Raw genomic sequence first — 57,671 nt, 5'->3', positions numbered from 1 at the left:
TAAAATACTCTAGTAAATCACAACCGCATAGTTCATCACACGATAATAAATCAAGTATTTCAAGACGGCTTGGATCCGCTATAATTTTTAATAATGAAGCTGTTTCGCCATAATTCATAAATATACCTCCGTAATTTATATATAGATTAACATCTATATAGATATATGTCTATATATTTTTATACAAATAAAACTGTCCGGGACTACCAGACAGCTCTTATATTTTGTTTACTTTTTAAACAGCTCTTTTTCTCTCCAACTGCCGAACTTATAGTACAAGTAGGCAAACACACTGCTGATAATAAAACTGACGCCCATTCCGATACCGACACCAATTTCTCCGAAGTACGAAGCAAACAGTCCGGATAACGGATAGCGCAGTATCCAAAAGGAAATGATATTCAGAATAAGTACCTGATACATCGCTCCAGAAGCTCTGACGATACCATTCAGTACAAAGTTCAGCCCTAAAAACGGGTAGCAAAGTGCCACTATTCTTAAGTAATTCGTCCCGAATTCTACAGCATCCTCATCCTGAATAAACATTCTGATCCCCGCTTCTGCAAAGATAATTGCAACAACAGCCACACTCAGCATTAAACCGAAGTTATATAACACGGCATAACGAGCAATTTGTTTCACGCGCGACCATTGCTGAATACCAATATTTTGTCCTGCCATAGCATTCACTGCCGTACCCAGAGCCATTGCCGGCAGCATAATTAAACTGTCGAGGCGCTGTGCTGCGCTGAATCCCGCTACACTGTCTGCACCAAACTGTGTAACTACACTTAGTATCGCTGCAATACCGGCATGAATAACACCCATCTGCAAGCCAGCTGGAATACCCAGTTTTAAAATCAAGACGACTTCTGATTTAGCCGGTATTGAAGGTATCTTAAACGCTACCAGATTGCGTTTTACCGCGAGATAAGCACTATATAGAAAAGCAAGTGCCTGCGATCCGACTGTCGCGAGAGCCGCACCCTGTATACCGAGTTCAAACACAATCATAAACAGAGGTGCAAAAATCGCATTCAGTATTACTGCAAGCAAGACGATTCTGAGCGGGGTTTTGCTGTCGCCGAGCGCTCTGAACACAGTATTGATAAAGTTATAGCCAAACAGAAAAAACATCCCGAGAAGGCTTATTTGGAGGTATGATGCCGCTATATCAAGAATAGCATCCGGTGTCCCTATAATCCCGAGCAAACTTTCTGCAAAGATATAGCCGATTACAGCAAAGACCACAGACATTAACGTCATAATAACGATAAAAGCATTTAAATAACGCTTCAGACCTTCATCATCTTTACGGCCATGCTGCTGAGATAAAATCGTCAGTGCCGCATTGTTTAATCCAAGTATGAAAGACAAGATAGTGACCAGTATTGTTGTTGCAATGGCCACAGCACCGAGCGCCTCTGCACCGAGAATATTTCCAACCCAGAGACTGTCGACGATTTGAAAGCTGGTCTGCAGTAGATTTGCCAGCATAATCGGCGCTGAAAATATAATCAGCGGCTTTAATATAGGTCCGGTAGTAAAATCATTTTTCGAGCTTTTCATTTCTTCACCTGCTGATTTTTAGTTACTGTAAAACACAATGTAATATTATAAGACGAAGCAGCTGAAAAAGCTAAGTATTCGTTCTAAAATTACCGGTATATCTAGAAAAGAAAGGGTATATCAGTAACGATGTAAGAAAAAGGAGTTGTTTTTATGAAATGGGTTAAATGGGGACTGATATTCATCTTTGGATTAATCGCCGGATTGCTTCTCTCCGGTTTGTTTGGAAATGCGTTTAACTTTTTATAAGACAAGCAAAAAAACGGCCACCAAAGTGACCGTTTTTGTTTACTCTATCGGTTCGCTGCGAATATGGAATCTGACGCCTCTCGGCCCCTCCACGCTGAACATACCGCCGATGCCTTTAACAACATCAAGCGTAATTTGCGTATGCTTCCAGTATTCATACTGCTTATGATTCATATAAAAAGGCACACCTTCTATTTCACCAAGCTGCACGTCGACATCTCCTATAATCATCATGCCTTCTTTCAGGCACATCGGACTGGAACCGTCGCAGCACCCCCCTGACTGGTGAAAAATTAAGTTTCCGTGTTCTTCTTTTAATTCTTTAATAAGTGATCTGGCCTGATCAGTCGCATAGACTTGTTCAAGTACTGCCAATTAGAAAAATCCTTTTGGAGATTCACTGTAGCTGACCAGCAGGTTTTTAGTCTGCTGATAGTGTCCAAGCATCATCTTATGGTTTTCCCGGCCAATACCACTCATTTTATAACCGCCAAATGCTGCGTGAGCAGGGTAGTCATGGTAAGTGTTTACCCATACACGGCCCGCCTGAATTGCACGTCCTAAACGATATGCTCTGTTCTGGCTGCGTGTCCATACGCCTGCGCCAAGTCCGTACAGTGTATCGTTTGCAATTTCAATTGCTTCATCGTCATCTTTGTAAGTGGCTACTGCAAGTACCGGCCCAAAAATTTCTTCCTGAAAGATGCGCATCTTATTATGGCCTTTAAAGATAGTCGGTTCGAAATAATATCCATTTTCGATATCGCCGTCGACTTCTTTTAAGTTTCCGCCTGTCAGTATTTCTGCGCCTTCTTTTTTACCGATATCCAGATAAGAAGCTATTTTTTCTTTCTGTTCATTTGAAGTCTGAGCACCCATCATCGTATCCGGATCCAGCGGATTACCGACTTTAATCTGTTCGACACGCTTGATAACACGTTCCATAAATTCATCAAAGATATCCTCATGAACAAGCGCACGTGACGGGCATGTACACACTTCTCCCTGATTAAGCGCAAACATTACCAGGCCTTCGATTGCTTTGTCCAGATATTCATCGTCTGCATCCAGAACATCTTTTGCGAAAATATTTGGTGATTTCCCGCCAAGTTCCAGCGTTACAGGAATGATATTCTGACTTGCATTCTGCATAATGATGCGTCCTGTCGTTGTTTCACCGGTAAAGGCAATCTTATTAATGCCGGTGTGTGTTGCGAGTGACTGCCCTGCTTCCGAACCGAAACCGTTAACGATATTTAAGACACCGGCAGGAAGCAGGTCTCCAATCAGTTCCGCCAGATGCAGTATCGTAGTCGGCGTCTGTTCTGCAGGTTTTAAGACGATAGAGTTGCCGGCTGCAAGAGCAGGTGCGATTTTCCACGTTGCCATAAGCAGCGGGAAATTCCATGGAATAATCTGCCCGACGACTCCAAGCGGTTCATGATAATGATATGCCACTGTATCATTGTCTATTTGTGAAATACCGCCTTCCTGTCCGCGGATAACACCTGCAAAATATCTGAAATGGTCGACAACAAGGGGCAAATCGGCATTTAATGTTTCACGCACAGCTTTACCATTTTCAAAGGTTTCTAATACAGCAAGCTCTTCCAGATGTTCTTCTACACGGTCTGCAATTTTTAAAAGAATATTACTTCGCTCCGTTACAGATGTTAATCCCCACGACTTCTGCGCCTCGCGTGCTGCAGCAACTGCTTTATCGACATCTTCCTGTTTAGAACGGGGCACTTTAGACACGACTTCACCGGTTACCGGAGACTCGTTTTCAAAATACTCGCCATCTGCAGGCGGTGCCCACTCACCGCCGATGTAGTTTTCGTATTGTGTTTTAATCTTATACTTGGCGCCTTCTTTATTTGGAAATTCAAATACCATTTCTTTTCCCCCTTATTATGTTTTTGATACTTTCATTCTACCTAATAAGAGCACTTAATGTAAAGGCTTTCAATTTACAGATAATTCTATTTTAAGTTTTAAAAAAGACGGATGCTTTTATGCATCCGTCTCTCTTTATTTAACTATAAGCACCGGTATATTGGCCCGTTTTGCTACTTTATAGCTCACACTGCCCATCATCATTCCCTGCAAAGCATTTAATCCTCTATTGCCTAGTATTACAATGCCATAATCTCCGCTGTTAGAGACTTTAACCACAGTTTCATCAGGTATACCTCTTTCAAAAACAACGTTATAATCAACGTTATTTTCTTCGTATAACTCAATAATATCCGACAGTTTCACTTTTTGTTCCTGGATGGTATTTTCACCATGAAGGATTGCATCTTTTGACTTTTCTATTTGGATTACATTCAGTATTGTAACCTTTGCAGTTTCATTAATGAAATTCAGTGTTTCTTCTGCGGCCCTGAAACTGTTATTCGATCCGTCCGCTGCAAGCAGTATCGATTTATACATTTAAATCCCCCCGTTCTCTAAGTTAAATGCTGTTCATTCAGCTGACTGAGTTCTTTAACTATTTTTCGGCTGTCTGCATTTAATTTATCCACGTATACTGTGTTTCCTTTATCTTCAAACTTCCTGACCATTGTATCTATTGCATCTACTGCGGAATCATCCCAGAGGTGCGCCTGTGAGAAATCCAGACGGATGTCCTTATCGTATTGCTTAAATTCAATTTGTTCAATCATCGTATCTATCGAAGCGAAAAATATTTGTCCTTCGAACAGAAAAATATAATGGTTTTCTGTTAATTTAGAAGTCACTTTTACTTTTGATATCTTTGTTGCAAAGAAAATTGCGCTGAAGAATACTCCTGCAATAACACCGACTGCCAGATTATCAGTAACTAAAATAATCCCTACAGTAAGCAGCATAACAAATACATCCGTGCGCGGAGCAGCTTTCATATACTTAAATGTTTTCCAGTCAAATGTGCTGATAGTAACGACCACCATAATTCCTGCGAGTATCGGCATCGGTATTTGCACGACCAGATCCCCGAAGACAATGATGAGCAGCATTAAGACAACACCTGCTGTAAATGTGGATAAACGCGTCGTAGCTCCTGATTTAACGTTAATCACTGACTGTCCAATCATCGCACAGCCGCCCATGCCGCCAAAAAAACCAGTTACAAAGTTTGCAATACCCTGGCCGCGTGATTCTTTGTTCTTACTGCTGTACGTATCTGTTGCATTATCAACAATGCGTGCTGTCAGAAGACTTTCAACCAGACCTACAATAGCCATCGATAATGAATAAGGAAAGATAATTTTTAATGTTTCGAGAGTGAAAGGCACATCAGGTATAATGAAGCTCGGCAATGATTTTTCTATCGCTCCCAAATCACCGACTGTGCGTACTTCAGCCCCGAAAAATATATAACATGCTGTTAATACAACCAGCGCAACCAGCGGAGCAGGTATTTTTTTGAGAAATTTCGGCAATAGGTAAAGAATCGCAATTGTTATCGCTACATAGATATATGTATCAAATGAAATCCCGAAAATATGCTGCAGCTGCGCCATGAAAATCATTATAGCCAATGCATTGACGAAGCCGATCATAACCGAATTCGGAATGAATTTTAAGAGCTTTCCTACTTTAAAAATCCCGAGAATGATCTGTATTATTCCCATCAGTATCGTTGCGGCAAATAAATATTCCACACCGTATTCTCTGACAAGCGGAACGACTAATAATGCAACTGCACCCGTTGCAGCTGAAATCATCGCCGGCCTTCCTCCGACTAAAGAAATAATTACCGCGATGAGAAACGAAGCATAAAGCCCGACCATTGGATCTACTCCAGCAATTATAGAGAACGCTATAGCTTCCGGAATGAGTGCCAGCGCGACGACAATTCCCGCCATAATATTCGTCCCGGGCGAGGTCAGCCATTCTCTTTTAAACTTTTCTATCATATATTTTTGTCTCCTAAAATTTATTACTTATATAAAGTATAGCAGATGAAATCAATAAATTTCTTTATAAAATAACCTTATAAAATAGCATACGGGTTAAGTTTCATATAAAATGTATATGAGAATGCTGTTTAAATTAAAAATACCAGGAGGGATGAAATGAGAGCAGAACTGACAAAGTTCAAAGTAAAAGAGGGTAAGAGCGCTGTAGTTGACGAATGGATTGAATACATGCGTGATAATATGGACGATGTTCTTTTAAACCTTGAAGGTGAAAAGATGTACGTCGAAACAATTTTCCGGGAAGTCTTTATGGATGTTGAATACTTATACTGGTACAGCATCCAGAGTGATGAAAACGGCGAGAAAATTGACGATACCCACCTGGATGAAAAACATCTTGAATATATGGATGAATGCATTGATAAAACTTTCCGCCCTGCAGATATGCAGGCAGAAGTAGTCATGCTGCCTGAACACCTCAGACAATTACTTAGATAAAAATTACCCGCCAATGTTATTGGCGGGTAATTTTACTATATAATGACAGTAGAACATAACTTTTTTGTTATCTTAATGGAGGATGCATATGAAAAAACTGGCTGATATATTATTAAAAAGAAGTTTGTTATTCATAGTCTTAATTTTTACAGTGTCTATTGTGGGTGTGTATACTTTTTGAACTATCGATCAGCGTGAAATTCCCGAAACTGAAGTGAATTTAATTAATGTAATCACTGCATGGCCGGGAGCCAACAAAGATGACATTGAGGAAAACATAACAAATATTATCGAAACTGAAATCTTCAGTATCGAAGGTATCGGAGAAGTCTCTTCAGTTTCAGAAGATAATGCTTCAGTCATTACACTTTCTCTCAGTGACGGCAGCACTCCGGATAATGTGCTCAATGATGTTAATAATCTAGTGCAGAGCATCAGCGGTGACCTGCCGGAATATGCGGCTCAGCCGGAAGTTGAGTCTATTACAAATGCATTCCCGATTTTAAGTTATCAAATACATAGCGGTTCTTTTGAGGACTTAGAAGCTGTCAGAGGAGACGTTGAGAGCCTGCAGCAGGAAATCATCCAGCTTTCCGGTGTCGATAGTGTAACAATTAAAGGTTACAGAGAGTCGGAATACGAAATCCAGCTTGATTGGGACGCTTTATCGGAAGAACAGCTGAATCCAAATGAAATCATGAATGAAATCGACTTATCTCTGAGCCCTGTCGTGCTGGGACAGGATGTTCAGGATGACGAAATTATTCGTTTATCATTTGAAGATAAAACAGCTCTCGAAGTACTTGAAGAAGTACGTATAGGTGAAGATAGAGTGCCGCTCTTAGATGTTGCGAGTATTGAGTCAGTTGAAAGCACTCCTGCAGATATTGTTCAGTACAACGGTGAGGACGCAATATCATTCACAGTGTTTTTATCAAGTGAAGAAGATGTACCGTCAGTATCTGAAAATGTTGAGTCCATTATTAACGAAAGATTTGACAGTATGCCTGACAGCGTAACGGTAGATAATATTTCATCGGAAAGAGAGAATGTTGAAGATATATTTATCGGCTTATATACGTCACTGCTGATTGCAGTAATTGCTGTTATTATCGGGACGTCAATCGGACTATCATTATTCGGTGCAATTACAGTAATGCTGACTGTACTCATTTCAATCTTTATTGGACTGATTCCGATACCGTGGATGGGTGTCGATCTAAACCAGATTTCCGTTATCGGTTTAATTATCGCGCTCGGCATACTCGTCGATGATTCGATTGTCGTTAACGATAATATTGAACGCAGATTCACACTCGGAGACAGTAAAGGTGATGCGATTTATAACGGTGTTAAAGAAGTTGCACCGTCAGTTATTGCTTCAACAGCTGCTATCGTCTTTACATTCTCGCCGCTTCTGTTATTATCCGGTGCAAATGGTGACTTTATAAAAGCACTGCCGAGTATTTTAATATCTACAATGATTGTTTCAACAGTGCTTGCACTGACATTTATTCCAGCTATGCGCCAAGTAATCCCTTATAGAAAAATATCTAAGACTCCAGGGTTATTAGGAAAAACATTTACACGGGGCAGTAAAGTATATGCCGATAAAGTATTGCCTAAAGTATTAAAACGTCCATTGTTGTCGTTTTTAGTTATTCTTGTTATCACTTTATTGTCAGTCGGTCTTGTTCGCTTCACACCATTTGAGTTTTTCCCCGAAGCCGATCGCTCAGAAGTCACAATTGATCTGGTTTTTGATGAAGGACAGACGATACAGAAGACACATGAAGATACAGAAGAAGTCCTCGCTCATCTATTGGAAGATATGGATCATGTGGAAGGTGTATCTATCTTTACAGGTGAAGGTCTGCCGAACTTATTCGGTGCTTCTTTAGATCAGTCAGGTGAAAATACAGCACAGATTGCACTGCAGATAGATAAGGAACAAATGAGTGCTTCAGCAACGATTGACGAATATGAAGCACCGTTACGTGAAGCATTCCCGGATGCTAAAATATTCATGAACACGATTATTCAGGGACCGCCAGCCAGCGCTCCAATTACAGTGGAATTCTTCGAAGAAGACCTAGATACTTTAAGTTCCGGAGTTGCAGAACTCACTAAACAGCTTGAAAATGAAGGTGCAATCGTTACTTCCAGCATCGGCAATCCTGTAGAAACATTACAATACAGTATTGATTACGATGCATTAGAAGAAAACGGCATTTCAATATCACAGGTTAAAAATGAATTAAATATGATATCAGAAGGGGTTCCGCTTCAGGAAATTATTGAAGACGGAAGCAGCAGAGAGCTGTCCTTAAAATATGCTGATGAATATTACCTCGATAATATCGATATTGTGAACATCGAGGACGGCAGTCCGGAGATGTATCCGTTAAGTGATTTTGTCACCTTATCAGAAACTGAAGATACTTCTGCAATTCAGCACAAAAACGGCGAAAGAACTGCCGAACTTCAAGTATATTCAGATGATGAAACAGCCGCAGAATCGTTAATCAGTGATTACAGTAGCAGCCTCGAGGGCAGTACAGAAGTCATCGTCGGCGGAGAATCATCCGACCAGACCGACTTTTTTATCGAAATTGGTATTTTATTCTCAGTAATACTGATTCTTGTATACCTTGTTATCGCTTTTGAATTTAACTCGCTCGTATTGCCGCTGATTATAGTATTCAGCATCTTCTTAGCAATAAGCGGAGGCGTTATCGGTCTGTTTGTAACTCAGACCCCAATCAGCTTCCTAGGTATAATGGGGATGGTCTCACTGACCGGTATCGTCGTCAGAAACGCGATTGTGTTAATAGACTTTATAGAAATTCGCAGAAGAGACGGCAGTGTCGACGACATTTATACTGCGATTTACGAAAGTGGACGCGCAAGATTTAAGCCGATTATTTTAACTACTGTAACGAGTATACTTGCATTGATACCTGTTGCATTCAGCGGTGACGTTCTGTTCGAGCCGCTCGCAGTCACAGTCATTGCCGGACTTGCATTCTCGACATTGCTGTCGATGGTTGCAACACCTGCACTGTACTACTTCTACTACAAATTTAAATACAGCAATAAGAAATAATATAAGATAAAAAGGACCTCCCGAGGGAAGTCCTTTTTATTTGCAGCGAAGACGATCTGCTCCTTGAAACTATGGCTAAAACACTTGGTTTAAATTCAGAGCTGAGCTGGCATGACAGAAGTTCATGTGTATCCACACCCCCGATAACCTCAAAAAATTTAAAAGTACCGGAAATCACTTAAGATTTCCGGTACTTTTGTTATTTATAATATTCTATCTGAAGCTGTTTCACCTGCTGTGACAGTTCTTCATCAGGTCCATCTACTTCTGGATTATTAATGACTTCTTCAATACTTAAACCTTTTAACACACCTGATTCTGTAAGACCGAGCTCTTGCTGCCATTCTTTCAGCTGTGCTGATGAGCTTACGTAGACAATCCGGCCAAGCCCTGCCAGTGCATGTGCAGATGAGCACATTGAGCAGTGTTCTCCTGAAGTGTAAACTATTGAACTTTTACGTTCTCCAGCCGATAAATGCTCTACTGCCCATTTCGCGATTGCATATTCCGGATGTTTCGTCTGGTCTCCGTCTTTGTCGCGGTTGTGGTCTTCAAACAGCACATCACCGTCTTTTGACACAAGCAGCGATCCAAAGGGTGAATTACCTGTTTTTAATGCCTCTTCAGCGAGTTCCACACTGCGTTTTAAGTATGCTTTATCTGATTCAGTTATCATTCAAGAACCTCCTTGTATTATTTTTTAATACTTTGGATGACTCCCGCCATTTCTATTGCCGTTACAGCCGCTTCAGAGCCTTTGTTGCCCACTTTCGCGCCCGCACGATCGATTGCCTGCTCGATGTTCTCAGTAGTTATAACGCCAAATATAACGGGTACGCCTGTTGATAATCCTGCATGGCTTATACCTTTTGCTGCTTCGTTACAAACATAATCATAATGAGTTGTACTGCCCCGGATTACGCAGCCGAGCGTGATAACACTGTCGTACTTCTTCGTTTCTGCCAGTGTTTTTGCTGTCAGCGGCAGTTCAAAGGCTCCCGGTACATATACTAAATCGATATTCTCATCTTTCACACCGTGCTTGAGTAATGTTTTATGTGCACCATCCAGCAGGCGATCGGTAATAAAATCGTTAAACTCTGCCGTAACTATTGCTATCTTCAAATTTTCACCGTTCATCGTTTTCTGTAATTCATTCATTATTTTTTCCTCCTATAACAGATGTCCCATTTTTTCTTTTTTTGTATTTAAATAATCTTCGTTATATATATTTGCAGTCACGATGTGTTCTCTCGAATGTACTGTAATACCTTCTTTTTGCAGTCCTTCAATTTTCTTCGGGTTATTGCTCAGCAGCGTTACCTCATCCACTTTTAAGTGTTTCAGCATAGCTGCTGCTTCTTCATATGTGCGCAGATCCGCATCAAAACCGAGATGTTCATTAGCAGTCACTGTATCGTAACCCTGTTCTATGAGTTCGTATGCTTTTAATTTATTTGTCAGCCCGATTCCGCGTCCTTCCTGGCGCATATACAGGATGATACCGTCTTCCTCACTGATAATCTGCATCGCTTTATCCAACTGATCCCCGCAATCACAGCGCGCACTTTTAAAGACGTCTCCGGTCAGACATTCAGAATGAATACGTACATTCATATGCGGAGTAATTTCTCCATGGACAAGAGCAAGATGCTCCTTGCCTTCACGGTCGATAAAGTCATACATTATAAACTGTCCAAATTTCGTCGGCATAGAAATAGTGCTTGCCAGCGTTACAGCGTGCTGCTGCATTATATATTTTTTCAAATTTTCGATAGTAATCATTTTTAAGCCGTGTTTTTCTTTATAGACTTTCAAATTATCAACACGTGCCATCGTCCCGTCTTCATTCATAATTTCACAAATTACACCTGCAGGTTTTGCTCCTGTAAGTCTTGCAAGGTCCACCGCAGCTTCTGTGTGACCTTGACGTTCCAGCACACCGCCATCCTTGGCAATTAGCGGAAATACGTGTCCCGGGCGGTTAAATGTTTCAGGTGAAACATTTATATCAAGAAGTGCTTTTACCGTATCGAATCGTTCGAAGGCACTGATACCTGTTGTCGAGTTGACGTGATCTATAGAAATTGTAAAAGCAGTCTGGTATTCGTCACTGTTATGTTCAGTCATCGGAGCCAGTCCTGCCTGCTCGGCAATATCAGCTGAAACAGGTGTACAAATCAGTCCTCTGGCATGTGCGGCCATAAAGTTAATCGCTGACGCATCGATAAACTCTGATATACCAACGAGATCTCCTTCATTTTCCCTGTTTTCATCATCCACAACGATGATTAATTTTCCTACTTTTAAATCTTCCAGTGCACTGTGTATTGAATCAAACATGAGTACCACCCGCTTTCTCAAAATTAAGCAGATGATTGATATGTTTAATCATCATATCCGCCTCTATATTGACAACATCCCCTTGTTTCTTTTGTCCGAGCGTCGTTTTGCTTTGTGTTTCAGGAATGATATTTAAAATAAATGTATTATTCTCAAGGTTAATATCGAACAGCGTCAAGCTGATACCGTCAATTGTTACAGATCCTTTTAAGGTCATGTATTTCATTAATTCTCGAGGGCATTCCACAGTGATTACTAAAGCATCACCGTCGTTATAAATACCGGCAATAACTCCTGTGCCGTCAACATGGCCGGATACGATATGGCCGCCAAGCCGCTGGTCCAGTCTCATCGCGCGTTCAAGGTTAAGCAGATCTCCATTCCTCAGTTCCGATAACGACGTTATTTTGTTCGTTTCATTAACAATCTCAACAAAGAATGACTGTTCTTCAAGTTTTGTAACGGTCAGGCAGACACCGTTCACTGCGATAGAATCACCAATATTTAAATCATCAAAAGTGGTGTTCTGTATTTCCAATTCAGTTAATGCGGATGTTTTATTAATAGAAAGTACGGGTGAAGTTTGTTCGATTAATCCTGTAAACATGCTTGAGTCCTCCTGTAAGTAAGTTTGATGTCCGACTCGAGCTTTTCAACATGATGCAATATCAGATTCAGCTGACCGTCTGGGTCGCCTTGATGAAGCTGATACTCAGAATAACCAAATATTTTCGGGGCAATGTAAATGATGAGGTCATCGAATAAGTTTTCGTTTAAAAATTGTGTGTGGATAGACGAGCCGCCCTCCACCAAAAGTGAAGCTATATTCCGTTCATATAATATATAAAGTATTTCGCTTAAATCGTAAGATCCAAAGTATAGTTCTGCACGATCTTCAAATGCTGCGTTCTCTTTATTGCTGGTAAAGATGATTGGCTTATGCGGATGTTTGAAAATATTCATATCCGCCTTCAGTGTTTGAGAGCCCAGCAGAATAACTGGTACAGGATGTGAATCGTTATCTGATAAACGGGTGGTCAGACTCGGATTATCGTTTAACAAAGTATGGCCGCCAATTAGTATACCGTCATGCTGCTGTCTGAGGTGATGCACATCCAGGCGTGAATATTCATTACTGACCCAGTGACTGTCACCGTTTTGGTGTGCAATTTTACCGTCAAGACTCATAGCACCTTTTAGTGTAATAAATGGCCGCTGATTCAGTATGCCGGTATTAAACGGACGATAAAGTTCTTCGACATCAGAGTGTTTCAGGTAAATCGTTTCTATACCCTGATCGTTTAATACCTTTAAGCCATCGACCTTGTCATTCACATCCCGGGCCGCATAATATACACGTTTAATGCCGGCTTCGATTACAGCATCCGTACACGGCGGTGTTTTTCCATGATGCGAGCATGGCTCAAGCGTGACATATATATCCGCTCCTGCTGCAGATTCAATGCAGCTGTTTAATGCGGCTCGTTCTGCATGCAGTTCTCCCGCTTTTAAATGTGCACCGTAGCCGATGAATCTGCCGTTTTTGACGACGACAGCGCCGACCGGCGGGTTCACTGACGTTTGACCCGCTGACATCCTGGCCAGGTTTACAGCCATATCCATATATCTGTTCAAGTTTTTACCTCCTGAATAAAAATAACGCCCTCGAATAAAAACATTCGAAGGCGTTAAAAAATGTATGCTAAAGTAACACAGTATTTTATACAATGTTAAATAAACGTATTAAAATGCTTAAAAACATTTCTACGCTGCTGCATTATTCTCTCTCCCATCCAGACTCTAACTGTCGGCTTCAGACTTTAACTGAATCAGCCATACGATAATAAATACCGTACGGGTCGCGGGCTTTCTAAAAAGATTACCGCCGGTTGGGAATTACACCCTGCCCCGAAAGAATAGTATTCAGTTGAAAAACTCTATATAAAATATAGTACACTGGTAGGAAAAAGGCAATGTATTGATTTGTCAGAATATTAATTAGCTTATTTTAACGGTAGTTTTAAAGTGTTAGAGCTTTACCTCTCTGTGTTATAGAATATTTTTATTGCATTTAATATAAAACTGATATTTCATTTATCATATTAAATACTCTACTCTTAAGTCATACATCCATAACAGGGGGAATTATAAAATGACAAATTATGAATATGATTTAGTTGTAGTAGGGTCAGGTAATGCTGCTTTAAGCGCTGCAGTGTCTGCGAGTGAAGATAATCTAAAAGTTTTGGTTGTCGAAAAAGGGCCGCAGCACAAGCGCGGGGGCAACTCATTTTTTACCGACGGTGCAATACGTTTTGCCTATAATGATCTCAACGGATTAAGCAAAGTTGTAGACAATCTGTCCGAAGATGACTTGAAGGCGATTGAATTACCCGAATATACTGCAAAAGATTACCACGGCGACTTAATGAACGTTACTAAAAATAAGAGTAATCTGAGCCTGGCTGAGCATTTGACAGGAAAATCATATGAAACTATTCTGTGGATGAAAGAGCAGGGTGTTCAGTTCCAGCTGAATGAAAACCAGTTCTTTGAAAAAGACGGGAAGAAAGCATTCTGGGGCGGGCTGCCGGTTAAAACAGTCGATAAAGGTATAGGACTTGTAAAATCATTATTCAAAAAAGCTGAAGAAAATGGTGTAGACTTCTGGTATGCATCACCTGCCGAAAAACTTGAGAAAACAGATGGTAAAATTACAGGTGTTTACGTAAACAGTGAAGAGCACGGAAAAGTTCTCGTTAAGACTAAATCAGTTGTTTTAGCAAGCGGCGGATTTGAAGCAGATAAAAAGAAACGTATGGAATATCTCGGCAAGCAGTGGGAAAATGCGATTGTCCGCGGCAGTGAGTACAATACAGGCGACGGTATCTCAATGGCACTTGAAGCCGGCGCAGTAAAAGCAGGCCAGTATGACGGCTGTCATGCACATACTACAGACTATAACTCACCTAAGACAGGCGACTACAGCAAACCTGGTGACATCTATAAGAAATCATCATATCCATTAGGATTAATCGTTAATGTCGAAGGCGAACGTTTCGTCGATGAAGGCGCTGACTTCAGAAACTACACATATGCCAAGTACGGCAAGGAAACACTGAAGCAGACTCAGCAAAAAGCATTCCAGATTTACGATAGCCAAGTAAGAGACATGTTAAGAGTAGAGTACAACCTTGAAGAGGCAACCATGCTAAAAGCTGATACCATCGACGAACTTGCAGTGAAAATGGGCGTCGATAAAGAGAATTTCTTAGAAACAATTAACAGCTACAACGATGCAGTACAGGACGGCGATTACAACCCGAGTGTGAAAGACGGTAAAGGAACCTCGGGGTTATCACCAAACAAAACAAACTGGGCGCTTAAGTTTAACAAAGGTCCATTTTACGCTTACCCCGTTACCTGCGGCATCACATTTACTTTCGGTGCAATAAAAGTAAATAGCAATTCCGAAGTGCTGGATGAAAACGAACATCCAATTGAGGGTCTGTACGCTGCAGGTGAAATGGTTGGAGACCTTTTCTATCACAATTATCCGGGCGGTTCCGGGTTAATGTCAGGGTCGGTTTTCGGTAAAACTGCAGGAGACTCAGTTAAAGCTTATTTAAAATCAAAGAAACAGCTTGAAGTTTAAAACATAAAAAAGAAAGCATCTCCCGATGCTTTCTTTTTCACTTTATATTCCCCCATGATTTCATGTGCTCAATAAACTTATTTACTATAACCAGATTTTCATAATCCGCATTATACATTAACCACGTATCTCTTTTTACAGTTAAATCATCTTTAGATTCCACTTCTTTTTTATACAATTTATCCTCTTCTTTTAAACAAATTTCAGGAACGATTGCGTAACCCAGTCCGCTTTTCACTAATTCTTTGCATGTCTCGAGACGATCCACTTCCATCTCTATATTTGCTGGCGAGGCAAATTCAGCCAGCCACCAATGATTGATAATTCCTTTAAGTGACGAATCCGTCTTATAATCTATCTGTTTATATTCAGGCAGTTTCATAACGTCAATCTCGCTCTGAGAAATTATATACAGAGATTCTCTGTTCAGCAAATGTTTTCTGCCGCCATGCCACTGGTAATCTCTTCTTAAAATACCAATGTGAATCGATGAGTCATTCAGCATACGATAAACATCTGAACTCAAGCCCGTACTGACATTAAAATGTACTTTAGGATATTTATTTGAAAAAGATTTGAGTAAATTAGGTAAAATATACTGGGCAAAGTTACTAGATACTCCAATTTTTAAAGTTCCTGATATTTCTTCGCTCATATCATTAATATTATCTTTTAAAACCTGCAGTCTCTGAAGCATTTCTTTAGCATAATTCACCAGATATTCACCTTCGGAAGTGAATTCAATACCCGTTTTCGTTTTGAAAATTATATCCGTTCCTACCTCTCTTTCAAGTTTCTTTAAGCGGTAGCTTAGTGAAGGCTGGGAAACGAACAACTTCTCAGCAGTTTTCGTAATATTTTTCTCTTCGTGCAGAATCTTTAATATTTTCCAATCCTTCTGGTCCATTTTTATACCCCTTTTAAAACTTCCAAATATTTAGTATTTAAATAGTATTATGATGCTTATACTTAATGTTATCAATTTCTTTTATGAAGTTAGATATAAATTCAATCTTATACTTATGAAATGCAGTTTATCCTGCACAAAGTTATACTGAAATTAACAAAGATTTTAAAATTAATGACATATCTTCATATAAGGGGATGGTTGTACATGATTTCAATTGATAAAGAGCTGGAGTTTGAACTTGGAGAGGTCACACGCCGAACACATGATTTAAATATTCCTGTCATGATTATTATTGAAGGTGCACCTGCATCGGGTAAATCCAGGCTGGCAAACGCACTGTACATGTCGCTCGATGCAAAATATACGGATTTTATCGCTACACGACCGCCGAGGGAAGCTGATTTAAGATATCCTTTTCTGCACCGCTACTGGTACCATTTACCAAAAGACGGCGATATCAACATTCATTTCAGGAGCTGGTACTCACAGTTAATAGAATATAAGGATTATAGGATCAAGCGCAATATTAACGCTGATTTTAAACAAATCGAAGATGATATGAGAAACTTTGAAAAGACTTTAACTGATAACGGCTATGAGATTTTAAAGTTCTATATTAATACTGATAAAGAAGTTCGGGAGCGTCATCTTCAAAAACTTAAAAATAATCCTGTCTTGAAATGGAAAGCTGAAGAATTTCAGAGTCGTCTGCAGCATCATGACTATGACCTTGAGATGGAGCATTTTCTTATGGATGAAACGGTTTGTCCATGGACCCGCATTGATTTCCATAACAAAGAAGAAGCTGCGAATACTTTGTACTCCTCGATTATTAAACAGTTAAAAATCAGAATTAAGAGGGAACAGGAAAATAAACCGCAAATAGACGGTATGTTCCAGCGTGACTTTAAAACCGGCTTGTTTACCTTCGATTTTGACAAAGAAAGTATTGGAAAAAATGAATACAAGGACATGCTGCCCGCTCTGCAGTCAAGAATGCGTGAAATACAATTCCAGCTCTATCAGGCAAAAATTCCTCTTGTACTTGTTTACGAAGGAATGGACGCTGCCGGCAAAGGCGGCAATATTAAACGTACAAGGGCGCTCCTCGATCCAACAGGCTATAAGAACAACGCGATTGGTGCGCCGGCTGATATTGAACTCGCTCACCATTACTTGTGGCGGTTCGCCAAACGGACGCCGAGAAGCGGTCATATCGGTTTTTTTGACCGCAGCTGGTATGGCCGGGTGCTTGTTGAACGCATTGAAGGATTCACGCCGGCGAGCGCATGGCAGCGGGCCTATGACGAAATTAATAATTTTGAAAAATCACTTTATAATTCCGGTGCAATTATTATAAAATTTTTCCTGTCTCTCGATAAGAATGAACAGCTTGAACGTTTTAAAGAACGTGAAAACAATCCTGAAAAACGCTGGAAAATTACAGATGAAGACTGGCGCAACCGTGAGAAATGGGATTTATATTTAGAAGCTTCAGAAGATATGATTCGTAAAACAGATACTGCACATGCCCCCTGGAAAGTCATCCCTGCAAACGATAAACGCTATGCCCGTATTACTGCTCTCAGAACAATTATAAAAATATGCGAAGAACATTTAGCGAAAGCTGATAAAAGAGTATAGTGGAATTGTTGTAACATAAAAACAAGGGGGAAATATTAAATGAAATATGTATTTTTAACAGGTACTAACAGAGGGCTCGGTGAAGCTGCCGCTAAAGCATTCACAGACAGCAGAATTATCAGTATTACAAGAAGCAGCGTAGAAAATACAGATAATATCTATAAAGCATTCACAATGGATTTCAGTGATACTGATGCTATGGAGCAGTTTGTTCCGGAAATCTTTAACTCTGTCGACCCTGACGAAAATGATGAAGTATATTTACTGAATGTTGCGGGAATCGTTGATCCTGTAAAAGCTGTAAGCAACTTATCCGCAGAGGAAATGCTTACCAACTATAAAGTGAACGTCGTTGCACCAACGCTGCTTATTCAAGGGTTTGTAAACCGCTTCAAAGAGTTCGGAGGAGAAAAGCGTATCGTTACTGTGACAAGCGGTGCTGCACGCAGCCCCGTAGAAGGCTGGAGTGTGTACTGCAGTTCAAAGGCTGCTGTAAATATGATTCACAGCGTGCTGGATAAAGAAAATATCCATCAGGGCAACAACATCAAGAGCGCCGTATTTTACCCGGGCGTTATCGATACAGGAATGCAGGAAGTAATCCGAGCATCGGATATTGAAGAGTTCCCTAATCTCGACCGTTTTAAAGAATACAAGGAAACAAACAAACTGGCGAAAGCAGAAGACGTTGCAGCAGCATTATATAAAGTGGTAACCTTGGAAGACTTCGGCAGTAAAGAAAGCTATGATGTTAAAGACTATATCTAAAAAAAGAGGAGTAACGCATAGCGTTACTCCTCTTTTATATTAATACTGCGTTAAATATTCTTCTTTTTCCCACGCTGTAATCTGTGCGCTGTACATCTTCCATTCATAGGTTTTATTTTCTATAAAGTGGTCGCAGATATGTTTACCCAATGCGTCCTGAATAACTTCATCAGCCTTTAGTGCCTTCAGAGCTGTATACAATGTCGTCGGCAGGTCTTCCACATCTTCTGCTTTACGCTCTTTATTTGTCATTTCGAAAATATTTTCATCTACCGGTGTTGTTAAATCCTTCTGATGCTGGATACCGCTTAGTCCTGCTTTCAGGATTACAGCAGTTGCGAGATACGGGTTCGCTGAAGGGTCCAGCGATCTCACTTCTGCACGTGTACCTGCACCGCGGGTTGATGGGATTCTGAGCAGCGGCGTACGGTTACTCCCACTCCATGCAATATAACGGGGAGCTTCAAATCCCGAACTCAGACGCTTATACGAGTTTACGAGCGGGTTGCAGACGGCTGTATACCCTCTCGCATGATCTAAAAGACCGGCCATGAAGTATTTCATTTCTTCACTCAGTCCGTACTCATCATTTTCATCATAAAAAGTGTTTTTACCATCTTTAAATAACGATACATTATAATGCATGCCGCTTCCAGCTTCATTGTACAGCGGTTTAGGCATGAATGTAACATGCAGTCCATATTTTCTCGCAACTGTTTTCGCTACTAGCTTAAATGTCTGGATATTATCGCTCGAAGTCACAGCATCACTGTACTTAAAACTGATTTCATGCTGGCTCGGCCCCGCTTCATGGTGAAACATTTCCACTTCAAAATCCATTTCTTTCAATGTTCTAGCTATTTCACGGCGGCATGTTTCACTTGAATCCGTAATCGATAAATCGAAATATCCGCTTGTATCATTTACAATTGTCGTTGGATTACTGTCGGCATCCAGTTTGAATAAATAGAACTCTGGTTCGGGCCCTAAATTAAAAGCATCATAACCCATATCTTTCATTTCTTTGATGATGCGTTTTAAATTACTTCTCGGGTCTCCCTCGAACGGTTCATTATTAAAATTGTACACATCGCAAATCAGACGTGCTACTCTGCAGTCTTCATCCGACCATGGGAAAATAGCCCATGTATTATAATCAGGTTTTAAAAACATGTCCGATTCTTCAACACGCACAAAGCCTTCGATAGAAGAGCCGTCGAACATAGTTTCGCCATCCAAAGCTTCTTCCAGCTGTTCAACTGGAATTTCCACGTTTTTAAGCGCACCTAATATATCAGTAAACTGAAGTTTTACATAACCAATATTTTCTTGTTCTGCAATCTTTAAAATATCTTCCTTAGATATTTTACTCATTAAAATGACCACTCCTAAATATATTCAACACATAAATCTTCTCTTCTTTTATAAACCCGATTAACTGTATCTTTAAACCCTCTCCTTAATTTTAATTTTCATCACCATAACAACAATGGAAGAAACTGCGAGTACGATGCTTACAATCAGCAACGTAATATTTAAACTTGTATATTCACTGTCATTCTCCGTATAGATAGCAAATAAGGGCCAGATAATGACAAGGGGATATAACCAGTCTTTAAAATACAACGCTATTATGACACCGATAGCTCCGGCTGCTGCCAGCATAATAATTGTCCATGTTAATTCATCCAAGCCGATTAGAGAATCTATATTATTATCATTCGTTAATTGAAAAACATTAACGATAGATGCAACTGTCACCCAGGCAAAATAAATAGAATAAGGTAAACGGTCAAACCAATTATAATGCCCTCCAGTGATTAGAATGTGCATAATAAATAAGGTGATCAGCAATGAAAAAATTACAATTACTGAAGCGAGTATCATTTGCTGAGTAAACACTAAAATCCAGGCATTGTTGAGTAAAAAGTTAACAATTGGCCAGTATTTTAATTTGTATGCTGGAGAATCTTCCCATGTTTTCTGAAAGAACTGCTTAATTATCCAAATAAATACCAAAGCATATATCAAACCCCATATAGAAAAAGCAAATCCTGCCGGCTGAATAATAGGCTGATTATTATCTGCAACACTTCCAACGTTTGTTCCTATAAAGTAGTTCATCACTATCATTACTAAAAAAGCAGCCAGATAACCCGCTGCCCATTTTTTCTGAGTGTTCATCAAATCCCCTTCCTGTTATCAGTCATAATAAAAGCGAGGGTTTTCCCTCGCTTTTCCTTATAGTTTGACTTCAACGGGTTCCTCGTCGTCATTCATAATTTTTATTTCTTTCGGTGTAATTTTCAGCACTTTCAAATGCGGATTTTCTTTAGAGTCAAAGAAACTCTGGTCCTGCTTTTCCCACAGCCAGTCGATTGTTTTCTGGTCATTGATTCTTTCAACTTCGCCGCTGATTTCTACGAAAGCATGGTTTTTAGTATCATTAAATCCCAGCAGCACATGAGCCTGCTGGTTCTCTCCGAGTTCATCGTATTTAGGAGACTGGTCATTGGTTTTGGCATACAGCGTTAATCCGTCATTATAAAACCACATATACCGTGCATTAGGCACATTGTCTTTTACTGTGGATAAAACACCTATTTTCGACTCGTTTAATATCTCTTCGATACGTTCAATAGCTTTAGATTGTTCCACAATATCACCTGTCCCTTATAATTGTTTTATTTTATATAAGTACCACATTCTTACTATCTTCAATCATCTGCATGATTTCTTTTATTCATAAAGGGTATAAATTACTGTATATAAAATGAGCAGGAGGTAATTAATAATGGATGTTAAAGCAGAAGCAGAAAAACTGGATGGCTGGGAATTAAAAGACGAGAAACTGATTAAGAAGTTTAAATTCGAACGTTTTTTAGACGGCATTGAATTTGTAAATATGCTTGCACAGCATGCTGAAAAAGAGCAGCATCATCCCGGTATCAGAATTAATTACACAACAGTTACGGTAGTCTGGACAACTTTCTCAACGCATGAGCTGAAAGAACGGGATATCGAAGGTGCTAAAGCCACTGACAAAATTTACGGTTAAATTAACGGGCTGCTCGGTTTGTAAAAAAACCGGCAGCCCCGTTTATAAACTTAAGGAATGAATATATGAAATATTTGCGTTCAGGAATAATTGCCGGGGGGATTACCGGTATGTTTCTTCTTATTGTCTGTGCGATTGTGGAATACCTGACCCCTCTGGAACTTATGTCACTGCTTCTGAATGTTGACTTTTTAACTGAAAGAGATCTGAATATCGGTATAGAAATCGCACTGCATCTCGCGGTGTCCATTGCGATTGCTGTTTTACTTAAATTTATATTTAATAAATTTCCGGGAATCTACATAGCTGCTTTGATTTTCAGCTGGGTCGTCACAAGTATGCTGTTTTATCTGCTCGAATATTTAAGTGTTATGACTATCGTGCTGCACGGCTTCACGGGTTTTATCGTCTGGACGTATATTCATCTGGTGTATTTCATCCTGATGTTTATACTTCATAAAAAAGGTATTTAAGACTATAGAGGTGGTCGTTATGAATAAAGAAGCATTGCCGTTATTAGAAGATATAAAACAGATACGCAGACAGGTTGCAAAAGACGGTGAACACATACTGGAATCCTGGCAGAGAGGAGAAGTACGGGAAGAATATATCCAAAGTTTGAGAAATCTCGCTTACTATATGGCTTTTCGCCGTTACGACCGCCGCGAACTGCAAAATTCATTAATCCCATGGGGGGTATCATCCCTCGGCCGTCTGGAACCAAACGTTGCCGGCAACCTCGATGCTGTTATTAAAACTCTCGGATATATTACCGGTGATATTCAACAGGATACTGAATACTTTAAATATCCGGCTTCGGAAGATCGAAACAGTCCGCTTGCGAACAATACAAATATGCTGCTCGGCGAGAGTAAAGAGCACCGATACACGCAAATTATGGTAACGATGCCGCCTGAAGCAGCAAAAGATTATAAACTGGTTAAATCCCTGATTGAGTCGGGGATGAATTCTGCACGGATTAATTGTGCACATGATGATGAGGATACCTGGAAACAGATGATTGAAAATATAAGAACAGCAGCTGATGAGACCGGAGACTCATGCAGAATATTAATGGACATAAGCGGTCCGAAAGTTCGAATCAAGACTCTTTTGACTTCCAAAAGAAACCCAAAACTGAAAACTGGAGAATACTTTCTTCTCTCTAATCAGGAAGCAATGATACTGCCTTCCAAAGTGAATATAGCGGTTAATACTTCGGTTCCCGAGGTGTTGAAAAATGTAGATATTGATCAGCTGATTAAAATTGATGACGGGCAGGTAGAAGCAATAGTAACAGAAGTTCAGGATGATGGTTTAATCTGCCGGGTCACTAAAACATCTAAAGCAAAAGGTGTCAGAATTAAAACAGAAAAAGGCATTAACTTTCCGGACCTTGATATCAATTTAAATGTACTGACAGAGAAAGATATGAACGATCTCGATTTTGCAGCGGAACACGCAGATATTCTCGCTTTTTCTTTTATCAAAAGTGCAGATGATATGAGATATATTGAAGATACTCTAAGAGAAAAATTGACGGCCGGTAAACAGCAGATGCCGGTTATCGCCAAAATAGAAACGACTGAGGCTATCGGGGAGATACCGAATATTATTGCTGCAGCTGCCGCAGTCAGACCTTTTGGAATCATGGTAGCGCGGGGAGATCTGGCAGTAGAAATCGGTTATGAACGGCTCAGTGAGATACAAGAAGAGCTGCTTTGGATTTGTGAAGCTGCTCATGTGCCGGTAATCTGGGCTACTCAGGTGCTGGAATCATTGATTAAAACCGGAATTCCGACACGTTCCGAAATATCAGATGTCGTTGCAGGATCCCGTGCTGAATGTATTATGCTGAATAAAGGCGACTATATTGTTGATGGTGTGAAAACTGTGGATGATATTTTAAGTAAGAGCGAAGGACATAATTATAAGAAAACTGCGATGCTGAGAGCATTGAATATCTCTAAATCAATGTTTGAATAGACAGCATGCGTCTTCCGAACGGGGAGACGCATTTTTTGTGATATAATGCAACGTAAAATGCCAGTAGAAAGTTGAATTTATATGAGCAAGTTTAAAGAATTTATTAAATACTGCATGATTGCAGCAGTCGGCGGTATCATTGATTTACTGTTGTTTATCATGCTGCACACTTATACCGGTATTCATATTCAAATCGTGAATCTGGTTAGCATGTTTACCGGTGTCACAACAAATTTCATATTGAATTATCATTTTAACTTTAAGGCGCACAGCAAATTTTTCAGACGCTACTTTTCATTTCTAACTATTGGTACAGCAGGGTTTTTAGTCGTTTCCATTGCTGTTTTCATTTTCGTTCAACAGCTTGGATGGAACGCCATTATTGTTAAAATAAGTGCGACAATGTTTGCGACCGTGATTCAGTACTTACTAAATCGATATATATCATTCCGCATGTACAGAGCTTAGTCAGTGACAAGAGCGCCATAACCCTTGACAGGACAGATTTGTACCGCATATCGATATTTTGTAACGTTCATTACATAATACGTTATAACGATATAATGAAAAACAATCACAGCCTTAAGACTGTGATTGTTTTTCATTATTTTTCTGACGCTTTATCCCTTAACTCGTAATAATAAAGTACGCTAGTCATCGCACCTTCATCGACCATGTTTGCATCACGCAATTCATCCGGTTTTCCAAGATTAATAATGTAATCATCGTCCGTCCATTTATTAACTGCATTTTCCAGCTGTCCTAAAATCATCTGTCTGTTCTGTGACTTCGTTGCATACAGTACCCCCGCTGCTAGCCCCGCTCCAATAAGGAGTTTCGTCCGTTTGCGCATACAATATCACCCCTTTCAATATAGTTTTCAAGAACATCTAATAATTAAACATAATTAAATTTCTTTAAATATGTAAAAGTTATCATTGGTTATTTCTGGGTTTTAGATTAGAATGGATTTTCTGATGTATTTTTTAAATGATGGAGGATGGGATATGGAATTAAATTTAGTAACATCATTATTTTTAGCAGTGATGGTTTACCTCATCGGTGCTTACTTAGTTAAAAAAATATACTTTTTAGATAGATACTCTATACCGGCACCTGTTGTTGGCGGTTTGCTTTTCGCAGTGTTTACATTAATAATGCACACTTCTGACTTAGTGACGATAACTATAGATACGTCCTTACAGTCTTTATTTATGATTATATTTTTTACCACAGTCGGATTGGGTGCCAGTTTTAAGTTAATTAAACTTGGCGGTAAATTACTTATTATCTACTTACTTGCGGCAAGTTTTTTATCAGTCTTGCAAAATACTTTAGGAGTCTCTCTTGCCAGTCTGCTTGGAATCGATCCTCTGCTCGGACTTATGGCTTCGTCTCCTGCTATGATTGGCGGACACGGCGGTGCTGCAGCATTCGGTGAAACAATCGATGGATTAGGAGTGCAGGGAGCCACTACTGTCGGCATTGCTGCAGCGACTCTCGGACTTATTGCCGGCGGAGTTTTCGGCGGACCGGTTGCACGTTATATGATTAATAGACATAATCTCAAGAGCAATGAACCTGCTTTTGATGCCGGCGAATATGAAGTTCAGGACGTTAAAAAGGAAAGCAAACTGACTATCGACCAGTTCTTTATTTATTTGGCAATCATTACATTCACAATGGCGCTCGGCACATACATTGGCGGTATCTTCTCGGATTTATCCGGAGTAATTCTTCCCGACTATGTCGGTGCAATGTTCGTTGCAATTGTTGTCAGAACATTATTAGACGCTTCACAAGACAAGGTGCCGTTTGATTTTGATACAACTGTAAATGATAAAATCGGTGCAGTTTCTTTAGGCTTATTCCTGTCATTTGCACTGATGAGCATCAAACTTTGGGAGCTCGCAGACTTAGCACTGCCGATTCTGCTGATTGTTTCCGTGCACGTTATCGTCATTATTCTGTATACGATGTTTGTTGTTTACAGACTGCTTGGTAAGAATTATGACGCTGTAGTAATGATTAACGGTTTAATCGGCAGCGGCTTGGGGGCAACGCCTACAGCTATGGCTAATATGGATGCAATCACATCTAAATTTGGCGACTCTAAAACTGCTTACCTGATTGTACCGATTGTCGGGGCATTCTTAATAGATATTATTAATATTCCCGTTATAGTGTTCTTTATAAACCTTTTCAATTAAATAAAATAGAGCAGCCGATTTCGGCTGCTCTATTTTTATTTTTACTGCTGGGATTGCAGGCCGTAGGCGGCACCGTTTCTATTTTTATCAGTAGCCCCTGTAAATTCTCCCGTCACAGGATCAATCTGGATACTGCTGACATTTCCTATGGCTTCGGATTCATCTTCAAAATTATGTCCCATTTCATTAAGCTGGCTAATAACTTCTTCAGGAATACCTTCTTCAAATCTGTAAGATTTCAAGTCATTAGTAAAGATTCTTGGTTCTGTTACTGCTGAATGCACATCGAGCTCGTACTCATAAGCATTGATAATTGTCTGCAGAACTGATGTAATAATGGTCTGCCCGCCCGGCGAACCTGCAGTCATTACCGGTTTGCCATTATCAAATACAATAGTCGGTGTCATACTGCTGAGCGGACGCTTATTCGGCTGTACTTCATTTGCTCCGCCTGGTTCAGCATCAAAATCTGTCAGTTCGTTGTTCAGCATGAATCCATATTCAGGCACCATAATACCAGAACCGAATACCTGCTCAATCGTCGTAGTGTATGAAACGACATTGCCGTATTTATCCGCTACTGAAAAATGGGTCGTCTGTCCATCAACTTTATCGTTCGGCTGTGCAACATTATTCACTTCATCTGTCCCTGTCTGATACTCCCACGGATTTCCCGCTTCCGGCTCTTCATTCACACTATCCATGCTGATTAGTGTGCTTCTCTCTGCAATATAATCAGGATGGAGGAGCCCTTCTGCAGGCACGTCCACAAATTCCGGATCTCCTGCATATTCAGCACGGTCGGCATATGCCAGATGCATTGCTTCTGCCATTAAATGATATTTCTCCGGCGAGTTTATATCATACTGGGATAAATCAAAACCATCGAGCATTCCAAGCATTTGAAGCATGAATATGCCGCCTGAGCTTGGCGGAGGCATGGTAGCAATATCATAGCCGTTAAACTCTCCCCAAATCGGTTCATCTAATGTAATTTCATAATTCGATAAATCTTCTGGTGTCATTGAGCCGCCGAATTCCTGAACTGCGTCAGCAGCCGCTTTTGAAATTTCACTGTTATAAAAGTAATCGATGCCATTATCTTTGATAAGGTTTAAAGTTTTCGCCAAATCTTCCTGAACGAGTACATCGCCTTCTGCTAAGGGTTCAGCATCGTTAAAAAATACTTCAGCTGCTGCTGTAGCCTGTAATTTTTCGGCGTTATCAGAAATTTGTGCAGCCAGGAAGTCATCTATCATAAAACCTTCCTCGGCAATTGAAATTGCTGGAGCAATCAAATCCGACATATCAACTGTTCCCCAAGTTTCGTGGGCTGCCTCCAAGCCCCTCAATGTTCCCGGAACTCCTACTGACTTACCGCTTCTGACACGTTCTTCAAATGGTAATGCTTCCCCGTCTTCATCGAGGAACATTTCCGTATCTGCACCTGCAGGCGCACGTTCCCTGCTGTTTATCACAGATGTTTCTCCTGTTTCTCCATCATATACCATCATAAAACCTCCGCCGCCAATACCCGACATCATGGGCTCTGCAACGGTCAATACATATTGCATAGCAATAGCTGCGTCCATGGCGTTACCGCCGTGGGCAAGGATATCATAACCCGTTTCAGAAGCAAGCGGGTGCGCCGATACAACCATCCCTTCATCAGCTGCTGCTACATCATTATCTTCACTGTAGTCCGGATCAAAAGCTTCGGCAGATACGATGGGAATTCCTGCTGAAAAGATTAGCAATGATAAACTGATAACTGCTGCTAAGCGTTTTAGAAAATTCTTCATGTTACGCCCCCTTGTTTTTAATTGCTGATGCGCTTTGTCTCTCCTCTCTAAATAAAGATGTAAAATTCTAAAAATTATGAATTACTTCCCTCAAGGTTACCATATCAGAACATGCAGTCAATAATTTGACACAATTAAATTCATATCTTTTGTATAGTATAATTTAGAAAATACCTATATATTGAGGTGTAAAATTATGTCTTTAGAAAATGTTAAACCGCCGGAGCAATTTCAATATTTTAATCATCAGATAGTTATTAATAAGCATTTCGAATTCACTTGTCATAACCGTATATTTTTTTCCAGTACAGCCTTTAAAGATTTAAAAAACCATCGCTACACATTTCAGTTAGAAATATTATCAATGGTAAATGAATTGGGCCTTGCCACAGATTTTCATTTAATTGATCAGATCTATAGAGAGCACATTGCTTTAAAACTCGATAATTGCGTGCTCAATGAAACTCTGCCTGCTATGAATACAACCGCTGAAAATATTGCGTACTGGATTTTTGAACAGTTTAGTAGTCATCTGCCAAAGGAAGATACACTGCTTAAAGTAACGCTCTATGAAAACGATAAACAGGGGATTTCCGTAACTAAATAATTCCAGCTTCACAAATCCGTGCAAGTGGACTATGATAGTGATAATCAAATAATAAATTCACCACCACTGGGGGTGTCCGCATCGGACTGAGACTGACCCTTATCACCTGATCTAGATTATACTAGCGTAGGGAAGTGGCATATTTTTATATGCACACCATTCCGTTAGTGGTGTGTTTTTTTGTTTGAAATTTATAACGGAGGCTTCAAAATGGCACAAAGAAATGGTTTAACACTCACTGATATTTTAATTACTGTCGTTATTGCACTGGTTTTCGCTGTTATTTATTCTCTATGGGATGGGATTTATACGATTCTCCAACCCTTTGGTCTGCATTTAAATGAACTGGTATACGGAATGTGGTTTATCGCTGCGATTGTCGCTTATTTAGTTATCAGGAAGCCTGGTGTTGCTCTGATTGCAGAATTTGCAGCAGCTTCGGGCGAAACGATTGTACTCCTTCAGTTTGATATTTCACTGATTATGTACGGCTTAATACAGGGACTGGTCTGCGAACTTATTTTTATGTTCTTTAAATATAAGAGTACGAGTCTGATGGTGGCAGCCTTGGCCGGCATCGCGGCAGCTTTATCTACTTTGCCGCTCGACTGGTATTATGGTTATCTCGGGATGCTCGAGACATGGAATCTTGTCCTGATGTTCAGTTTTCGGATACTCAGCGGCGCGCTTGTTGCCGGCTGGCTCGGCCATCTGCTCTACAAAGCACTTAAAGAAACCGGCGTATTAAAGTTTGTAGGACAAAGACACGATAATTCACATGAAGGATTATAATATGCCGGCAATTAATATACAGAACTTAAATTTAAAATTTCCAGAAGCACCGGTAAAATTATTTACCGATTTAAATATTGAAGTTGAAGCCGGCGAGAAAGTACTGCTGCTCGGACCGAGCGGTTCAGGTAAAAGCACGTTATTAAACGTCATGGGCGGGTTAATCCCGCGGGCAATCCATACACCCATGAAAACCGAATCAATCGAAATTCCTGATAATAACGCCTATGTGTTTCAGGATCCTGATTCCCAGTTTACGATGCCTACAGTAGCAGAAGAGCTTGCTTTTATTTTGGAAAATAGAAATATTCCGAAGGAAAATATGGAAACGGCAATGCTGGAAGCACTCAGTCAGACGGGACTTAATATACCACTTAACTTAAATATTAATAATTTATCAGGGGGAATGAAGCAGAAGCTTGCGATCGCTTCAGCCCTGCTGCAAGATCCGGATACTTTGTTTCTCGATGAACCAACGAGCATGCTTGATGACGAGTCTGCATCTTCTCTATGGGATGTCATTGAAAACATTTGGCACAACCGCACAGTTATTATAGTCGAACATCGTGTCGATTATATATGGGACAAAGTCGACCGGGTTATTCTGATGAATAATCAGGCTCAGATTACTCATGACGGTACTCCGGACGATGTTTTAAAAAATTATAAACACCTTTTGAATGAATATGGTGTTTGGCATCCGGATTCATGGCAGGAAGCTCCAGTGTTCAATCCGTTACCGCCAGCGGAAGAGGTACTGCTCGAAATAAAAAACCTCCATCTTGAACGGCAGGGGATGGAGATTTTGCATATCGATAACTTAACTGTTGCCGGAGGAGAATGGATTACGCTCGAAGGAAAAAACGGTACTGGAAAGTCCAGTCTGCTTCTTGCGATAATGAAATTGATTCCTTCTGCTGGCAATATTTACTACCGGAATAAGAAAGTTGCAAAAACAAAACAAATTGCCGGAGAAGTATATCCGGTATTTCAAAATCCGGAACTCCAGTTTATTACGCACAAAGTTTTTGATGAAGTTTTCATCAATATGGAATCCCGCTTTGAATATTCTGAAGCAGTGAGACAGACCGAAGTCATTTTGCAGCAGATGGGGCTTAGTAATACAGCACACCTGCATCCATTGGAAATTTCTACAGGACAGAAGCGCCGGCTAAGTGTAGCCACGTCTTTCGGCGGTGTGCCGAACATCCTGCTGCTCGATGAGCCGACATTCGGTCTCGATCAGAAACACGCCTTTCGAATGCTGGAAATATTTCAAGAACTGACTGAATCAGGGACTGCAATCATCATGATTACGCACGATGAAAATATTAAGACACGCTATCCGTCGAGACGCTTGATTATTGAAGACGGAATGCTTCATGAGAAGAGGATACACGATGCTTGACGCGGTGAAGAATTACAGCACTTTTATAGACAGGACAAATCCGCTGACAAAAATACTGCTGGCAGCAATACTTTTTGTTACTGTAATTTTCATTCATAATCCAAATGTTCTTTTCCATCTGACAATTATTATGCTCATCATGCTGCTCCTTTTAAGCGGAGTTAAAATAAAATACCTGACAATCTTGTTAATATTTATTTTAAGTTCAGGATTTATATCAAGCCTCTATATGATATTCTACGGTGAAGGGACACAGACGCTGTTTCGCTACGGCATTATTCATATTACTGAAGAAAGCTTTGTCAGAGGTATTCATATTTCAATGCGCGGCGCTATATTGTCGTTATTTGGCGCCCTAGTGATATTTACAACGAAAATAACAGATGTGTTTTACGCGCTCATGATTCAGCTGAAAATAAAACCTAAGTATGCTTATTCCTTTATGGCAGCTATCCGCATGGTTCCAATTATTGTTGCAGAATATTTCCAGCTGAGGCAGGCTAGAAAGGTCAGAAAAGCATTGATTCATAAAAAATACATTTCAGGATTTAGAGGATTGAAATCAACAATTGTGACCTTGCTCAGTCAAAGCATAAGAAGAGCTTACAGACTTGGGATTGCAATGGAATCCAAAGGATTCAGTGACGGTGTCCGCACATACTATCATAGAACATCATTCTCAAAATATGATTTGTATTTAATCGCGCTTATTGGAGCTGCTGTTTTCGCTGCTCTCGAGTTCGGTACTGTCATTTCTCCTTTCACAAGCACCGACGCAAGATAAAAAAGCATTGGGAGCTCCCAATGCTTTTTTGCTCTTCCAGTTATTATTCTGCCGGCGTTCCCGGTTCAATATCATAAGATTTTTGTACCGATTCGTGACGTTTCCCAAGATCTGCAGTTGTTGTTTTATTCCAGACAGATTTTTGTGTGTCCTGCAGCTGAGAAACCATTTTTTCAGGTATCACATTGCGATACTGATCTGTTTCACCGAGGATTACTTTGATTGCTGGCTCTGTTACTTCTTCAGGGTCAAATTGTTCACTAGGAAAAGCTGTTTTTCTGTAGTCAAATACTGTGTCATCTAAATCAATCTCCCAGTTTTTCCACGTTTCAAACTCACGGTCATTGAATCCTGTTAAATAAGGACCCGGATTAATCGTCGATACCTCCACATTAAATTCCTGCAGCTCCTTGCTCAAAGCCATCGCGAACGCTTCTACAGTATGTTTTGAGCCTGAGTACGGTCCGGACAGCGGGTTCGTTGTAATACCGGATACTGAGGATACGAAAACAATGCGACCTTGTTTATTTTCCACCATTTTACGGGCAAATCCTTTAGTTAATAATATCGGTCCAAAGACATTGGCTTCGAATTGATGACGCAAGTTTGCTTCAGGTATATCAACTAATGAGCCGCCTTCTTTGACAGCTGCATTATTGACCAGCACATCAATATCCCATGCCCAAGCTTTTTCACGGTCTTTAGGGTTTGTTACATCAAGTTTTTCGATCTTCATTTTAACACCGCGTTCGCGTGCTTCCTGTTCTAAAGCAGATACCTGTGACATCACTTCCACCGTTGCGATAACTGGATGATCTTTTTCCGCCAGTGCGAATGCAATATTTTTACCGAATCCTGTTCCTGCACCTGTAATAAGTACTGTCTGTGTCATTTAAAAGCCTCCTGTAAATTTGCTTCTTTAGAATCTATACCCTGTCATATTTCTCTCAATCGGACAAAGAGTTGAAAAGTCTGTTTTATAAACAAGATGCAGGGAATATATTATTTGATAATGAAATTTGGAGGGATAAGAATGGATTACACATTATTAGGAGATTCAGGTCTTAATATTTCTAAATATTCTCTTGGTACCATACCATTCAGCGGCACAAAGGGTTTTGAGGCAACAGGAGATATGAATCAGGAAACAGCGAACTATTTTGTCGATTATGCACTAGATAAAGGGATTAATCATTTTGACACAGCCAATCTTTACGCTAAAGGCGATGCCGAAAAAGTCCTTGGCAAAGCAATTCGCGATAAACGCCAGGATATGACAATCGCCAGTAAAACAGGCACCCCGATCCAAGGTGGTCCTAACGACGGCGGTGCAACACGCGCCAATATTGAAACGACTATTGATGAGACACTGAAACGTCTCGGTACAGATTACTTGGATTTATACTACATTCATATATGGGACGGCCGTGTTCCTGTTTCAGAAACTGTCCAGGTGATGAACGATTTGATTAAGAAAGGTAAAATCCGCTACTGGGGTGTATCCAATTACAGCGGCTGGTCACTTGCCAAAACACATACTTTTGCAGTGGAAAATAATATGATTCCGCCTGCAGCTCATCAAATCTATTACACACCCGAATCACGGGAGGCGGAGTACGAACTGCTTCCGGCAGGAACAGAGCTTGGGATAGGAAACACAATATGGTCTCCTTTAGGCGAAGGCATGCTGAACGGTAAAATTACGAGAAATCAAAAAGCACAGCCGGGAACACGCCAAGGCAACGGATGGGCAGAACCTTATCTTAAAGACAAGGAATTCTTTTATAATCTCGTTGAGATGCTGCAGGATGTTGCATCGAAACATAAGGTAACAGTACCGCAAGTTGTGCTTGCCTGGCTCCGTGACAGACCAAATGTAGATTCGGTCATTATTGCAGCACGTAATAAAGAACAATTGTATGAAGACGTCGCATCCTACACGTTGCAATTGACCGACGATGACGTTTCACAAATTACGGACTTCACTGCTTTAGAACCCGTTTATCCTCATTGGCACCGCGCAATGAATACGATGAATATGGCTTCAGAATCAGAGAAAGTTTATCTGGAAGCATATAATAAAACGATGAAGCAGAAAGATCAGGAAATCTAAGGAATCTCTGAAAATGTTTAATGTGAAACATAATATTTTCTTCCCTTTTACTTCTATATGCGTTGGTATCAAGATAGTAACGCATAGCATTATAAAATAACGCTATGCGTTACTCCTAAGTTTTTGGACATCAATTGCAGTTCAAAAGAAATTATGCAACAATTGAAACTTAGCAAACAACCTTTAGGAGATGATTCCAAATGAACATGCACAAGTTAGTGAAGGTGCTGGCATCAGCGGGAATTGCAGCTACTGTCGTTACAAGCACGCAGATTGCAGACAGCAATGACGGCATGAATACAGTCGAAGCAGCAGAATCTAAAAGTTCAAATTATAAATATGAAGGCGATACAGGATATGGAGATGGAAATTTCCTTCTCAATGATGCTCTTATCAAAACATTGGAAGAAGATGGCGATTTAGCATTCAATGGTCATACTATCGAGGCTTCAGAGGCTGATTATGAAAAGCGTGCCGATACAGAGTATGAAACTACAAAAGAACACGATCAGAAATTCACCTTATATGACGGAACAGCAACTAAAGTTGTTTTCCCGATTCAGGAAGAAATGCTATCAATTGATGAAATAACGGAAGCTTACGGAGACGATTACGAAATTGAAGAAAACAAAAAAGGAAAATTCGAAACATATGTATTTAAACTCGGCGATCAGAAAAAGGATACCGATAAAAATATAATAGCATTTAAAGTAGAGGACAGCTATGTAACACAAGTTACAATTGGTTACAGCAAATCTTACTAAAGATAAAAGGAAGACAAAATTATCTGTCTTCCTTTTTTAATTTTCTGCAATTTGCGCAGTACGCGGTTTTCTTGCTGTCATAATCAGCACACCGATTCCAAGCAGGACGAGTATCAGACCGAACCATGATGTACTGCTCATATATTCTCCGAGAAAGAAAACACCGAGTAAAGTAGCTGTTAGCGGTTCTCCGAGCGACAGTGTTACAGCTGTGGAAGAGGAGACATTAAACAAGCCGATTGCAAATAGATAATAGGCAAGGCCAGTTGCTACAACTCCCAGATGGAGGCCGGCTATGATTCCTTCCCGGCTGAAGATCCAAGACATATCGAAGACGAAAAGAAAAGGAGACAGCAGCAGTCCGCTCAAAGTAAATACGACAGCTACTGATGGCAGGGGTGACATCTTCTCTACCACGTCTTTATTAACGATTGTATAGCAGGCAAAAGAAAATCCCGCTCCAAGTGCTAACAGTATTCCAAACGGGTCTGCCTGCACCGATCCCTGATTTGAAAACAGCAAAATAACTCCTGCTATTGAAAGCGTAGTCGATACCCACCATACAGCTGCAGGTTTTTTTCTCAGAAACAGCATTTCTATAATTCCTGCCAGCATCGGTGCGCTGCCGATCGCAACAACTGTCCCGATTGCCACACCGGTAATGGCTACCGCAGAAAAGAATAAAGGCTGATAAATACCAATACATACGGATGCGATGAGTGTTGGTTTTAACGGCAGGCTTTTCAAATTTAGTTTACCTGCTGCCAGCACGACTATGAGTAAAAATAAACCGCCGATAAAAAGCCTGGTAGCACCAATCGCTACCGGGTGTGCAGAAGCCGGCGCCAGTGCCTGGACTGTTCCTGTTGTTCCCCAAAACACCGCAGCTAAAAGAATTAAAAGTGGAGCAATTTGCTGTTTCAAATAAAATCACCTCAGTATAAAGTATGTTACAAATATTTTATACAATTGTACGAGGTTTTACTTTACTGCCTGCAACATGTTATTTACCATTTCTTAAGCTCTCTGAATATATGCGGCGAGACCCCGGTATTTTTCACAAACCAGCGGGTAAATGAAGATATATTCTCAAAATCCATCTCTCCTGCTATTCTTGTAACCGACCAGTCTGTCACCGTCAGCATATATTCGGCTTCTTCCCGGCGAAGCTTATTTATATATTCTTTTACGCTTTTACCGGTTTGCTTTTTAAACCATTTTGAATAATATGACGGATGATAGTTTTCTATTTGAGCGAGGGTTTCAAGATTCAGCTGATGTCTAAAATTTTTATTAATATATTCAATTGAAGGAGGCGTTACTGTTCTAATTTTATTTGCAATATAGTTCGTTAAATTACCAAGTGCCGCAGGATTCTCGGCATTCTTTACTTCTTCCATCAGAAGATACTTTACAGCAGACCAGCTTTCATCCATATTTTCATACATATCCCTGGTATTACCCGGGAGCATACGCAAAGGAATATCCAGTACGAGAAATTCATTCTGATCAGCAGAATGGAATACATGATCTGTATATGGGGCAAGATAGAAACAATACTCCGGAGTCAGATTAATTTTGTGATTATCTGTTTTTAAATCCATAGATCCATGCAGCGGGAACAGAAATTGTCCATGTGTGTGATGGTGAGATGTGACCACTTCATTATAGATTCTTTTTTCGCATACAATAGCAGTACTCATCATTAAAACCTCCTTCAAAAAATATTATTCCTGCTTAAGAAAAATATAATTCTTTCAATCATCAAATCATATATCCAGTAAAAATACTATTTTTTTCTACTTTTTTGAAAAAATTAAAAGATCCTGGAGCAGAGGCTTCCAAGATCTCTTAATCTCACTTTGAATTAGCGAATTTGTATTGAACCGCCATCAGCCATTAATGTCTGACCGGTCATATAGTTAGAATCTTCCGATGCCAGGAAGACTGCAATTGGACCTATATCTTTTTCGGGGTCTCCCCATCTCTTCATCGGTACCTTTGAAACAATCGCTTCGAATGTTTCAGGGTGTTCTTTCGACCACGCCTCAACGCCTGGTGTCATTGCGATAGGGCTGATGATATTCACATTAATACCATATTCTCCCCATTCGTTTGCTGCAACTTTCGAGATTGCGCGAATAGCTTCTTTTGCAGCGGCATATGCTGTTTGTGTTTTCTGGCCTTCCAGTCCTGCACCTGAAGCAAAGTTTATTACGCTTCCTTTTGACTCTTTAAGGTACGGAAAAGCACTCTGCATCAGGTAGAAGGTCGGATAAAATCCAGTGTTAAATGAAAAGTCCATATCTTCCTGTGTCGTATCTTCAAAATTCACCTGTCTTGACGCGTGTGCATTGTTTACAAGCACCTCAAGTTTACCGTATTTTTCCACAACAGTATCGACAATTTCATGCAGCCTTTCACGTTCTGTTAAATCTGCTTTGATAAATATTGAATCCGGTGATACTTCCTGCAGTTCTGCTGCCACCGCGTTACCTTCTTCTTCATTTAAGTCGACAATGGCAACTTTGGCGCCTTCTTTTGCCATTGCTCTTGCCATGCCGCTCCCTATACCGCCGGCACCGCCTGTAATAATGACTGCTTTGTCTTTTAATTTCATACTTTTTCCTCCAAATCGTTAAAATTAAATTACATTGCTGTTAAGCCGCCGTCAATGATGAATTCCGACCCTGTAGAGTAGCTCGACTCACTTGATGCAAGGAACAGCACCATATTTGTTACTTCTTCCGACTGAGCCATGCGGCGCATCGGAATTTGTTTTGCAAATTCTTTAATCTGTTCTACTGCATCACCTTCAGTAACCATTGGTGTTTCAATCACACCGGGATGTACTGAGTTCACTCTGATACCAAGGTGTCCAACTTGCAATGCCGCAGCTTTTGTCATCCCTCTGACAGCAAATTTAGAGTCTGTATAGCCGACTGCCCCCCCGACAATACCGTTCATTGATGAAATATTCACGATTGAACCGCCTTCAGCTTTTTGCATTGAAGGCAGTACCGCTTTAATTCCAAGAAATACAGATACTTGATTAATATCGATAATTTTTTTATAGTCTTCAACTGACATATCAAAAATACTCTTGCTCATACTGATTCCCGCATTATTCACCAGTACGTTAACCGGTCCAAAAGCCGCTTCTGCTTTTTCAATAACTTCCTGCCATCCCGCTTCATCAGTCACATCGTGTTTTACAAATAAGGTATTATCACCAAGTTCCGAAGCCAATTTTTCTCCGACCTCTTCGTTTATATCAGTAAATACGACTTTAGCGCCTTCTTCAACGAAACGGCGTACGTGTGATTCCCCCATACCTCTGGCTCCGCCTGTAATAATTGCAACCTTGCCTGATAATCTTTCCATATTGATTACCTCCATATATTGATAGTCTGACTCTCAATATTATTATAACGCTAATTTATCTGATAGGCTAATATTTAGACATGTATTATAATTATTAAATGAAAGGGGAAAATCCTATGTCAAAACAGCTGGAAAACAAAGAACGCCGTACACAGGCAATCATCGATGCTGCCGAAAAACTGCTGATTGAAAGCACCTGGGACAGCGTACAGATGCAGGATATTGCAAATGAGGCGGGAGTCGGCGTCGCAACACTTTTCCGATACTTCCCGAAAAAGCAGATGCTTATCATTGCAGTTGCCAGTCAGCTATTAACAGAAGAACTTGATTTCTATCGCAGCATCAACCTTCTGAATGCAACAGGCATTGAGAAAGTCGAGTCAATTTTCACCAGAGTCAACAGACTGGGAAATCCGGAAGCACTGAAAAAATCAAAGTTTATTGATATATTTGAATCAAATATTGGCGAGCTTGATAACTTTGGAATAGAAGCTGAAGAATACTTTAAGATTCGCAATAATATCTCCAATATTGTCAGCCGGATAGTAAACGATGGCCAAGCTGATAAAACACTGCCTTCAGGTGCAGGTGTCACAGATGAAATTATGACGATGATTAATAACTACAGTCTTTTCGCCCGAAAGCTTGCACTGATGAAGGATATTATGACATTGGAAAAGCACCCCGGAATCGAAACTCAGTTAAAAATCATGCATGGTATGTATATGGAACGTCTCAAAAATTCTTAAAAGTATATTAATTTTAATAAAGGTAGTAAGAAGAGCTGGCGGTGAAATTGCTATGAGATTAAATAGGAAAAGATTTACAATATTATTCAATATTTCTATAATAATAGTTTTTATACTTCTTATCTTTTTTGCCCCCTCAACTTTCCTTCAGGATTTCACATCTGAACAACAAAGAACTGTAGGGCTTCTTGTACTTGCTATTTATTTATGGACTATTTCTCCTCTGCCGTCAGGAGCCTCAAGCATACTCCTCCTTGCAATGATGATGATTCTCGGACTAGCCAATTCAGTCGAAGAGGCGATGAGCGGTTTTCTATCATCCGCGCTTTATTTCATTTTATTTTTAACTATATTGAGCAGAGTTCTCGTGAAGACCGGCGTCGATAAAGTCGTCGCCTCACAACTTCTCAGATTGAATAAAAAAGGGCCTAAAACGGTAGCTGTTGCGCTGCCAGTTCTGATTGCTATACTTCCTGTGCTTATGCCTTCCGCATTTGCACGGCTTAAAATGCTGCTGCCATTCGTAGACAGATTAAATGATTCATTTGGATTTTCAAATCATAGTGTTTTCAAAAAGTATGCATTATATGTTGTAGGGCTAATGAATCAGAACGGAACAATGATCGTTTATACCGGTGGAGGTTTCCCAGTTTTAGCAGCCCAGCTTTTAAATGACTATGGCGTTGCTAATTTGAACTGGTTGGAATGGTTTCTTATTATTGCACCACCTTTATGGTTGGCATTACTTATTGTAAATATATTTGCATGGAACTACTTTAAATATTCCTATCTGTCCGAAATACCAAACGGTCATATTCAAAAAAGAATTCAGTCTAAAAAATACTTCGAGACATCTCGGGAGAGAAGAAGATTCTGGTTTGTAATAATGACTTTTTTTATAATGATTATAGTATGGGCCCTGACAGATAATAATGTCGTTCCAACTTTGTTGCCGCCGATGGTACTACTTGTTATTTACTCAATTCCGAAAATCGGCTTGCTGAACAATACAGATATAAGAGCTTTTGACTGGGAAAACTTCCTGCTTCTCGTTGCCTCTTTTTCCATCGGTATTTTACTCGACCAGAATGGAACAGCTGTAATAATAGCAGAACACATGATGCAGTTTATTCCGGAAAATTCCGGATTGATCTTTAAAACTGTACTTATTGCTCTGATTACATTTGTATTCAGAATGATATTCATTGTTCCTTCATCTGCAATAATAGTAATCTTTCCTATAGTAGTTTCTTATGCAGACATCACAAACATACCTGCATTAAGTCTTGCATTTCTTGTGATTTTAATTGTCGGTGGTACAAATATTCTACCTATACATTCACCCACATCATATTTCGCTTTTCAATCAGGAGTTCTCAGTAAAAAAGATCATTATATAATTGCAGTATTTTCAACGGGTATATTCATTATCACTGCAATAATTGCTGCGTCAACCTATTGGATATTATGGTTGTAAAAATAATAATTTGAAAATTTTGTTTCTTAGTTCAGAAGCAGCATAAATGCCTTTTCTATTCTGTTATAATAAGTAGTAGTTTACTTGAGAAAGAATGATATATAAATATGAAGCGATTTTTAGAAGTAAGTCTTGAAACTAAAATTAATGGAATACTGATTGGTGTTATAAGCCTAATCGTCATTTCATTGTCAGCATTTTACCTTTATCACTCAAGCAATGAATATTACGATAATGCAAAAAGACTGACTCTCCAATCTGCAAAAACTATTTCTTTTTTACCATCAATAACTGACAGTGCTGATTTAAAAGATAATGAAAAAATCCAAACGCTGACCAATCAGTATATTTTTGAGAATGATATTGATTTCGTTATAGTAAAAAATAAAGAAGGGACCATTCTGTCTCATCCAAACCCGTCAATGATTGGAGAACACGAACCATATCAGGAAGATATGCGTGCGAATATTTTCGGTGCTTACTATACAACAGTAAGTGATAAGTATATAGAGTCTTCTGTTATAGCAATAGCTCCTGTGTATACTGGAAGTGAAGTAAGACAATTGAGCGGCGTAGTTAAGGTAGGTTATTTTGAAAGTGAAATTACTGAAAAAGTGCTGAATAAGCTGTATCAGCTTTCGTTTATTATTATCTTTTTTATTATTCTGAGTTTTTTTATCAGCAAATGGTTTGGGAAATACATAAAATCAGAGACACTCGGTTACGAACCAAAAGAAATTACTATGATTCTTAAAAACCGGGAAAATATTTTCTCAGCTCTGGATGAAGGTATCATTGCGGCTGATTTAACTGGAAAAATCATTTATATTAATGATGCAGCCCGTAGATACCTAGGAAACTCTAGGGATACTCATATGAATAATAACATTTATGATTATTTTCAAAATGATCTAGAGCAATATATAGATAAAAATGACAGCAACCATGGCACTAGATATTTTGAAACTTATTTAAATGATAAAGAAATTGTCGTTATTGTTAATAACCTCTATGAAAAAGAAGAACTTTCCGGTCACGTCATTATATTAAGGGATATGACAGAGATGTCAGAGCTTTCCAACAAACTGACCATCGTAGAATCACTCTTTGACGATTTACGGGCACAAAGTCATGAATATAAAAACAGACTTCATCTTATTTCAGGATTGCTGGAAATGCAAAAATACCATGGTATAAGGGATGTACTTGATGATGAAATAGATAATTTGGATTTATATGAAAAAAATCTGGTTGGTATCGAAGAAGACCGAATAAAAGCTTTACTGATTGCAAAGATGAATAGAGCCACTGAAAAACAGGTTAATTTCAAAATCGATAATCAGAGTCAGATGATTCCCATTTCTAATAAACAAAAAATTAATGCCCTGATTACTATTATCAGTAATCTCATTGATAATTCCATTGAAGCAGTACTCAATCAGGGTGAGCCTGAAATCAATTTCTATATTGGTTATTTTGACGGGTGGATGGAAATTGTGGTTCAAGATAACGGTTGCGGTATAAATAATGAAGAGAACATTTTTAAAAAGGGATATTCGACTAAGAATGGCGGTATTAACAGAGGTTACGGACTTTATAATGTTACTGCAAATGTTGAGTTTCTCGAAGGATATATAGATGTTAACTCCAGAAATGGTCAAACTGTATTTACAGTTGAAATCCCTATAATCGAGGAAGGAGAACATAGTAATGAAAATTCTTATAGTTGAAGATGATTTTAGAATAGCAGAAATGTACAAGGAGTACTTGTTAAAAAATGCACCTGAAGATGAGATACACACTGCTCTGAATGCAGCTGAGAGTTTAAAAACACTTAGAAGCCATGATATTAACCTCATGCTTGTAGATATCTACCTCCCCGATATGCATGGAGATAAATTGATAGAGAATGTTTTAAAAGAATATCCTTATATGAACTTTATAGTTATAACAGCAAGTCAAGAAAGCAGAAAAGTGAAAAATGCGATGCAGCTTGGTGCATTATACTATCTAGTCAAACCTGTAAAACTGGATAAATTAAGTGAGACTGTCAATGACTATAAAAAGAAAAATATGACTCTTTCAAAATCAATTGAACTGGAACAAGAGGACATAGATGTATATTTCGGACGCGCAAACACATCTGCATTAAATAATCTTCCAAAAGGCATCGATCCATTGACACTTAAAAAAATTGAAGAAACTTTCTCAAACCACTATGAATGGACTTCTTCGCAGCTTGGTGAATACCTCGGTACATCGAGAACAACAGTCCGAAGATATCTCGAATATATGAGAGAGTCGGGAAAACTGACTGTTTCTCAGAACTTTGGTGATAAGGGACGACCTGAAAAAAAGTATAAAAAGAACTTTTCGTGAACTTTATGTTTTTTAATAACATAAAGTTCTTTATATTTTTAAATTTGGTAGCGTTTACATTTAAGGGTTATATATTTAACATGGGTACCAGTAATGAAAAAAGAATTTTCAAACTATTGAGAGGGGATGCTTTTATGAAAGGTCACATGAAGTTTTTTTCAGGAGTCATGCTGTCCGCTGCATTAGTGCTCGGAGGATGCAGCAGCGGTGACAGTTCAGCAGATTCAGACGCAGCTTATCCTACTAAAAATCTCGAAATTGTTGCACCTGCAACACCAGGAGGCGGTTGGGATACTACAGCACGTGCTATGCAAAATGTTCTCGATTCAGAAGGACTTGTTGAATCCAATATGAACGTTGTTAACAAACCGGGAGGTGGCGGTGAAGTTGGCTGGCAATATCTTAAAGGTAAGGATGGCCATACAATTTCAATTAATTCAAGCCTTGTAATCGCTAACAATCTTTTAGGTCAAAGTGAACTTACATATGAAGACTTCACACCCTTAGCAGTTCTTGCAACAGAGTGGATGACGGTTGCAGTTCCTGGCGATTCTGAAATCGAAGATGGAATCTCAATGCTCGATAAACTGAAAGAAGATCCTAAATCGCTGAAAATCGGTGTAGGTCCAGCTCTTGGAAACAATGACCATCTTTCATTTGTACGTGTTGCGGAAGATTACGGCATAGACGTTTCACAGCTTGATTATATGATCTATGAAAGTGGCGGAGACATTCTGACTGCTTTGATGGGTGGACATATTGACGTTGCTACACTTTCAATTTCAGAATCACTTGATCAGCATCTGGACGGCAGTATCAATATTATTGCTACAACTGCTGACGCACCAATTCCGGAAGATGAAAGCATTCAATCATGGCAGGATCAGGGCATTGACTTTACTTTCCCTCACTGGAGAGGAATTATGGGACCTCCTGATATGACAGAAGAAGAAATAGCTTATTGGGATGAAACATTCGGTGAGATGGTCAAAACCGAAGGTTGGCAACAGGTTCTGGAAAATAATAGCTGGGAAGACTACTATATGGACAGCGAAGAAACAAGTGCTTTCCTTGAAGAACAGAGCGCAATGTACGAAGATCTTATGAAAAAAGCAGGATTAACTGAGTAATATATTAAAATACGGAAAAGTGGGTGGAGATCATTAGATTCATAGTACCTTCAATCATATTATTAATTTCCGTAATCTATCTGATATTAACATTTAACTTACCTGAATCAAGAGTTGGAAATCCTACAGCAGCTATGAACTATCCGCTGCTGATAGGGTTTTCACTTTTAGGATTATCAATTCTTTATATATTGTCAGAAGTCAAAGACAAGAAGAAAGTATTCACAGCATATAAGATATTTGCTGATAAAGAACTGACCATTAAAGTAGTTATTGTGTTGGTACTCTGTTTAGGTTACACATTATTATTTGAACGCATTGGCTTTTTGTTTTCAACAATTTTATTTTTAGGTGCATTACTATTTTTAATAAACGGAAGACGCAAATGGATAATGAATATTACTGTGGCAGTTTTATTTTCATTTATTTCATGGTACACGTTCGCAGAACTGTTAAGCGTCAGTTTACCATAGAGGAGGCTTATCGATGGGTGTAGATTGGAATAGTTTTTTAGAAGGTTTAACAACAGCTATGAGTCTTCAAAATTTAATCTTCATTATTCTCGGCGGACTTCTTGGCACGATTGTCGGTATGCTTCCAGGACTTGGCCCTGCCACAGCAATAGCAGTTCTTATACCTATTACTTTTGGAATGGATTCTACTAGTGCACTGGTGCTTCTCGGGGCAATTTACTACGGAGCAATGTATGGCGGTTCCAGAAGTTCAATATTAATCAATACACCGGGTGATGGATCAGCAATTGCAGCAACATTTGACGGCTACCCGATGACAAGAAAAGGACAAGCGGGACAAGCTTTAACATTAGCCACACTCGCTTCTTTAATTGGAGGTACAGTAGCAATTGTAGGGTTTGTATTTCTTGCTCAACCATTAGCGAACTTTGCATTGCAATTTGGACCAGCAGAGTATTTCTTCCTGCTGTTATTTACACTTTCAGCTGTGGTTTCTCTTGCAAAAGGAAATATGATTAAAGGCTTTGTTTCAATGGCTCTTGGTCTTCTTATAACAACGATTGGTGTCGATTCGCAGTCAGGCGTATATCGTTATACATTTGATATTCCACACCTGAGTGAAGGAATCGATTTCCTGGTCGTTATTATCGGTATTTATGCTGTAGGAGAAGTACTTTATAATATCTTACTGCTTAATGATGACAGCCAGAGAATTAAAGAAAGTGTCGGTAAAACTTGGATTACCAAAGAGCAATGGAAACGTTCATTCTGGCCGATGATTCGTCAGTCTCCAGTCGGCTTTTTAATCGGCATCCTTCCAGGTGCCGGCGGTTCTATCGCATCTATGATCAGTTATTCAACTGAACAGCAACTATCTAAAAAAAGTGATGAATTCGGTAAAGGAGCTCCCGAAGGAGTTGCTGCACCGGAATCTTCAAATAACGCAGCAGCAATCGGTGCATTTATACCCATGCTTACTATGGGAATCCCGGGTTCAGGTACGACTGCAGTAATTCTTGGTGCCCTTATTATGCTTGGACTGCAGCCTGGACCAATGCTGTTTCAGAATCAGCCGGATGTAGTATGGACATTCATTAACAGCTTAGCTATCGGTAATATCGCACTTGTTATAATGAATATCCTTCTAATTGGAGTATTAATTAGGATTTTAAAAACACCGCCTAAAGTACTCTATCCAGTTATCTTAGTGTTGGCATTTATCGGAACATACACACTCGGGTATAGTATTGTCGATTTTGCTATACTGATGATTTTTGGAGTAATCGGTCTGTTTATGAAGATTCTTAACATTCCTACTGCGCCGCTTATTCTTGCAGTTATAATCGGTCATCAGCTGGAACAGAACTTCAGAATGGCAAGTGTCAGTTACGATAATATCTTTGCAATGATGACTGCATCACCAATAGCAATTTTATTTGCAGTATTAACTGTTTCGTCTGTGTTCCTTCCTATGTTACTCGGCCGTCTTTCAAGAGTGAAAGTTGATAATAAAGGATGATGAAGAATGACATGGATTTTAGAAGAAGCTAAAAGTCAGCAGCAGCTGGCGGATGATTTTATAGAACATGTGAAAAAAGATAATGCATTACCACTGGTAGGAGCTCATGATGGCATGAGCTCCCTTTTAGCAAAAAAAAATGGATTTAACCACCTGTACCTTTCAGGAGGTGCGCTGTCAGCAAGTATGGGAATCCCCGATATTGGACTTTTAACGTTGGACGATGTTGTTCGTCGTGTTCGTGAAATTATAAGAGCGTCAAACCTTCCATTGCTAGTTGATATTGATAATGGATTCGGAGAACCATTGAATGTTGCTAGGACCTGCCTTGAAATGGTTGAAGCGAGAGTAGCAGCCATTCAAATAGAAGATCAGCAAATTCCTAAAAAATGCGGCCATTTAAATGGAAAGAAATTAATTAAAAAGTCTGACATGGTTAAAAAAATACAAATGATTAAAAAGATTACTCCAACTTTGAAAATTGTTGCGCGATCTGATGCATATGCAGTGGAAGGTTTATCAGGAATGATTGAACGCTTACATGCCTATGCAGAAGCGGGTGCAGACATTATATTTCCTGAAGCAATGAGTTCTGAAGATGATTTCCGTTTTGTTCGCAAAGAATTTGAAATTCCTGTACTTGCAAATATGACTGAATTCGGAAAAACAGAATATATTGATCTTGCTACCTTTTCTGACATAGGAATTAATCTGGTCATATTCCCGGTAACGTCACTTAGAGCTGCCGCTTATAATATCGAAGAAACGTACAAAGTAATAAAAGAAAAAGGTACCCAGAAATCTGTACTAGATAAACTCCAGACCCGTAAGGAATTATATAGCATTATTAAGTTGCACGAATACGAGGAGATGGATTCAAAAATTGCAAGTACAGTTCTGCCAGATGAGCAAACATAAGAATAACTTATAATCTAGTTAATTAGTTTCTGATTAAAATCTCCATTTTTAATGTAATTGTACTGTTTCATCATTTTTATTCTATAGAAATTTTTTTGTATTATTGAGCACTTAATTTATAATTTACGTCTTAAAACCGAGTCAAAATCGTTATGTTTTTTGCTTTAAAAATGTATACTCGAGTTAAAAAGGCGGGATAATCAATGAACAGTATTTATGATATAGAAGTGGAAAATAAAGACCACAGCACTTATAAGCTTGAGAAGTACAAAGATTATGTAATAGTCATCGTTAATACGGCAACAAAATGCGGTTTAAGCGGACAGTTTGACGGACTTGAAAAGCTGTATCAGCAATATAAAGATCAGAACTTTATTATTCTCGGTTTCCCATGCAACCAGTTTGCCAATCAGGAACCAGGGAGCGGGGAAGAGGCTGCTGAAGCTTGTAAAATCAATTACGGTGTTACTTTCCCTATTCATGAAAAAATTAATGTTAATGGCGAAAATGAACATCCTCTGTACACTCATTTAAAAGAACAGCAAGGCGGCTTGCTCGGCAGTAAAATTAAATGGAACTTCACTAAATTTGTGATAGACAGGGATGGTGAAGTCGTAAAAAGATTTGGTCCTAAGGACGAACCAGAAAAGATGAACAGCCTTATACGGGAACTTCTGTAATAATATAATGCCCCTCCGGAATAATTCCGGAGGGGCATTTTTTATTTACTATTTTCTGTTGTTATGATCTTTCATTTTATCGATTAATCTTTGCATCTCGTCGATGTAGCTGCGTTTTTGTTCTTCTTCATCGACTTCATCAACGCTCATCTGTTCCGCCTGTTCTTCCTGGCGTTTGTTTTCATCAATTTCTTTTTGCGTAATTACTTCACCTTCCGGTGTCATGTACTTCTTATGCATGTTGCGCGTTTCTTTATCGATATAGCTGTAGAATATCGGAATAACGAACAGCGTAAAGAAAGTACTGCTGACGAGGCCGCCGATAACGACTGTACCCATAGGGGCAATCATCTCTCCGCCTTCGCCGAGACCGATTGCCAGCGGCAGCATCCCGAGCGCTGTCGTAAGTGCTGTAATAACAATTGGACGGAAACGGTGCTGGACACTGATTTCAAGAGCTTCGATTGTCGGTATTCCTTTTTCTTTTTGCTGGTTCGTATAGTCAACAAGCAGTATGGAGTTGTTGACCACTATACCGAGAAGCATAATGATACCGACGAATGATATTACACTTAAAGGATTGTCGGTAATGACCAGCGCAGCCATAACACCGACAATGCTGAGCGGCATTGCCATAATAACGATAAATGGATGTCTGAATGATTCAAATTGTGCAACCATTACAAGGTAGATAAATACTACGCCTAAGCCGATTGCGAGTGCCAGCTGAGGAATCGCATCACCAAGCATTTCAAGGTCTCCTCCGACCGAATAGTGAGTATCTTCACTGAAGTCTGCTCCCTCAATTATGTCTTCAACATGTGTACCTGCTTGATTAAGAGACATATTCGAAGAGTAAGTAACCGTTAATTCACTTGTTTCTTCCTGGCTGTCCCGTGTAATTAGCGGCAGCATTTCAGCTTCTTCAAGTTCAGCAACTTCACTGATTGCAATATAATCTCCTTCTGCATTTGGAATCTCGATAGATTCAAAGTTTGAAACACTGTCGAGATACTCATCCGGATATTTTACATTGATTGAGAGATAGTCATTGTTTGCTTCAACAGTAGACGCTTCTACTCCATTTGAAGCTTGATATAATGCCTGACCGATTTGTGCAGGCTGCAGACCATTTTCACGTGCTGCATCTCTGTCAACTCTGATCTGCATTTCTTCGACCATATCTTCACGGCTTGAAGCGACATTTTCAATCTCATCGTCTGCTTCCAGTTCGTCAATAATAATCGATTCGGATTCTTTAAGACGACTAGCGTTATCATCAGAAATTCTCAGCATCAGCGTGTTCGGCTCCGAACTCATCCCCGACTGGGACATTGGAATCACATTGATTTCCGCCGACTCATCAAGTGCTGCAATGTCATCTTCAACGTTGCTTATAAATTCATTTGTTGTAACACTGCGGTCATCCTGATCCACTAGAGTAGCTGTAATACTCGCTTTGTTTGTTTCTTCCGACATGGACATCATCGGCTGAAGTGAACCGACGCTGCTTAAGTACATTTCTATTTCAGAATAATCTTCAAGCTGCTGCTCAATACTTTGAACTGTTTCAAAAGTATCGTCATAAATCGTGCCCTGTTCTTTTTCTATTTCAATTGTAATGGCACCTTCATCGCTTTCAGGCATTAAAGTCATACCCTGATTGATTATACCTATAATACCTGCTGCCATAAGTAATAAAGTGATAATTATTACCAGAAAGCGGTGCTGCAAAGTCCAGCGGGTAAATCTTTTGAGTGCCTTCATGTAAGGTCTTTCACTGCGTGCTTTTTCAATATTTTCTTCCGGCGCTTCTAAAATCCGGCTCGAAATCATCGGTACCACAGTTAAAGCGACAAACAATGAAGCAAATAAACTGAATACCACTGTAATTGCGAGCGGTGTAAACAGCTGCCCGACTAAGCCGCTGACAAAGACGACCGGTGAGAATACAGCTGCAGTCGTCAGTGTTGAAGCAATAATCGCCGATGCCACTTCTTTAGTGCCGTCGCTTGCTGCTTTTTTGGAATCTTTCCCCATGGACAAGTGGCGGTATATATTTTCTATTACAACGACCGAATTATCAACCAGCATCCCGATACCGAGCGCAAGACCACCGAGTGTCATTAAGTTAATGCTGATATTTGTAAAGAATAACAAAGCAAATGTAGTAATTACCGAAAACGGTATCGACAGACCGATAATTAATGGCGCTTTAAGATTTCGAAGGAAAGCAAACAGTATAATCATTGCCAGTATCGCACCGCTGATCAGCGATGTATATACGCTGTTTATCGCAAGATCGATATATTCACCTTCATCATATAATGTCTCGACTGTTAAGTTGCTGAATTCTTCTTCATCCAGCTTTTCATCGAGTACGTTATTGAACTCGGTGTTTACGGTTGATGCATTAGCATCGGAAGCCAGCATAACATCGATAGAGAGTGCATTATCCTGGTTCAGTCTCGTAATTGAATTGCTGTCCTGTTCTTCAATTGATACATCAGCAATATCATCGAGTGTCAAGGTTTCGCCGTCAGGCAGATCTGCAATCACCAATTCGCGCAGTGTTTCAACACCGTCGATATTGCTTACTGTACGTGTAGAAATCGCTGTGCGGCTATCTGTATCAACTATAGTTGCGTTTGGAATTGATATATTATTGGCTTCAATCAAGTCCGCAACATCATTCTGGCTCATATTGATTTCCGATAAAGCATCGACATCAAGATTAACTTGAATTTCTTCGGTTACCGAACCATTTTGTGAAATCGAAGCGACACCTTCTATATTTTCAAGTTCAGTGATTAAATCATCAACTTGACCTTGATATTCTGCGACGTTTTCACCGCTTGATGTGACAGCCATCTGAATACTCGGCATCATCGAAATATCAAATTTAAGGAAAGATGGGTCTCCTGCCTGATCAGGCAGCTGAACACTGTCGAGCGCTCTTGTAATATCACTTTCTACTTCATCAATTGTCATATCATAACCGAATTCTAAAATAACAACTGAAGAACTTTCTTGTGACTGGGAAGATATGTTTGTCAATCCGTTAATGGATGACAATTCCGACTCTATCGGCTTGGTTACATCTTCCATAACCTCCTCAGGACCGGCGCCCTGATAAGTAGTAGCCACTGCCGCAATAGGCGGTTCGATATTCGGCATAAGCTGGAGCGGAAGTCTTGTTAAAGAGACAATTCCAAGCAGCATAAGTATAATCATAACGACGATTGTAAATTTAGGACGTCTTATGGAAAAATCCGATAATTTCAAATTAAGTACTCTCCTTGTATATATTATTTATTTGTGAAAGCCGACAACGTGTTGTATAATCCCTTATAATCATAATAAAGCAGTTGAATACTATCAATAAACAATAACCATGAATGTGTTGAAAATAGGAAAGAAGTGTCTAAAATGAGTCAGAAAGAAATTACTAAAAATAATCTCATCGAAGCATTTTGGGATATTTATAAAGAAAAGCCGCTGTCAAAAATTACAGTGAAGGAAATTACGGATAAAGCAGGTTACAACCGCGGAACATTTTATACATACTTTAAAGATATAAATGAAATACAGCAGCTGCTGAAGGAAAACCTGATACCTACTAAAGATATGATTCTCGGGCCGCTCATGATGCTCGATAAAAACAGCGGTAATATATTTGAAACGCTGGACCGGACAAACGATTATGTTAAAGAACACAGCGAAAAAATCGCTGTGTTAATCGGGCCGGAAGGAGATCCGAGTTTCGTTCATGAATTTAAAATGAGAATCCGTATGATAATTATGGACTACGTATATGAACTTAAAGTAAAAGAACCTGAGAAAATCGAGTATATTATTGAATACCAGCTGTCCGCCTTAATCGGCATGTTTCAGCTGTGGCTTGAAAAAAATGAAAGCATGGATGAAAACGTACTCGCTGATTTTGTAGAAGAAGTTTCTAATCAGGGTGTCACAACAATTATGACTTCTATGCTGAATAATAAGAACTAAAAAATTTCTAGTTTTATACTCATTATCGCCGCCGGATCAATCCTGTTTCTTTCTTCTCCACAGCTCAAAAGTGTGTTCATATAAATTCTTCTCATCTACAATGCCTTTTTCTGTTTTAACCAGTTCAAATTTTTTATAGTCAAAATCTTCATCGAAATAAGTGTCACCTTCAAAAGCACTGTGAATAACTGTACGGTATAATTCGTCAACTTCATTTTCAAACATTTTGAAGAGCACAGCCCCGCCGATAATATAAAGATCTTTGTCACCGGTCCTCTCCAGTTCGAGTATTTCTTCTTTAGAATGCACGACTATCGCTCCCGGAGCTTCGTAGTCCCGCTGAGTTGTCAGCACGATATTCTGGCGGCCGGGAAGCGGTCTATTCGGAATAGATTCATAAGTTTTACGACCGGTCACCATATCACCGCGCATCGTTATCTTTTTAAAAAAAGCAACGTCGGCCGGCAGACGCCAGGGTAATGTATCTCCTTTGCCAATCAGCCTGTTTTCATCTTCAGCCCAAACAAAAGCAAGCATATCCATCTCTCCTTCGAAACTAAAATATTTACTATCATTGGCATACCCTAATTGCTTGTGATTCACTCATTCTTTAAGAAAACCTTAAGGACAATACCTGTAACGCTATGCATTACAAAATGACGCTAGACATTATTTTATATAATCCGCTAGCAAATCTCTGTAGAATGAATCTTTACCGATAACAATAACACGGTCGCACACATCTTTAATTTCATTCATATCATGAGAAGTATATATTATTAATGTCTCTTTGTTTACCGCCAGATTTTTTAAGAACTGTCCAATTTCTATTCTGGATTTCAAATCTATACCTGCTGTCGGTTCGTCCAGCAGCAGAAATTCAGGTTCATTTATTAAGCTGATTGCGAGATTCAATTTCCGTTTCATTCCGCCGGATAATTTATTGACTTTAGTGCCATCTCTGCCGAGCTGTATATTATCAAGCAAATCTTTCAATTCAGATACAGACTTTTTAACCGGTGACAATCTGGCAAAGAATTTCATATTTTCAAGGACGGTTAAATCCTCCCATACTGCGATATCCTGGGGAACGTATCCGATAGTCCTACGGTGTTCTTTAAAATGTTTTTTGTATGTTTTACCGTTTAAACAGAGTTCTCCTTTATCAGGTTTTGATAAACTGGCCAAAATCTTCAGCAATGTTGATTTTCCTGCACCATTTTCACCGACAAGACCGACTATTTCTCCCCGTTCAGCAGTCATGCTGAAATTATCCAGTACATGACGTTTGCCGTAGCGCTTACTAATTGATTTAACTTCCAGCATTGTTACCCCTCCAGACCCAGATGAGCGTTAAAATTATAAGTAAAATGACCCATGGAATATTAAGCTGATTCTCTATCAGCATCTCCACCGGGTGCAGCTTCGTTATGACAGGCTTTCCTGTTACCGACACTATAATCGGCATAGCGAGTTGCAGAGCAAGCAGCAAAAACGTCAATGCAACTGCTGACTGATACAGTTTCATTGGTGATTTCATTAAAGAAGCAAGCAGAAATGCAGCTCCGTTTATAATAAATCTATATAAAACGAGTGACAGCAAATCAATATCCGCCGCCAGCATTTCATTTATCAACATGTAAGTAATAAGGTCTATTATCAGCATTACTGCGGTCATGATGATAAATGTCAGTATCATAAACTGCTTATAAGAATGCTTCATAAAATTAAATCTGATTCTGGCACTGCTGACAGTTTCACGTGTAACAAAGTCGAATGTAAAAATAGTTACTGCGAGAGCGATATAAGCCCATACCATCCATGGATTTAAATTCGTCGTCTGTTCATTATTCTCTGTCTCTCCAAAGAAATAAAACGACTGTTCTACGAGATTCGTTTCATTTTCAATACGCTGACGTTCAGAAGCGATATCTTCAGCGCTCACTGCAGTTTCAAACAGCATGTTATTCTGAAGTTCCAGCACATAATTAACAGCCGCATATTCTCCCATTCTTTCCTGAATAATGGCAGCAGCAAGTTCTTTGGCTGGTTCGTAAGAAATCGAGCGATCTGTATAATAGGTTTCAATTAAGTTTCTGCGCTGTCCTGCTTGTATTCTTTCATCAAAATCTTCCGGCAAAATAAATACACTGTCAAAGCTGTACTGTTCAAGCTGTCTTATAGCTGCAGCACTGTTCTCTGCATCAAATACTTCGACGTTCATAAATTTACTGCTGGCGAGTTCTTCTGTAAAGGTTTCCACTTCAGCACTCTGCTCATTCACAACGACTGCTGCAGGCACTCTAAAATCATCGCTTGTACTGTTATAGGCTGCTGTAACAATGATGGTTGCCACTAAAGGGAAGATGAGCCACAATAGTATTTTCGGCAGCTGCCGTTTTAAAAGCAGCCACCTCGCATATATCATATCCATCATAATAATCGCCGCTCCTTCAGGCTGCTCACTATAAGGAACAAGATTGCCGCTGCTGCAAGTGTCGCTGTCATAATATCAATTTCCATCGTAAATCTGCCGTTTAAAATAATTTCTTCCATCCACGATAATGCCTGATGACTGTACATATACTCAAATAATGAATCAAGATAAAGCGGAAAGTATATCCTCGGAATAATACTGCCTGCGAATAAGACAATCAGCAACAGTACTGTGAGCTGAATAATCACACTGATTTTAAATGAAGGAATCAGCCAATCGATAATAATCATAATTATTGCTGTAGTAAATATATATAATGCCAGCAGAATCAGCAAACGCAGCAGATTTTCAGCCGGGAGCTCAATACCGCCGAGTTTTAATGTTCCAAAAGTTGTAAGAGCGGCAGCAGCCGTAACAATCGTTCCAATGGTCAAAATTTTGGCTATACCCTGGGAGAGAAAGGTGACCCCGAAGACTCTCATCCGGTCTTCAAGATTACTGCTGATATCGCGCATCAGTGCGATGTAGAGCATGTATATCCAGACAGACATAATAACGAACAGCCCGTTAATAATGAAATACATATTTCCCGTACTGAAATTCTGCACTGTCTGATGTTCATTCATTAAGGTATCACTTGAAAGAACTTGTATAAACTGGCTGACAAATTCTTGAAAAATCAATTCCTCACGGGCTTCCTCATCCATGCCAAATTCCCGGGCATAATGATTTATCGTTAATATATTTGCCTGTGAATTTCTGATGTGTCTGACGACTGTATCAATCACACTGCTGATCACAGAACTTTCCAGCTGCATATCCGGATTGCCGACTACTTCAAGCTCACTTGACTCTCCCTGCATCATCTTTTCGGTAAATTTCTCGGGAAATATTATATAAGCAGCCAGTGTATTTTTAAGAATTCTCTGTTCGGCATCCGCTTCGGTTACTTCTATAATTTCAAGACCTTCTGCCACTTCAGCCGAATCAGCAAGGGCAGCAACAATCATGCTTGTTGCCTCACTGTTATCCAGATTCACCAGTCCCACTGATATATTATTCTCTTCATCAAATTCCAGAAATGAACTGAGCATCCAAATTAAAAGAGCTGCAAAAATTACTGGTGAAAGTAAAATAAGAGGAAGTGTCAGCCACTTCCTCCTCAGTCTGCTGATGTCGTTAGCGATGAATACAAGTATATGCCTCATTATTCTCATCGCAGACGCATCCTTTCTATTTCTTAAAATCCTGTCGGTGCACCAAAGTTTTCATTCATCCATTCTTCGAACTTCGGACCAACTTCATCGTTAAAGTATGCATTAAGTTCGTCCATATTCATCTGGCCGATATTCTTCTCGTTATCTGCAGCCGGCAGTTCAATTTCATTTACCGTCTGGCTATCACTTGTTAAGTTAAGCACAAAAGTATCTCTTGTTACATTTATTCCATCGTCAGCATAAAGAGTCATATCTCCAGTCGCCTGATCCTCATTGTACACGGAGCTGCTTTCCATAAATAATGTCAGCGGTGATCCGAACATCTCTTCGTTGAAGTTGATATCCGCATTCCAGACTTCGCTGTCTTCTTCTTCTGTTTTAACAGAATTGATAACAAATAAATCTTCAGAATCTGCTCTCAAAGTAATTGTATCTTCGTAGCCTGACTCAGTTTCATTTAAGTCAGCTGTATAGCCAAGGATCGACTCCATAGTGTCATCAGTGAAGGTCATATCATAGTTTATTACTTTGCTGTCTTCTGAAATGTCCGCAGTACCATCAACTGCAATTTGTCCTGTAGAATCATCAACTGTTACTGCTGTATCCAGGTCCCGCTGAATAATGTTGTCATCGCCATCAGTCCAGACAATAGAAGTTAAACCATCCGGGAATCCCACATCTTCAATATTCTCTGCCGCTTCTTTCAATGAATCGTTAAACTCTGAAGCTGTATCTTCTGCGGATGGAGCTTCGGGATTTCCGAAGTTTGCAGCCATCATTTGAGTTTCAATAATATTTGCGAGCTCCTCATCTTCAGCCATTTTATTAAACAAGTCTCTTAAGAATGTATGAATCTGTTCCTCTGTTAAAGTCATCGTCAGTTTATCAGCTTTAATCGTGTTCTCTCCGACAGTAATTTCTTCGCTTGCTGATTCGAAGGCTTCATCAGGCAAATTCTCCCGGACGAAAGTTGAATACTCATCTTTAAAGTATTCGCGCTGAGATTCAGTCATGGAGCTGCTTTCAAAAAACATTGAGTAATCAATTTCTTCTGAACCGTCAAAGCTTTCAGAATCAAGAGTGTTCAGGAATGATGCTGCATCCGCTTCATTCACTATCATATACTCTTCAATGAATGGCAGAGTGAGGCCTGCTTTTTCACCTGTAATATAGGCGTTCACATCTGAAATACTAAAACCTGCGACATCAGCATTCAGTCCCATCGTGCTGACTTCATTCGCGATATCCTGGCCCACGTTCAAATCAATATTAGAGTTATTAATCATCTGATCTAAACCCATCTCCCGAAAAGAAGGGTCATTTGTTTCCGCTGTAATACTTATATTAGAGTCAATCGCATTTTTCTGAGCATACTCGTACCATTCAAGCTCGCTCTCAAAACGTTCTTCAAACAGCCCGAAAGTATTCTCTATTTCGTCCATTTCAGCCATTAAATAATTGTTCTTCGGGTTATTGATCATTGTTTGGAACAATATGTATGCCCCGATTGCTAAAACCGCAATAATTCCGACGGATACGCCTAAAATTGTTAAACCTTTTTTCCCCATAGTAACATCTCCTTTATACTGCGTTAATTTACTCTAATATTATATTTAGTACACATTTTACCATAAAATATGTCTATAATGTGACGCCCTGTAAAGTTTATCTGAGACATGCTCATTAAAAGAGTACTGATTCAAACAGAATTAAACTTGTACAAACAAAAAGGCGGTTCAAAATCCTGTCTTAAGGACTTTGAACCGCTTCTTTATTTTTTAGGCTGATAAAGTATTGTTTGTACGAAAAATGCTGTAAAACTCAGAAGCAAGGTTACACCGCCGCCGATATAAACGGTAAGCGTAACCGCTTCAGGCAGATTGAATGAAGCGACGTTTGTCAGAAACATTCCCAAAACCAAGCCCGACGTACCGATAATTGCAGACCAGACATGAAATTTCGAGAGTGCATTATATTTCACTTCAAATACTTTATAAAAAATAGACCACGAGAATAAACTGAGCCATCCTACAACTAAAATATGAGCGTGAATTGGTCTCAATGCATATGATCCTGATCCTGCCATGTGTGCGCCCATGACAGAACCGATTAGTCCAAATAGTCCTGAGAATACAAGTAATAGTTTAACCGGATTATTCATAAAATTTTCCTTTCTAATAACTATTTAATAGTATTCTAAAATTTCAATATGAACGCAGTATGAACAGCGTGTGCTGAAAAATTAAACCGCGTGTAATCTCAAATGAAGATGAGAATTATGCGCGGTTTTGGTTTTATATTGCTTATCTTAATCCAAGGAATGATAATACAGCTAAAATAACTACAATCAGTCCGATAATATAAATAATATTTCTCATTTTATGTGCCCCCTGTTATTGTATTAACAATTACTTTCCCAGATGACTCCTGTCGGAAACATTTAATAAACACAAAAACCGACTTACTGATTTCATACCTGAAAAACAGGGTATTGCTTAAACTGTACTTACAGTTAAATTTATAGACAGAGGTGAATTTCATGTCGTATATACGAGTGCATGGTGCAAACCAGAATAATTTAAAAAATGTAAGTGTCGATATTCCAAAACATAAATTGACCGTTTTTACCGGACGGTCAGGTTCAGGAAAATCTTCACTCGTTTTCAGCGTACTGGCCGCAGAGTCAGAGCGTCTTCTGAATGAAACATACTCGAGCTACATTCAGCATCAGCTGACCCAGTATGAAAAGCCGGATGTAGACAGAATCGAGAATCTTCCGGTGGCTATGGTCATTAATCAGAAAAAACTCGGCGGCAACTCGCGGTCTACTGTCGGAACAATTTCCGATATATATTCATCCGTCCGTTTATTATGGTCTCGTGTCGGCACACCATTTGTGGGGTATTCTAACGTTTTTTCATTCAATAATCCGAGCGGGATGTGCGAACGGTGCCAAGGGCTTGGTTATGTCGAAGACATTGATTTAAATGAGCTGCTCGATTTCGACAAGTCACTGAATGAGGATGCGATTAAATTTCCGTCATTCAGACCGGACAGCTGGAGGGGCAAGCGTTATTTATACAGCGGCCTGTTCGATAATGATAAAAAACTGAAAGATTATAC

General features: G+C 39.5%; 56 protein-coding genes and 2 riboswitches (2 of these 58 cut by a window edge). Of the genes, 27 read left to right on the top strand and 29 right to left on the bottom strand.

What is annotated here, in order from left to right; translation table 11 throughout:
* The 6 genes from MHH58_RS00810 to MHH58_RS00785 all read right to left on the bottom strand — a co-directional run.
* A protein-coding gene (locus tag MHH58_RS00810; RefSeq protein ID WP_341344738.1) for an ArsR/SmtB family transcription factor crosses the window boundary here: on the bottom strand, positions 1-118 show its 5' portion. 197 nt of this gene lie to the left of the window's left edge; 118 of the gene's 315 nt are visible here — the first part of the coding sequence; it begins with the start codon at positions 116-118; its stop codon lies off the left edge, out of view.
* A gap of 110 nt (positions 119-228) precedes the next feature.
* Positions 229-1,569: an MATE family efflux transporter gene (locus MHH58_RS00805; protein ID WP_341344737.1), complete on the bottom strand. Its 1,341-nt coding sequence runs from the start codon at positions 1,567-1,569 to the stop codon at positions 229-231.
* 288 nt (positions 1,570-1,857) lie between these two features.
* On the bottom strand, positions 1,858-2,193 hold the full coding sequence (locus MHH58_RS00800) for a DUF779 domain-containing protein (protein WP_341344736.1): 336 nt from the start codon (positions 2,191-2,193) through the stop codon (positions 1,858-1,860).
* A complete protein-coding gene (exaC, locus tag MHH58_RS00795) occupies positions 2,194-3,714 on the bottom strand; it encodes an acetaldehyde dehydrogenase ExaC (protein WP_341344735.1) in 1,521 nt (506 codons plus the stop codon).
* Between the two features lie 135 nt (positions 3,715-3,849).
* Complete coding sequence (locus MHH58_RS00790; RefSeq protein WP_115884992.1) at positions 3,850-4,254, bottom strand: universal stress protein; 405 nt, start codon at positions 4,252-4,254, stop codon at positions 3,850-3,852.
* 17 nt (positions 4,255-4,271) lie between these two features.
* Positions 4,272-5,723, bottom strand: a complete 1,452-nt coding sequence (locus tag MHH58_RS00785; RefSeq protein WP_341344734.1) for a SulP family inorganic anion transporter — start codon at positions 5,721-5,723, stop codon at positions 4,272-4,274.
* A gap of 159 nt (positions 5,724-5,882) precedes the next feature.
* Here MHH58_RS00785 and MHH58_RS00780 point away from each other — a divergent pair, with 159 nt between their 5' ends.
* Both MHH58_RS00780 and MHH58_RS00775 read left to right on the top strand, forming a co-directional pair.
* Positions 5,883-6,224, top strand: a complete 342-nt coding sequence (locus tag MHH58_RS00780; protein ID WP_135097539.1) for a DUF6176 family protein — start codon at positions 5,883-5,885, stop codon at positions 6,222-6,224.
* Between the two features lie 184 nt (positions 6,225-6,408).
* Positions 6,409-9,330 carry an efflux RND transporter permease subunit gene (locus MHH58_RS00775; RefSeq protein ID WP_341346075.1) on the top strand — a complete coding sequence of 974 codons (2,922 nt, stop codon included), beginning with the start codon at positions 6,409-6,411 and terminating at the stop codon, positions 9,328-9,330.
* A gap of 199 nt (positions 9,331-9,529) precedes the next feature.
* On the opposite strand, the gene MHH58_RS00770 is transcribed toward MHH58_RS00775, so the two are convergent.
* Genes MHH58_RS00770 through ribD form a run of 5 tightly spaced genes read right to left on the bottom strand, consistent with a single transcriptional unit; the run spans position 9,530 to position 13,308 of the window.
* Entirely contained in the window at positions 9,530-10,006 is a 477-nt protein-coding gene (locus MHH58_RS00770) for a nucleoside deaminase (RefSeq protein WP_341344733.1), read from the bottom strand.
* 17 nt (positions 10,007-10,023) lie between these two features.
* Complete coding sequence (gene ribH, locus MHH58_RS00765; RefSeq protein WP_341344732.1) at positions 10,024-10,491, bottom strand: 6,7-dimethyl-8-ribityllumazine synthase; 468 nt, start codon at positions 10,489-10,491, stop codon at positions 10,024-10,026.
* 12 nt (positions 10,492-10,503) lie between these two features.
* Positions 10,504-11,673: a 3,4-dihydroxy-2-butanone-4-phosphate synthase gene (gene ribB, locus MHH58_RS00760; RefSeq protein WP_135097530.1), complete on the bottom strand. Its 1,170-nt coding sequence runs from the start codon at positions 11,671-11,673 to the stop codon at positions 10,504-10,506.
* Positions 11,666-12,280 carry a riboflavin synthase gene (locus tag MHH58_RS00755; protein WP_341344731.1) on the bottom strand — a complete coding sequence of 205 codons (615 nt, stop codon included), beginning with the start codon at positions 12,278-12,280 and terminating at the stop codon, positions 11,666-11,668. Before MHH58_RS00755 ends, ribB begins: the two co-directional genes overlap by 8 nt.
* Positions 12,265-13,308 carry a bifunctional diaminohydroxyphosphoribosylaminopyrimidine deaminase/5-amino-6-(5-phosphoribosylamino)uracil reductase RibD gene (gene ribD / locus MHH58_RS00750; protein ID WP_341344730.1) on the bottom strand — a complete coding sequence of 348 codons (1,044 nt, stop codon included), beginning with the start codon at positions 13,306-13,308 and terminating at the stop codon, positions 12,265-12,267. The genes MHH58_RS00755 and ribD overlap by 16 nt, the downstream gene beginning before the upstream one ends.
* Before the next feature lie 142 nt (positions 13,309-13,450).
* A riboswitch (FMN riboswitch) is annotated at positions 13,451-13,593 on the bottom strand.
* 232 nt (positions 13,594-13,825) lie between these two features.
* Between ribD and tcuA the strand changes: the two genes are divergently transcribed.
* The gene (gene tcuA / locus MHH58_RS00745) at positions 13,826-15,328 is read left to right on the top strand and encodes an FAD-dependent tricarballylate dehydrogenase TcuA (protein WP_341344729.1); all 1,503 of its coding nucleotides are present in this window, start codon (positions 13,826-13,828) and stop codon (positions 15,326-15,328) included.
* Positions 15,329-15,365: 37 nt separating this feature from the next.
* On the opposite strand, the gene MHH58_RS00740 is transcribed toward tcuA, so the two are convergent.
* Positions 15,366-16,235: a LysR family transcriptional regulator gene (locus MHH58_RS00740; protein WP_341344728.1), complete on the bottom strand. Its 870-nt coding sequence runs from the start codon at positions 16,233-16,235 to the stop codon at positions 15,366-15,368.
* A gap of 207 nt (positions 16,236-16,442) precedes the next feature.
* On the opposite strand from MHH58_RS00740, the gene MHH58_RS00735 reads away from it, so the two are divergent.
* Together MHH58_RS00735 and MHH58_RS00730 are read left to right on the top strand one after the other, a co-directional pair.
* Positions 16,443-17,882: a phosphate--AMP phosphotransferase gene (locus MHH58_RS00735; protein ID WP_341344727.1), complete on the top strand. Its 1,440-nt coding sequence runs from the start codon at positions 16,443-16,445 to the stop codon at positions 17,880-17,882.
* Positions 17,883-17,921: 39 nt separating this feature from the next.
* Positions 17,922-18,650 (top strand): SDR family NAD(P)-dependent oxidoreductase, encoded by a 729-nt coding sequence (locus MHH58_RS00730; RefSeq protein ID WP_341344726.1) that lies wholly within the window; start codon positions 17,922-17,924, stop codon positions 18,648-18,650.
* A gap of 39 nt (positions 18,651-18,689) precedes the next feature.
* Here the strand turns inward: MHH58_RS00730 and glnA are convergent, their stop codons facing one another.
* The 3 genes from glnA to MHH58_RS00715 all read right to left on the bottom strand — a co-directional run bounded on the left by glnA (position 18,690) and on the right by MHH58_RS00715 (position 21,308).
* Complete coding sequence (gene glnA / locus MHH58_RS00725) at positions 18,690-20,024, bottom strand: type I glutamate--ammonia ligase (protein WP_341344725.1); 1,335 nt, start codon at positions 20,022-20,024, stop codon at positions 18,690-18,692.
* 72 nt (positions 20,025-20,096) lie between these two features.
* Positions 20,097-20,834 carry a tryptophan-rich sensory protein gene (locus tag MHH58_RS00720; RefSeq protein ID WP_341344724.1) on the bottom strand — a complete coding sequence of 246 codons (738 nt, stop codon included), beginning with the start codon at positions 20,832-20,834 and terminating at the stop codon, positions 20,097-20,099.
* Positions 20,835-20,891: 57 nt separating this feature from the next.
* Positions 20,892-21,308 carry a pyridoxamine 5'-phosphate oxidase family protein gene (locus MHH58_RS00715; protein WP_341344723.1) on the bottom strand — a complete coding sequence of 139 codons (417 nt, stop codon included), beginning with the start codon at positions 21,306-21,308 and terminating at the stop codon, positions 20,892-20,894.
* Positions 21,309-21,444: 136 nt separating this feature from the next.
* On the opposite strand from MHH58_RS00715, the gene MHH58_RS00710 reads away from it, so the two are divergent.
* The 4 genes from MHH58_RS00710 (at position 21,445) to MHH58_RS00695 (ending at position 24,162) form a co-directional block, all read left to right on the top strand.
* Positions 21,445-21,708 carry a 4a-hydroxytetrahydrobiopterin dehydratase gene (locus tag MHH58_RS00710; protein ID WP_228063436.1) on the top strand — a complete coding sequence of 88 codons (264 nt, stop codon included), beginning with the start codon at positions 21,445-21,447 and terminating at the stop codon, positions 21,706-21,708.
* A 65-nt stretch (positions 21,709-21,773) separates the two neighbouring features.
* A complete protein-coding gene (locus MHH58_RS00705; RefSeq protein WP_341344722.1) occupies positions 21,774-22,181 on the top strand; it encodes a hypothetical protein in 408 nt (135 codons plus the stop codon).
* 19 nt (positions 22,182-22,200) lie between these two features.
* Positions 22,201-23,694 carry a pyruvate kinase gene (locus tag MHH58_RS00700; protein WP_341344721.1) on the top strand — a complete coding sequence of 498 codons (1,494 nt, stop codon included), beginning with the start codon at positions 22,201-22,203 and terminating at the stop codon, positions 23,692-23,694.
* Between the two features lie 81 nt (positions 23,695-23,775).
* Positions 23,776-24,162, top strand: a complete 387-nt coding sequence (locus MHH58_RS00695; RefSeq protein WP_135097498.1) for a GtrA family protein — start codon at positions 23,776-23,778, stop codon at positions 24,160-24,162.
* A gap of 136 nt (positions 24,163-24,298) precedes the next feature.
* On the opposite strand, the gene MHH58_RS00690 is transcribed toward MHH58_RS00695, so the two are convergent.
* Positions 24,299-24,547: a hypothetical protein gene (locus MHH58_RS00690; RefSeq protein WP_135097496.1), complete on the bottom strand. Its 249-nt coding sequence runs from the start codon at positions 24,545-24,547 to the stop codon at positions 24,299-24,301.
* 154 nt (positions 24,548-24,701) lie between these two features.
* Between MHH58_RS00690 and gltS the strand changes: the two genes are divergently transcribed.
* Entirely contained in the window at positions 24,702-25,904 is a 1,203-nt protein-coding gene (gene gltS / locus MHH58_RS00685; RefSeq protein WP_135097494.1) for a sodium/glutamate symporter, read from the top strand.
* Positions 25,905-25,945: 41 nt separating this feature from the next.
* On the opposite strand, the gene ggt is transcribed toward gltS, so the two are convergent.
* Positions 25,946-27,706 (bottom strand): gamma-glutamyltransferase, encoded by a 1,761-nt coding sequence (gene ggt, locus MHH58_RS00680; RefSeq protein ID WP_341344720.1) that lies wholly within the window; start codon positions 27,704-27,706, stop codon positions 25,946-25,948.
* Between the two features lie 196 nt (positions 27,707-27,902).
* Between ggt and MHH58_RS00675 the strand changes: the two genes are divergently transcribed.
* The 4 genes from MHH58_RS00675 to MHH58_RS00660 all read left to right on the top strand — a co-directional run bounded on the left by MHH58_RS00675 (position 27,903) and on the right by MHH58_RS00660 (position 31,297).
* Positions 27,903-28,313 (top strand): 6-pyruvoyl trahydropterin synthase family protein, encoded by a 411-nt coding sequence (locus MHH58_RS00675; protein ID WP_135097490.1) that lies wholly within the window; start codon positions 27,903-27,905, stop codon positions 28,311-28,313.
* Between the two features lie 58 nt (positions 28,314-28,371).
* Positions 28,372-28,463: riboswitch (TPP riboswitch) on the top strand.
* Between the two features lie 60 nt (positions 28,464-28,523).
* Entirely contained in the window at positions 28,524-29,105 is a 582-nt protein-coding gene (locus tag MHH58_RS00670; protein WP_341344719.1) for an ECF transporter S component, read from the top strand.
* Positions 29,092-30,513 (top strand): ABC transporter ATP-binding protein, encoded by a 1,422-nt coding sequence (locus MHH58_RS00665; protein WP_341344718.1) that lies wholly within the window; start codon positions 29,092-29,094, stop codon positions 30,511-30,513. The genes MHH58_RS00670 and MHH58_RS00665 overlap by 14 nt, the downstream gene beginning before the upstream one ends.
* Positions 30,488-31,297: an energy-coupling factor transporter transmembrane component T family protein gene (locus tag MHH58_RS00660; protein WP_341344717.1), complete on the top strand. Its 810-nt coding sequence runs from the start codon at positions 30,488-30,490 to the stop codon at positions 31,295-31,297. The genes MHH58_RS00665 and MHH58_RS00660 overlap by 26 nt, the downstream gene beginning before the upstream one ends.
* Positions 31,298-31,340: 43 nt before the next feature.
* On the opposite strand, the gene MHH58_RS00655 is transcribed toward MHH58_RS00660, so the two are convergent.
* Complete coding sequence (locus MHH58_RS00655; RefSeq protein WP_341344716.1) at positions 31,341-32,189, bottom strand: SDR family oxidoreductase; 849 nt, start codon at positions 32,187-32,189, stop codon at positions 31,341-31,343.
* A 141-nt stretch (positions 32,190-32,330) separates the two neighbouring features.
* On the opposite strand from MHH58_RS00655, the gene MHH58_RS00650 reads away from it, so the two are divergent.
* Both MHH58_RS00650 and isaB read left to right on the top strand, forming a co-directional pair.
* The gene (locus MHH58_RS00650) at positions 32,331-33,410 is read left to right on the top strand and encodes an aldo/keto reductase (protein ID WP_341344715.1); all 1,080 of its coding nucleotides are present in this window, start codon (positions 32,331-32,333) and stop codon (positions 33,408-33,410) included.
* Between the two features lie 200 nt (positions 33,411-33,610).
* Positions 33,611-34,174: an immunodominant staphylococcal antigen IsaB family protein gene (gene isaB / locus MHH58_RS00645; RefSeq protein ID WP_135097479.1), complete on the top strand. Its 564-nt coding sequence runs from the start codon at positions 33,611-33,613 to the stop codon at positions 34,172-34,174.
* 36 nt (positions 34,175-34,210) lie between these two features.
* On the opposite strand, the gene MHH58_RS00640 is transcribed toward isaB, so the two are convergent.
* From MHH58_RS00640 to MHH58_RS00625, 4 genes are all read right to left on the bottom strand, one after another.
* Positions 34,211-35,098: a DMT family transporter gene (locus MHH58_RS00640; RefSeq protein ID WP_341344714.1), complete on the bottom strand. Its 888-nt coding sequence runs from the start codon at positions 35,096-35,098 to the stop codon at positions 34,211-34,213.
* Between the two features lie 83 nt (positions 35,099-35,181).
* Positions 35,182-35,880, bottom strand: a complete 699-nt coding sequence (locus MHH58_RS00635) for an AraC family transcriptional regulator (RefSeq protein WP_341344713.1) — start codon at positions 35,878-35,880, stop codon at positions 35,182-35,184.
* 161 nt (positions 35,881-36,041) lie between these two features.
* Positions 36,042-36,794, bottom strand: a complete 753-nt coding sequence (locus tag MHH58_RS00630) for an SDR family NAD(P)-dependent oxidoreductase (RefSeq protein WP_135097473.1) — start codon at positions 36,792-36,794, stop codon at positions 36,042-36,044.
* 29 nt (positions 36,795-36,823) lie between these two features.
* A complete protein-coding gene (locus MHH58_RS00625; RefSeq protein WP_135097471.1) occupies positions 36,824-37,558 on the bottom strand; it encodes a glucose 1-dehydrogenase in 735 nt (244 codons plus the stop codon).
* Between the two features lie 116 nt (positions 37,559-37,674).
* On the opposite strand from MHH58_RS00625, the gene MHH58_RS00620 reads away from it, so the two are divergent.
* From MHH58_RS00620 to MHH58_RS00580, 9 genes are all read left to right on the top strand, one after another.
* A complete protein-coding gene (locus MHH58_RS00620) occupies positions 37,675-38,307 on the top strand; it encodes a TetR/AcrR family transcriptional regulator (protein ID WP_341344712.1) in 633 nt (210 codons plus the stop codon).
* Complete coding sequence (locus tag MHH58_RS00615; protein ID WP_341344711.1) at positions 38,273-39,784, top strand: SLC13 family permease; 1,512 nt, start codon at positions 38,273-38,275, stop codon at positions 39,782-39,784. Before MHH58_RS00620 ends, MHH58_RS00615 begins: the two co-directional genes overlap by 35 nt.
* Positions 39,785-39,891: 107 nt before the next feature.
* Positions 39,892-41,514: an ATP-binding protein gene (locus tag MHH58_RS00610; RefSeq protein ID WP_341344710.1), complete on the top strand. Its 1,623-nt coding sequence runs from the start codon at positions 39,892-39,894 to the stop codon at positions 41,512-41,514.
* On the top strand, positions 41,495-42,163 hold the full coding sequence (locus tag MHH58_RS00605; protein WP_341344709.1) for a response regulator transcription factor: 669 nt from the start codon (positions 41,495-41,497) through the stop codon (positions 42,161-42,163). Before MHH58_RS00610 ends, MHH58_RS00605 begins: the two co-directional genes overlap by 20 nt.
* 146 nt (positions 42,164-42,309) lie before the next feature.
* Positions 42,310-43,293 carry a tripartite tricarboxylate transporter substrate binding protein gene (locus tag MHH58_RS00600; RefSeq protein WP_341344708.1) on the top strand — a complete coding sequence of 328 codons (984 nt, stop codon included), beginning with the start codon at positions 42,310-42,312 and terminating at the stop codon, positions 43,291-43,293.
* A gap of 23 nt (positions 43,294-43,316) precedes the next feature.
* The gene (locus MHH58_RS00595) at positions 43,317-43,766 is read left to right on the top strand and encodes a tripartite tricarboxylate transporter TctB family protein (protein WP_341344707.1); all 450 of its coding nucleotides are present in this window, start codon (positions 43,317-43,319) and stop codon (positions 43,764-43,766) included.
* 13 nt (positions 43,767-43,779) lie between these two features.
* Positions 43,780-45,285 (top strand): tripartite tricarboxylate transporter permease, encoded by a 1,506-nt coding sequence (locus MHH58_RS00590; protein ID WP_341344706.1) that lies wholly within the window; start codon positions 43,780-43,782, stop codon positions 45,283-45,285.
* 6 nt (positions 45,286-45,291) lie between these two features.
* Positions 45,292-46,203, top strand: coding sequence for a methylisocitrate lyase (gene prpB / locus MHH58_RS00585; protein ID WP_341344705.1), 912 nt, complete (start codon positions 45,292-45,294; stop codon positions 46,201-46,203).
* Between the two features lie 203 nt (positions 46,204-46,406).
* A complete protein-coding gene (locus MHH58_RS00580; protein WP_135097467.1) occupies positions 46,407-46,883 on the top strand; it encodes a glutathione peroxidase in 477 nt (158 codons plus the stop codon).
* 48 nt (positions 46,884-46,931) lie between these two features.
* Here MHH58_RS00580 and MHH58_RS00575 read toward each other — a convergent pair whose 3' ends face one another.
* Positions 46,932-50,168: an efflux RND transporter permease subunit gene (locus MHH58_RS00575; RefSeq protein WP_341344704.1), complete on the bottom strand. Its 3,237-nt coding sequence runs from the start codon at positions 50,166-50,168 to the stop codon at positions 46,932-46,934.
* Positions 50,169-50,312: 144 nt separating this feature from the next.
* On the opposite strand from MHH58_RS00575, the gene MHH58_RS00570 reads away from it, so the two are divergent.
* Positions 50,313-50,894, top strand: a complete 582-nt coding sequence (locus MHH58_RS00570) for a TetR/AcrR family transcriptional regulator (protein ID WP_135097463.1) — start codon at positions 50,313-50,315, stop codon at positions 50,892-50,894.
* Positions 50,895-50,930: 36 nt separating this feature from the next.
* On the opposite strand, the gene MHH58_RS00565 is transcribed toward MHH58_RS00570, so the two are convergent.
* The 6 genes from MHH58_RS00565 to MHH58_RS00540 all read right to left on the bottom strand — a co-directional run bounded on the left by MHH58_RS00565 (position 50,931) and on the right by MHH58_RS00540 (position 56,709).
* Positions 50,931-51,431, bottom strand: coding sequence for a dihydrofolate reductase (locus MHH58_RS00565; RefSeq protein WP_135097461.1), 501 nt, complete (start codon positions 51,429-51,431; stop codon positions 50,931-50,933).
* Positions 51,432-51,563: 132 nt separating this feature from the next.
* Positions 51,564-52,220 carry an ABC transporter ATP-binding protein gene (locus MHH58_RS00560; protein ID WP_135097459.1) on the bottom strand — a complete coding sequence of 219 codons (657 nt, stop codon included), beginning with the start codon at positions 52,218-52,220 and terminating at the stop codon, positions 51,564-51,566.
* Positions 52,207-53,331: an ABC transporter permease gene (locus tag MHH58_RS00555; RefSeq protein WP_341344703.1), complete on the bottom strand. Its 1,125-nt coding sequence runs from the start codon at positions 53,329-53,331 to the stop codon at positions 52,207-52,209. The genes MHH58_RS00560 and MHH58_RS00555 overlap by 14 nt, the downstream gene beginning before the upstream one ends.
* Positions 53,328-54,539 carry an ABC transporter permease gene (locus MHH58_RS00550; RefSeq protein ID WP_341344702.1) on the bottom strand — a complete coding sequence of 404 codons (1,212 nt, stop codon included), beginning with the start codon at positions 54,537-54,539 and terminating at the stop codon, positions 53,328-53,330. Before MHH58_RS00550 ends, MHH58_RS00555 begins: the two co-directional genes overlap by 4 nt.
* Before the next feature lie 32 nt (positions 54,540-54,571).
* On the bottom strand, positions 54,572-56,116 hold the full coding sequence (locus tag MHH58_RS00545; RefSeq protein ID WP_341344701.1) for a DUF6583 family protein: 1,545 nt from the start codon (positions 56,114-56,116) through the stop codon (positions 54,572-54,574).
* Between the two features lie 203 nt (positions 56,117-56,319).
* Positions 56,320-56,709, bottom strand: a complete 390-nt coding sequence (locus MHH58_RS00540) for a hypothetical protein (protein ID WP_341344700.1) — start codon at positions 56,707-56,709, stop codon at positions 56,320-56,322.
* 378 nt (positions 56,710-57,087) lie between these two features.
* Here MHH58_RS00540 and MHH58_RS00535 point away from each other — a divergent pair, with 378 nt between their 5' ends.
* Positions 57,088-57,671: the start of an excinuclease ABC subunit UvrA gene (locus tag MHH58_RS00535; protein WP_341344699.1), read on the top strand. Its footprint extends 1,684 nt past the window's final position; 584 of the gene's 2,268 nt are visible here — the first part of the coding sequence; its start codon is at positions 57,088-57,090; the stop codon falls past the right edge of the window.

Origin of the sequence: Jeotgalicoccus sp. FSL K6-3177, from assembly GCF_038050175.1 — a bacterium.
Classification (GTDB): Bacteria; Bacillota; Bacilli; order Staphylococcales; family Salinicoccaceae; genus Jeotgalicoccus; species Jeotgalicoccus nanhaiensis.
This window is presented reverse-complemented; position numbering and strand designations above follow the sequence as displayed.

Coding starts and splice junctions, on each gene's coding strand:
- MHH58_RS00805 (WP_341344737.1), bottom strand. CDS start 1,569: ATGAAAAGCTCGAAAAATGATTTTACTACCGGACCTATATTAAAGCCG.
- exaC (WP_341344735.1), bottom strand. CDS start 3,714: ATGGTATTTGAATTTCCAAATAAAGAAGGCGCCAAGTATAAGATTAAA.
- MHH58_RS00790 (WP_115884992.1), bottom strand. CDS start 4,254: ATGTATAAATCGATACTGCTTGCAGCGGACGGATCGAATAACAGTTTC.
- MHH58_RS00785 (WP_341344734.1), bottom strand. CDS start 5,723: ATGATAGAAAAGTTTAAAAGAGAATGGCTGACCTCGCCCGGGACGAAT.
- MHH58_RS00780 (WP_135097539.1), top strand. CDS start 5,883: ATGAGAGCAGAACTGACAAAGTTCAAAGTAAAAGAGGGTAAGAGCGCT.
- MHH58_RS00770 (WP_341344733.1), bottom strand. CDS start 10,006: ATGATAACTGAATCAGATAAAGCATACTTAAAACGCAGTGTGGAACTC.
- ribH (WP_341344732.1), bottom strand. CDS start 10,491: ATGAATGAATTACAGAAAACGATGAACGGTGAAAATTTGAAGATAGCA.
- ribB (WP_135097530.1), bottom strand. CDS start 11,673: ATGTTTGATTCAATACACAGTGCACTGGAAGATTTAAAAGTAGGAAAA.
- MHH58_RS00755 (WP_341344731.1), bottom strand. CDS start 12,280: ATGTTTACAGGATTAATCGAACAAACTTCACCCGTACTTTCTATTAAT.
- tcuA (WP_341344729.1), top strand. CDS start 13,826: ATGACAAATTATGAATATGATTTAGTTGTAGTAGGGTCAGGTAATGCT.
- MHH58_RS00740 (WP_341344728.1), bottom strand. CDS start 16,235: ATGGACCAGAAGGATTGGAAAATATTAAAGATTCTGCACGAAGAGAAA.
- MHH58_RS00735 (WP_341344727.1), top strand. CDS start 16,443: ATGATTTCAATTGATAAAGAGCTGGAGTTTGAACTTGGAGAGGTCACA.
- MHH58_RS00730 (WP_341344726.1), top strand. CDS start 17,922: ATGAAATATGTATTTTTAACAGGTACTAACAGAGGGCTCGGTGAAGCT.
- glnA (WP_341344725.1), bottom strand. CDS start 20,024: ATGAGTAAAATATCTAAGGAAGATATTTTAAAGATTGCAGAACAAGAA.
- MHH58_RS00720 (WP_341344724.1), bottom strand. CDS start 20,834: ATGAACACTCAGAAAAAATGGGCAGCGGGTTATCTGGCTGCTTTTTTA.
- MHH58_RS00710 (WP_228063436.1), top strand. CDS start 21,445: ATGGATGTTAAAGCAGAAGCAGAAAAACTGGATGGCTGGGAATTAAAA.
- MHH58_RS00705 (WP_341344722.1), top strand. CDS start 21,774: ATGAAATATTTGCGTTCAGGAATAATTGCCGGGGGGATTACCGGTATG.
- MHH58_RS00700 (WP_341344721.1), top strand. CDS start 22,201: ATGAATAAAGAAGCATTGCCGTTATTAGAAGATATAAAACAGATACGC.
- MHH58_RS00695 (WP_135097498.1), top strand. CDS start 23,776: ATGAGCAAGTTTAAAGAATTTATTAAATACTGCATGATTGCAGCAGTC.
- MHH58_RS00690 (WP_135097496.1), bottom strand. CDS start 24,547: ATGCGCAAACGGACGAAACTCCTTATTGGAGCGGGGCTAGCAGCGGGG.
- gltS (WP_135097494.1), top strand. CDS start 24,702: ATGGAATTAAATTTAGTAACATCATTATTTTTAGCAGTGATGGTTTAC.
- ggt (WP_341344720.1), bottom strand. CDS start 27,706: ATGAAGAATTTTCTAAAACGCTTAGCAGCAGTTATCAGTTTATCATTG.
- MHH58_RS00675 (WP_135097490.1), top strand. CDS start 27,903: ATGTCTTTAGAAAATGTTAAACCGCCGGAGCAATTTCAATATTTTAAT.
- MHH58_RS00670 (WP_341344719.1), top strand. CDS start 28,524: ATGGCACAAAGAAATGGTTTAACACTCACTGATATTTTAATTACTGTC.
- MHH58_RS00665 (WP_341344718.1), top strand. CDS start 29,092: ATGAAGGATTATAATATGCCGGCAATTAATATACAGAACTTAAATTTA.
- MHH58_RS00660 (WP_341344717.1), top strand. CDS start 30,488: ATGAGAAGAGGATACACGATGCTTGACGCGGTGAAGAATTACAGCACT.
- MHH58_RS00655 (WP_341344716.1), bottom strand. CDS start 32,189: ATGACACAGACAGTACTTATTACAGGTGCAGGAACAGGATTCGGTAAA.
- MHH58_RS00650 (WP_341344715.1), top strand. CDS start 32,331: ATGGATTACACATTATTAGGAGATTCAGGTCTTAATATTTCTAAATAT.
- isaB (WP_135097479.1), top strand. CDS start 33,611: ATGAACATGCACAAGTTAGTGAAGGTGCTGGCATCAGCGGGAATTGCA.
- MHH58_RS00635 (WP_341344713.1), bottom strand. CDS start 35,880: ATGATGAGTACTGCTATTGTATGCGAAAAAAGAATCTATAATGAAGTG.
- MHH58_RS00630 (WP_135097473.1), bottom strand. CDS start 36,794: ATGAAATTAAAAGACAAAGCAGTCATTATTACAGGCGGTGCCGGCGGT.
- MHH58_RS00625 (WP_135097471.1), bottom strand. CDS start 37,558: ATGGAAAGATTATCAGGCAAGGTTGCAATTATTACAGGCGGAGCCAGA.
- MHH58_RS00620 (WP_341344712.1), top strand. CDS start 37,675: ATGTCAAAACAGCTGGAAAACAAAGAACGCCGTACACAGGCAATCATC.
- MHH58_RS00615 (WP_341344711.1), top strand. CDS start 38,273: ATGGTATGTATATGGAACGTCTCAAAAATTCTTAAAAGTATATTAATT.
- MHH58_RS00610 (WP_341344710.1), top strand. CDS start 39,892: ATGAAGCGATTTTTAGAAGTAAGTCTTGAAACTAAAATTAATGGAATA.
- MHH58_RS00605 (WP_341344709.1), top strand. CDS start 41,495: ATGAAAATTCTTATAGTTGAAGATGATTTTAGAATAGCAGAAATGTAC.
- MHH58_RS00600 (WP_341344708.1), top strand. CDS start 42,310: ATGAAGTTTTTTTCAGGAGTCATGCTGTCCGCTGCATTAGTGCTCGGA.
- MHH58_RS00590 (WP_341344706.1), top strand. CDS start 43,780: ATGGGTGTAGATTGGAATAGTTTTTTAGAAGGTTTAACAACAGCTATG.
- prpB (WP_341344705.1), top strand. CDS start 45,292: ATGACATGGATTTTAGAAGAAGCTAAAAGTCAGCAGCAGCTGGCGGAT.
- MHH58_RS00580 (WP_135097467.1), top strand. CDS start 46,407: ATGAACAGTATTTATGATATAGAAGTGGAAAATAAAGACCACAGCACT.
- MHH58_RS00570 (WP_135097463.1), top strand. CDS start 50,313: ATGAGTCAGAAAGAAATTACTAAAAATAATCTCATCGAAGCATTTTGG.
- MHH58_RS00565 (WP_135097461.1), bottom strand. CDS start 51,431: ATGCTTGCTTTTGTTTGGGCTGAAGATGAAAACAGGCTGATTGGCAAA.
- MHH58_RS00560 (WP_135097459.1), bottom strand. CDS start 52,220: ATGCTGGAAGTTAAATCAATTAGTAAGCGCTACGGCAAACGTCATGTA.
- MHH58_RS00555 (WP_341344703.1), bottom strand. CDS start 53,331: ATGATGGATATGATATATGCGAGGTGGCTGCTTTTAAAACGGCAGCTG.
- MHH58_RS00550 (WP_341344702.1), bottom strand. CDS start 54,539: ATGAGGCATATACTTGTATTCATCGCTAACGACATCAGCAGACTGAGG.
- MHH58_RS00545 (WP_341344701.1), bottom strand. CDS start 56,116: ATGGGGAAAAAAGGTTTAACAATTTTAGGCGTATCCGTCGGAATTATT.
- MHH58_RS00540 (WP_341344700.1), bottom strand. CDS start 56,709: ATGAATAATCCGGTTAAACTATTACTTGTATTCTCAGGACTATTTGGA.